Genomic DNA, 57,671 nt, shown 5'->3' on the forward strand with positions numbered 1-57,671 from the left:
GCTGGGCCCGCTGGCGAACGCGCGCCGCGTCAGCGCCATGGCGCAGGTCGTCGAGGATGCGCAGGCAAAAGGCGCAACCGTGGCCACCGGCGGCAACCGCGTCGGCGACACCGGCAACTTCTTCGCGCCGACCATCCTGGCCGATGTGCCGCTCGATGCGAGCGTGTTCAACGACGAGCCGTTCGGCCCGATTGCCGGCATCCGCGGTTTCGACAGCCTGGAAGACGCGATCCTCGAGGCCAACCGCCTGCCTTACGGGCTGGCCGGCTATGCGTTCACCCGCTCGATCAGGAATGCGCAGCTGCTGATGAACCGCATGGAAGTGGGCATGCTGTGGATTAACCAGCCGGCCACGCCGAGCGCCGAACTGCCGTTCGGCGGCATCAAGGATTCCGGCTACGGCTCCGAAGGCGGCCCGGAGGCGCTGGAATCGTACCTGAACACCAAGGCGGTATCGATGGTCGGCGTGTGATGGGTTGAGCAGCGCCATGGCCGGTGCCGGGCCCGCGCCCGGCACCGGCCATGGCGGCGCGGACCGCCAGCGTGGCCGTTGCCGCCGGATGCGGGGCGGGGGTGCAGGTGCGTGCGCGTACAGACTCTTCCATGGCGCGTCTCCATACTGGTCATCCAGATCCGGAGAAGCCCATGACCGAAGCCACGCAAGACAACCGCACCACCAGTTCGCAGAAAGTCATCTACGCCGCCATTGCCGCCAACCTCGGCATCGCGGTGGCCAAATTCATCGTGGCGGGCATCACGGGCAGCGCATCGATGGTGGCCGAAGGCATTCACTCCGCCGTGGACACGGGCAATGAATTGCTGTTGCTGCTGGGCGAACGCCGCGGCGCGCGCCCGCCCGACCGCAAGCATCCGTTCGGCTACGGCAAGTCGCTGTACTTCTGGGCGCTGATCGTCGCGCTGTCGGTGTTTTCGCTGGGTGGCGGGCTGTCCATCTATCACGGTATCGCCGCGCTGCAGGCCCCTCCTCCGCTGGAAGACCCGATGTGGAACTATGTCGTCCTGGTGGCAGCCGCCATATTCGAAGGCTACAGCTGGAACGTGTCGCGCAAGGCCCTAAACGCGGTGCGCAAGCCGGGCACCACGCTGTGGCAGGCCGTCCGCGCGAGCAAGGATGCTTCGGTATTCACCGTCTTCATCGAGGACTCGGCGGCCCTGCTGGGCATCGCGATCGCCGCAGGCGGCATCGCGCTGGGCCAGTACTTCGGCAATCCGTATTTCGACCCGGCCGCCTCGATCCTGATCGGCCTGCTGTTGATCGGCGCGGCCTTCATGCTGGCGCGGGAGACCGGCGCCCTGCTGGTGGGCGAAAGCATCGACCCCGACCAGCTCGCGGCCCTGTATGCGCTGTTCCGGCGCGAGCCGGCGCTGGACACGGTGGCCAGCCTGCGCACGATGCAGCTGGGGCCGGAGGACGTGCTGCTCGCGGCCTCGGTGCAGTTCCGCCGCGGCATGCGGATCGATGAAGTGGAACAGGCGATCGCCCGGCTCGAAGCGGCGGTCGCCGCCGGGCATCCGGCCATCCGTCATGTCTATTTCGAGGCATCGGCCCTGCGCGCCGTGCTGCATTGAATCCGCCGGCATGTGCCGGCCGGGCTGCCTGGCCTGCCCGGAAGCACTTGCCGCTTCCGACAGCCGGATGGCAAGATGAAAGGATGAGCCCTCTTTCTTTCGCCAGGCACTGCCTGTCGCGCGTATTCCTGTTTGCGGCCGCAATGCTTGCCGCCGTATCGGCCGATGCGGCCGCCCCGACCAGACTGCGCGATTACACCCACACCGCCTGGACGATGCGCGACGGCGCGCCGACGGAGGTGCAGCAGATGGCGCAGACGAGCGACGGCATGTTGTGGCTGTCCACCACCACCGCGCTGTATCGTTTCGACGGCGTGTCCTTCAGCGCCTACACGATGCCGCCCGGTGCGGAGGAAATGAAGCAGATCCTCGAACTGCACGCACGGCCCAATGGCGAGCTCTGGATGGCCGATGAAGTGGGCGGCCTGTACATGCTGCGTGCCGGCCGGGTGTACAACCGCTCGCCGCCGGAGCAAGGCGCTGCCGTACAGGGCGTGGCATTCGATCCGGACGGCAGCGTGTGGGCCGCCAACGGTTCCGGGCTGCTGCGCTTCGATGGCAAGGCATGGCAGCGCTACGACGACTTCGAAGGCGGGCCGAAAAAGGAGGCCTGGAGCGTGCTGGCGGACCAATACGGCCAGATCTGGACCAACAACAGCGAAGGCCTTTTCCTGCTCGACCGTGCCAGCGGCAGGTTCCGGCGCATGCTGGGCACCGCGGCCGAGGGCAGCCTGGTTGCATCGCCCGATGGCCAGTTATGGCTCGCCGGGAAGAACGGCCTGGTCGCCGTGCCGATGCCGCCGCAACAGGCGCGCCTGCCGCGGCCCGGGCATGCCAATTCCGCATCGTCGCGTTCGCAGGCCCAGTTCGACCGCGCGGGGAATCTCTGGTCGCTGCAGTGCGGCACGGGCCTTTGCTACCTTCCCCGCGCCGCCGAACGTGCGACGCGCGGGAAGATCGACCTGAAGGGTGCGGAGCACCTGTCCCAGTCCTGGCAGCTGTCGTCGGTGGCCGTCAACAGCGTGCTGGAAGACCGCGAGGGCAATATCTGGCTGGCAACCCAGAACGGCCTCGACCGCTTTCACAGCAACAAGGTCCTGGCGATGCCGATACCGGGCGAACGCGGCGACTACAGCATGGCGCGCGATACCGAGGGCAATGTATGGGTCGCCGAGCCCACCACTTCCGTGGCATGGCGCCTGCGGCAGGATGGCACGCTGGTGCCGGACCGCTCGGAACCGTTCTACCTGGTCGCGAACGATCGCGACGGCGCCCTGCTGCTGGCGGGCCGCAATGCGCTGGTGCGCCGCTTCCACGGCAAGGAAACGCGCATTCTCCTGCCGCCGGGCCATGACGGCAAGCCGACCGAGGTGCCGCTGTTCGGCATGCTCGATGACGGCAAGGTGCTATGGATCGCGTCCGCAGAGATCGGGCTGAGGGGCTACGTCGATGGCAAATGGCTGCCTCGCGACGCGTTTCACTTCCCGCCGAAGGTCTTCGTGTCCGCCTACGGAGGCCGCCCGGGAACGCTGTGGCTGGGCTGTGGCGACGGCAGCGTGGTCTACTATGACGAAGGAAAGCTGACGACCTACGATGGCGCCGCGGTGGGCATGTTCACGGCCGTGCTGCCGGGCCCCGAAATGGTCGTGGCCGGGATCAAGGGGCTCGCGGTCATGCGCGACGGGCGCTTCCACCCGCTGCATGCCGACGTGCCGGAGGTGCTGCAAGGCGTGTCGGGGCTGGCGGTCGCGTCCAATGGCGATCGCTGGCTGAACGGCAGTCGCGGCATCGTGCAGGTGCGCGCGGCGGACTGGCGCGCGGCACTGGCGCATCCGGAACGGCCACTGCGCTACCGCCTGATCGGTGCCCAGGAGGGCTATCCCGGCAGCGCGATGGTGGCGAACCGGCTGCACAGCATTTTCACCTCGCCCGACGGGCAGATGTGGTTCATGTCGAGCGGCGGCATTGTCCGGCTCGATCCGGCCGCGGTACCGCGCAATGCCGTGCCGCCCCAGGTCCGCGTTGCCGCCGTCACGGTCGGCAGCGCGACGCATGCCGGCGGCGGCGTGGTGCGCCTGCCGCCCGGCTCGCAGAATTTCCAGGTGTCGTTCACCGCCCCGAGCCTCGTGCGCGCGGACGGGGTGCGCTTCCAGTACCGCCTGGCCGGCGTGGATGCCGATTGGCAGGACGGCGGAACACGGCGCACCGCGCGCTACACGAACGTACCGCCCGGCTCGTATCACTTCGAAGTCAAGGCCTTCAACGAGGACGCCGTCGCCGGAGCCGCCCAGGCGGGCACGGTCATCGACGTGGCCCCGGCGCTGACCCAGACACTGTGGTTCCGTGGCGCCATCGGCCTGCTGCTCGGCGGGGCGCTGTATCTGCTGTACCGCTACCGCCTGCGTCGGGCGCTGGCGCGCACGGCCGAGAAACTGCATGTGCGCATGGCGGAACGGGAGCGCATCGCCCGTACGTTGCACGATACGTTCCTGCAGAGCGTACAGGCGGTGATGCTGCGCGTACAGGCGATGGCGATGGAACTGCCCGCCGGCTCGGCCCGGAGCAAGCTCGAGGCCGTACTCGACCAGGCCGACCGCACCCTCGGCGAGGGCCGCGACCAGGTGCACGAACTGCGTTCCGGACCCGACATCGTGCAGGCGGTGACCACGGCCGGCGAAGCACTGCAGGCAACGCATGCCGCCACGCGTTTCACGCTGGCCGTTGCCGGCGAGCAGCGCAAGCTGCAGGCACAGGCCGGCGAAGAAGCGACGGAAATCTGCCTGGAGGCGATGCGCAATGCTTACCATCATGCCCGCGGCACGCAAGTGAATGTGCGGATCACGTTCGGCAGTGCCGGGCTTGTCATCCATGTGTCGGACAACGGCCGGGGGATGACGGAACTCGCCATTCGCCAGCGGCTCGAAGAAGGCCATTGGGGCATGCTGGGCATGCGCGAGCGGGCCGCGCGGATTGGCGCCAGCCTGGCGATCAACAGCAGGCCCGGGCTCGGCACGAACATCGAGGTGACCGTGCCATGGCGGCTTGCATATGCCGAACGGGAAGCCGGCAGGATGCTGTCGTAGGAATATTTTTACGACTGCGTATCGATTCGCGCGGCATCCGCACGGCCAGGGTGAACATGCCAAACGGAAACGGAGTTCGTGCGGTGCCCGGGCACGCAGTTTTTTTCGCCAACGTGTCGATTCCAGCCAGCGTCGTTCGTCGTCATGATGCAGGACCCATCCACTTTTCGACAAGGGCACATCATGAACAAGCAGATCATCGTCAACCTGCCGGTCCGGGACCTGGAAAAATCCAGGGCTTTCTTTGCCGCGCTCGGCTTCAGCTTCGATCCCCGGTTTTCCAGCGACAGCGCGGCGTTCATGGTCATCGTGGAGGGCGGCATCCACGCCATGCTGATGACCGAAGCCTTCTTCCAGTCGCTGATCGACAAACCTCTCGTCCGGGCGAAGGAGGCCAACGAGGTCATCATTTGCCTGAGCTGCGAGAGCCGGGAGGAAGTGGACAGCCTGATCGCCAGGGCCGTTGCCGCCGGCGGCCGCACGCCGCACCCGCCGGAGGATCACGGCTTCATGTACGACCAGGGCTTCGAAGACCTCGACGGCCACCTGTGGAACCTGGTCTGGTCGGCGCCGCAGCCGTGATGCGACGGGCCGGGCTGCCCGGCCGCTGTGACAATCGACGCATTTTCAGCAGCGCTTATTTGCTAAGCTCGACGGGCGTACATCACCCCGAGGAGCAATGCCCAGCATGAGCTTGCGAAGAACCCTGTGCGCCGCGGTGCCGTGCCTGGCCGCGGCAGCCGCGATGGCGGCGGGCCCCGTCCATGCCGAAGACGCCGGCGGCTACTGGCGCGGCCGCATCGCCAACGCACTCGATGTCTTCGTGCAGTTTCAAAAAGGGCCGGACGGGCATTGGGCGGGCACGTTGACGGTGCCGCAGCAGGGCATGGTGTCGAAGGTGGACAAGCTGGCCGTTACCGGCGACCAGGTCAGCTTCGCGATGACCGCGCTCGATGCCGGCTTCACGGCCCGCTGGAACGATGCTGACAAGGCGTGGAACGGCACCTGGCGCCAGCAGGGCCGGAGCGTCCCGCTGGTGCTCAGGCGGACGGATGCCGGGTCCCTCAAGCCCAGCCGCCCGCAGGAAGAAGCCATTGCCGCCCGGGCGCCCGGATACACCGGCAGCGAAGTGCGCTTCGCCAACGACGCGGCCAATGTCACGCTGGCGGGCACTTTCACCGTCCCGCATGGCAAGGGGCCGTTCCCCGCCGTGGTGCTGGTGCATGGCTCCGGCCCGCTCGATCGCGACCAGAAGGTGTTCGAGCACAAGATCTTTCTTGTGCTGGCCGACCACCTGAGCCGCCAGGGCATCGCGGTGCTGCGCTACGACAAGCGCGGCATCGGCAAGTCGTCCGGGGTCTACGCGGGGGCAACGTCGCTCGACTTCGCCAGCGACGCCGAGGCCGCGGTGCGTTTCCTGCGCGGCCGCCCCGAGGTCGCCACCCGGCACATCGGCATCGTCGGCCATTCCGAGGGCGGGCTGATCGCACCGCTGGTCGCATCGCGCGATGCCGGTCTCGGCTTCTTGGTGCTGCTGGCCGGCCCCGGCGTGCGCGGCGAGCTGCTGATGGCCGAGCAACTGGCCCTGGCCGCCAGCGCGAACGGCGCGCCGGAACACGTTGTCGAAAAGGAGCGGGTGCTGAACCAGGCGATACTCGCCGCCATGGCCTCGGAGCCGCAACTGGAAGCGGCGCGCGCCAGGGCGAAGCTCGTCGTGGAAGAAGCCAGGCGCAACGGCACGCTGTCGGCGGACGCGGAGGCAAGGGTCGGGCTCTTCTCGACGCCGTGGTTCCATACGTTCCTCAGGCACGAACCGGGCCCCGCGCTGCGGGCCACGCGCCAGCCGGTCCTGGTACTGAACGGCGAGCTCGATCGCCAGGTACCCGCGGCCATGGATCTCGACGCGATCCGCACCGCCCTCAAGGACAATCCGCGCGCCGTGGTGAAGGCGCTGCCGAAACTGAACCACCTTTTCCAGACCGCCGTCACGGGCGCCGGATCGGAATATTTCGGCATCGATGAAACCATCGCGCCGGCGGCGCTCGACATCGTCAGCGACTGGATACGGGCAACTGCAAGGTAACCGATGAGCGCTTGCAGCGCCAGCCGCGTTACCGAACGCCAGGGGAACTAGCCGAACACCAGCGACTGGTGCGCATGCACCCCGGCCAGCATGCCGGCGGCGGACGCCAGCATTGCGCTGTGCACCGGCGTCGCCATGTCGCCGGCCGCGAACACGCCGGGCACGGTGGTCTCCTTGCGCTCGTCGACGCGCACGCAGGGACCGAACGGACCTTCGTCGAACGCGCAGCCGAGCTGCCCGGCGAGCGGGCTGGCAGGCTGCGTCCGGGGCGAGACAAACAGCGCGCCCAGCGGCACCATGCGGCCATCCGCCAGGCATACGGCGTCCAGTCCCGGCGCGCTGCCCAACAGTGCAACGATGGGCGTGCGCTCGATCGTCACGCCCCGCGCCGCCAGCAACGCTCCCTGCTCCGTCGCCGGTTCCTCGCCGCCCTGCGTGAACAGGATCGCCGGCCCCCAGTCGGGAATCATCGCCGCCTTGTGCGCCGACATCGCATCGCCGCCCAGGATGCCCAGCGTCTGCCCGGCCACCTCGTACCCATGGCAATACGGGCAATGGATGACGGTGCGGCCCCAGCGTTCCGCCAGGCCCGGCAGTGCCGGCAGTTCGTCGCGCACGCCGCCGGCCAGCACGAGGCGGAGGGCGCGTTCCTGGTGCTGGCCGCCCTCGCCTTCGATTTCCACGATGAAGCCGCCGCCGGACCGGATGGCCGCCGTGGCCGCTCCGTCCGCGAACGTCACGGTCGGATAGCGTGCCAGCTGCTGCCGGGCCTCGGCGCGGATCTGGTGCGGCGGCTTGCCGTCATGGCCGAGGAAGCCGTGCACGCTGGCGGAAAAACGGTTGCGCGGCTGGTTCGCGTCGACCAGCAGCACGGCGCGGCGCGCCCGCGCCAGTTGCAGCGCGGCGGCCAGGCCGGCGAAACCGCCCCCTACGACGATGGCATCGAACATGATCACTCCTTATGTACTTTACGGAGTTACATGATAACGCAAAATCGTTATCATGCAACTGTGATTGTTACGTTAGCGCGTGTTTGCTATGATCGCGGCATGAGACACGACAGCCGCCTTTCCCGCATGCTTCACGTACTGATCCATATGGACAGCCTCGACGCTCCCGCCACATCGGAAACGATTGCCGGGATGCTGAACACGAATCCCGTCGTGGTGCGGCGGACGATGGCGGGGCTGCGCGAACACGGGTATGTGCAGTCGGGCAAGGGCCATGGCGGGGGATGGGCCCTGGCGCGGCCGCTGGCCGAGGTCACGCTGCTCGATATTCACCATGCCTTGGGAGATCCGCCCGTGTTCGCACTGGGGACCACCGGCGAACACGCCGATTGCCTGGTGGAGCGGGCCGTCAACGCGGAACTGGGCGACGCGATGCGGGAGGCGGAGCGGCTGCTGCTGGAGCGGTTCGGACGGGTGACGCTGGCGGACCTGGCGAAGACCGTGAAGCTGCAGGCGGCGAAGGGGCGCGCGGCAGGCGGCTGATGCGCCGATGCAATGCGCAAGTCTGGCCGATTTGCACGTTACTGTGCACGCCGCATTGCACAGTGCCGTTTTACCGACGGACGAAAAAAAAAGACGCCGCGGCGTCTTTTTTCATCCAGCCTGAGAACCGCAGGCAATTATGCCTTGCGACGACGGGCCAGGAAGCCGACGACGCCCAGGCCACCCAGCAGCATGCCGTAGGTGGTTGGCTCAGGAACAGCCGAGGTCACGTCGATCGTGCCGGCGTAGCTGGCGATGTCGCCCGTTGCCTTGCCGGTGATGACCAGGGTCAGCGTGCCGTTGACTGGCAGGTCGGCGAAATCGATATCGGAGTACTTGGCACCGTTGGCCAGGTCCAGGGCCACGCCGTTCAGCGTTGCCGAGTAGAAGTCGATGTTGCTTTTCTTGTTTTGCACGTTGCGCACGAAGCCGGTTGCATCGGCGGACACGCCGCTGTAGCTGAACGTGAACGTATCGGTGAAGTTGCCGATGGTGTGGCTGGTGCCGAAGTCGGCGGTCCAGTTGTCGGCGCCGGCTTCCAGGACGATCGTTGGCGACGTGTAGTCGACAGCCATCGCGCTGCCGAAGGAGGTGCTCAGGATTGCTGCCAGAATCAGGGATTGCAGTTTCATTTGTTTTCTCTCATGCTAGATTTGTTGTCGAGCTGCCAATGTAATTCAGGGCACGTCTGCTTGTCAACAGTTTATTATAAGTTCCTTAAGAAAAATAATATTTTCTCTTGCAAGCGACGGAATTTTTCCCGATAGCAATGCAATATGCGGCTTTATTTCCATAGGGAATCAACTGAATAGACGAGGCGGCCCGGCTACCTGCATGGCTGTTCATGCGGCAGCGTGACGATTTAACGCGACAGGATCCTGTTGACCGGGCACGGGCACTTCTTTGCCTTCTTGCCGCTGCCACAGGGACAGAGCTCGTTGCGACCGACCTTCGCCACCGTGACGCGCTGTGCGACAGGCTCGGGAACAGCGGGCCGCACGTCGATCGCGGCACGCGGCGCCGGAGCACCCATGCCCGAGGCGAGCTCGCGCATCAAGCGCTGTTCCGCCGGCAGCCCGGTATGCCTGACACGCAACAGTTCATTCCTCACATCGATCCAGCGGCCGATGCGCTGCCCCCGGTCCGGGTAGGGCTTGCGCTCTTCGTCGAACATGAAACGCGCCAGCAGGAAATCCGTGGCCAGCTCGTCCGGCAGGCTGGCATGCGCCGCTTCCAGCCGCGCGATCGCGCCGGGCGCCATGGTCAGGCAACGCTGCGTTACTTTTTCGTTGTTCTCGGCCAGGGCCCGTTCGTAGGCATGCTGGATCATGACGGCGGCATCCATCCATTGCCGCAGGTCGTTCTTCTGCATGTAGAGCTCGGCCAGATCGAGGTGCGCCATGGTGACGGTGCGGGTCGCATCCTTCAGCAGGCGTTCGACCTCTTCCTGGGTTCCCGCCATCTCGCCACTCAGGATGCTCTTCGCAACCACATACTGCGCAGTGCTCAAGCCGGCGTCGCTGGCCCGCCGCAGCCATTTCGATGCCTCAGCCTGGTCCGGCTCGGTGCCCTCCCCGCGCGCCATCGCGAACGCCACTTCGTACTGCGCCGATGGATAGCCGGCGTCCGCCGCCCGCAACGCGAGCTTGAACGCCGCGTGCGGGTCCGGCGCCACGCCCAGGCCCGAGCGCCAGATCTCGGCCAGCAGCGTCAGGGCCATCGGATGGTCTTCCGCCGCTGCGCGCTCCAGGTATTGCCGCGCCCGCGCGTAATCGACAGGGTTGTCGTGCAGGCCGAACATCGCATCGCGGCCACACCAGGCGAGCGCGTCGATATCATCGTCGCTGGCCGCCAGGGCAATCAGGTGTCGCCCGAATGCCATCATGCTCTCGCCACGCTGCCCTTCGGACAGCGCGAGGCCGTACTTGTAGCGCGCTGCCGGATGCCCCGCGTCGCTGGCATAGCGCAGCAGATCCAGCACGCGATCCTCCGTCCCCCGGGTCGCGACCTCGAGCGCAAGCAGTTGCGCATCCGCGTCCGGCTGTGCCTTTGCGTGCGCGATCTGCGCCGAGAGCTGCGCCTGCAGGGTCAGCGCGACCAGGTATTGGTCGGGCGCACTATTTTCGATGACCGCGCGGAAACAGGCTTCGGACAGCACATACGGGTCCTCGTCGGCGATCTCATAGCGTGGCAGCGCCGCACCCACATGCCGCACCTGAAATGCCGTCTCGAGCAGTTCCAGTACGACGTCGAGCGCCTGGCCCGCAAGGCCCCTGAATTGCGTGGCGTCGACCATGCCCGCCTCGGGATGCGCAGCCTGGTTGCCCCACCTGCGCAACTGGTCGAGCCGGTGCCGTGTTCCGGGATTGATGCTGTGCGCCCTGCCCAGCTCGCGGATCTTGTCGTCGAGGCCCACGGGCCAGTCTCCCGCGGCGTCGGTGCGCAGGATGTCGCAGCACAGACTGGCCAGCGACCTGGCTGCGATCAGCGTATTGCGGGGAAATTGATGGCGGCTGCGCTTTGCTTCGGCGTACAGCACCCTGACAGGTTCCGAGACACGCCGTGCGAAATCAAGATCGTTCATGGTGGGATTTTAACGCCGGCGAGTGCGGCGGTCTGGAAAAGTTGCCCGGAATATCGTGGCGCCGCGTGTCGAACCATTGAATCCAGTCAAGACGGGACTGCTTCAAAAGCCGATCATTCACAGGCGATCGTCTCCATCGAATCGTCCCGCCTGCGCAATGCCGGCAATGCAACAGCAGACACATAAATTTCTTGACTCCAATACTGGCCGCGCCATACTGATGCACTCATAATGATTTTATTTGGAAATAAAAAATGCTTTCCATTAAGTCGATTCTGCATGCCCTGGTGCCGATCGCGGCGCGATCCACCGAGCGTGCGAAACCTGTGGTTCACCAGTGGGTGATGTCGACTCACGAATGGGACCAGCGCAGGACATGCATCGTCTGCGGTCGCATCGAACAGTTGGACGTCGGCGGCGGCCATGACAGTTCGAGCTGGTATTACATTACCCAAGGCTCCAGCACGGCGCATGGTACGCCCGGCGCTGCGGGACCTGAACGCCCGGGAGCGCCTGCTGCGGATGATTCCAGATAGGCTGCGAATCGTCTGAGCGTGCGGGTTGCGAAGGTGGTTTGCGCTACGTTTGGTTTTCTTGAAATCCACAGCATAACGGCGACAGCAAGCCTGGTTCTTGCACTGTGCGAGCGTCACAGCCGATACCTTCCTGCGGCTTCTCGATGCTTTCGTACGCGTTTGCGGGACCTGGATTTTTCTGGAAATGGCGCGATACGCTTCGCCGCGCAGCTCGGAGCGCTGGCCGCCGCCGGCAAGCCGGCGGCGGCCAGCGCATTGAACGGAGTGAAGAGCGCGCCCTCGGCGCGCCAGGCCGTTGGGAAGGCATTGCCCGCAAAGCGGGAAATGACTTCCCGACGACAGATGGGCGATTCGGAGAGCCCCGCGCTGGTAGGCGCGTTGGTCTTCGAATCTCACGCGGAGAGTGCGCAGGCACTCTCCTCGCTTCCGCCACGAAATAAAAAAAAGCCGCCCTGAGGGGGCGGCGTTCTTTTTTATTTCCTGGCGGAAGCGGTGAGATTCGAACTCACGAACGGCTCACACCGTCGGCAGTTTTCAAGACTGCTGCCTTCAACCACTCGGCCACGCTTCCTTCTATCCCCCAGCCACATGACGCAAGCTGGAAGTGCCCCGCATTATACAGAAATCATTCCCCACCGCCAGAGCGCGCTGTGGAAACCGCCCAGCCCTTCTCCCGCAACGTGCGCTCGAAGTCCAGCGGCGGCAATGGCCGCGAGAACAGGTAGCCCTGCACCTCGTTGCAGCCGGACCGCTGCAGGAACGCCAGCTGCTCGGTGGTTTCCACGCCCTCCGCGATCACGCGCAGCGCCAGCTGGTTGGCGATGCTGATGATCGTGCTGGCGATGGCGCAGTCGTTGGTGTCCGATGGAATGCCGGTGGTGAACGAGCGGTCGATCTTCAGGGTGTCGATCGGGAACCGCTTCAGGTACGAGAGGCTCGAATATCCGGTGCCGAAGTCGTCGAGCGAAAGTGTCACGCCCAGCGCGGACACGCGGTCCATGATGGCGATCACGCGGTCGATGTTGTGCATCAGCGTGCTCTCGGTGATTTCCAGCTCCAGCCAGGCCGGTTCCAGGTCGTAGCGCCGCAGCGTGTCCTGCACGCGGTGCGGCAGCGTGGCGGTGAATTCGCGGGCGGAGACGTTCACGGCCAGCCGGATCGGCGCGAGGCCGGCGCGCTTCCAGGCCTGCGCCTGGGCGCACACGGCTTCGAGCACCCATTCGCCCACCTGCACCACCAGGCCGGTGGCTTCGGCCAGCGGAATGAAGTCGCCGGGCGGGATCAGGCCGTGCTCGGGGTGCTTCCAGCGCACCAGCGCTTCGGCGCCGATGATGCGGCCTTCGTCGATCGAGAATTTCGGCTGGTAGTGCAGCAGCAGCTGGCCGCTGCCGAGGGCTTCGCGCAGGCCCGATTCGATGCGCATGCGCTCGTGCATGCCGGCGTTCATGTCCTCGCTGTAGAACGCCACGCCATCCACCTCGGCGCCCTGCTTGGCGCGGTACATGGCGATGTCGGCCTGGCGCAGCAGGGTTTCGGCATCCAGGCCGTCCTGCGGGTAGACGCTGATGCCGATCGCGGCGCCCACGCGCAGATCGTGGCCGTCGATGCGGAACGGCTGCGCCAGCGATGCCATCAGCTTTTGCGCCACCATGCCGGCTTCGTAATGCTGGGAGACTTCGAACAGCCCCACCGCGAATTCGTCGCCGTTCAGGCGCGCCACCACGTCCTGCTCGCGCAGCACCAGGCGAAAACGCTGGGCCACCTCGCGCAGCAGCTGGTCGCCGGCCACCCGGCCCAGCGTGTCGTTGATCAGCTTGAAGCGGTTCAGGTCGACGAACAGTACGCAGCCATGCGTCTTGTGCCGCTGGCCCACCGCCACGGCATGATCCACCAGTTTCGTGAACAGCGTGCGGTTCGGCAGGCCGGTCAGCGCGTCGTAGTAGGCCAGGTGGTGGATGCGCTCCTCGGCCTGCTTGCGCTCGGTGATATCGGTCAGGAAGGCGACCAGGCCGCTCGAATTGTCGTTCGCGTCGAACAGCGGCGACAGCGACAGGCTGGCCCAGAACACTTCGCCGGATTTCTTCTTGCGCCGCACTTCCATCAGGCGCCCGCCCTGCTGCAGGAACGGGTCGTGGAAGGTGGGGTCCTCGTCGTCGTACAGGAACAGGATGTTGCGGCCGATCGCTTCCACCGAGGTGTAGCCGAACAGGCGCTCCGCGCCCTTGTTCCAGCTCGTGATGAAGCCATGCTGGTCCATCGTGACCACCGATTCGTGGATCTGGTCGAGGATCTGCGCCTGGTGCTGCAGCAGCGCTTCCACCTGGGCATAGGCATGGGTGGAGCGCTGCGCCAGCGAGTGCACCTGCAGCACGCTGGCCGCCAGGGCGGCCAGGCTTTCCAGGTGCCGGCGTTCCGTCGCGCCGTTGCCGCCGCCGGCCACCTCGAAGCACCCGAAACGGTTGCCGTCGTGCGCCACTTCCTGCACCAGGGCACCCGGTGGCGCCAGCGCCGCGGGTGCGGCGTCCGCCGGCACGTAGCGGGCCCACGGACTATGCGTCACTTCGCCGGCGATGCGGCCCAGTTCGGCGGAGAGCGCCGGGCCCCGCAGGCGCAGCACGGCGTCGCACAGGGCGGCGCTGCTGTCGAGAAAATCACCGGCAGGATAGACGGAGGGCGGGTGCAGCGACATCAAATGGTCCTGCTCACCTGGATCGCCCAGTGCCAGCCCTGCAGCTGGCTGTGCCAGAACTGCTCGTTCGTCAGGCCCAGCGCGGCGATGCGGGCCGGGTCGGGAACCGGCTGCTCCACCAGCGCCAGCATGTCGCCCAGCGGGCCGCTGCGGTCGAGCAGCGCGCCGACGACTTCCAGGTCGAGCGTGAGGGCCGCCACGATCTCCGCCATCGGCATGGCCAGCAGTTCGTCCAGCAGCGCGAATACACCCACCACGAAGGCCATGTCCTGCCGGTCACGGTCGCCGCCGAGCAGCTTACACAGCGCTTCCATCTGCCCTGCGCGCCGTGCCGCTTCGGGCAGCAGCAGGTTGGGCGTGCCGTCGTGCTGCGGCCGCGCGTACAGCAGCAGCTGCAGCCAGCGCTGCAGCTGGCGCCGGCCCAGCACGTTGATCGCCTGGCCGAAATGGTGGATCGGGTTGGTGAAGCCGAAGGCCGCGGAGTTGACGAGCTTGAGCAGGTGATAGCTCAGCGCCGGGTCTTGCTTGAGCAGGGTTTCCAGCTCGCGCGAGTCGGCGTCCTGTGCCAGCAGGCCCAGCAGCGAGAGCAGGCGCTTGCGCGAAGTGCCGTCGCCGGCGTCGGGGGCGCGGCGCCGCGAATATGCGCCGCTGAACCAGTCCATGCCGGCTTCGCGGCAGGCGGCGTAGCGGGCGGCGTCGTCCACGTCGTGGGCCCAGTACGGGCCTGGCAAACTCAGCAACGAGAGCGTGGATGGCAGGCCATTGCCGCCATGGGCGATGCCGCGGATCGACGCCTGCGAGGCATGAATGCCCGCCTCGCCTTCCACCAGCAACCGGTAACCCTGCTCGGCCAGCACGCCGCAATGCTTGCGCACGGCGGCATCCTGCAGCACGGCGGCGGGCACGTGCAGCACGATCCGGGTGGCCGGCAGCGGTGCCGCCGGCGCCGCGGGCGTTGCGTCGATGCTCAGCGGATCGGCCAGCGAAACGATGCAGTCGAGGGGCGCCAGCGCGGCCTGCCAATCCGGCCGGGCGAGCAGCGCCAGCAGGGCTGCGCAGGGGGTGGATGCGTGTGGATGGACCGCCAGGGCGGTCCACTGATGCCTGGCGTCGGCTACGGCTTCCAGTCCCAGCACGGGGAACAGGTCGGGTTCGGACATCGTTTTCTCGGTGCAGTTATGCGCAGTGGTGATTACAGGATTAACGGACAAAAACCCTAATTGCGCAGGGCAACACGTAAAATATTTCTTGTCGGATATTTCATAAGGGCAAAAGATGCACTCAGGAATATATCAGAAAATCATTACCCTACCCGTAGCGCACAATAGAGTGTTCCTATATGCATCACCTACTGTTCAATACAAACAACATTAAATTGTGACTTTAAAGCGATTAAATGTCACGTGCATGCTGCACTGCAAACTTGATCAGCCCGGCCTGCCCTTCGATGCCCAGTTTGCGCTTGATGTTCAGGCGATGCGTTTCCACGGTGCGCACCGACAGGTCGAGTTCGCGCGCGATCTGCTTGTTCGACTCGCCGTTGGCGATGTGGCGCAGTACCTGCTGTTCGCGCACCGTCAATTCTTCCTGCGACGGCGCACGCACCAGTTGCCGGGCCAGCGCGGCGCTGTAGTAGATGCCGCCGGACATCACGGTTTCGATCGCCACCACGATATCCTTGCCCGGCGCATCCTTCAGCACGTAGCCGCGGGCACCTGCGCCCATGGCCTGCGACACGTATTCCTGCTTGTCGTGCATCGACAGCACCAGTACGGCGATACCGGGAAACCGCGCGCGGAAGGCCGCCGTCGCCTCGATGCCATTGGTGCCGCGCATGTTGATGTCCATCAGCACAAGCGCCGGCGCATGTACGCTTGCCGCTTCCAGCGCCTCGGCGGCGCTGCCCGCTTCCGCCACCACCTCGAAGCCCGGCACGGCTTCGAGCCGCGCGCGCAGGCCGTCCCGCACCAGCGGGTGGTCGTCCACCAGCAGTATCCTGATCGTCATCTCAAGTTCCATAGTCGATATGCGCCCGCACCGTGGTGCCGGCCGGAGAGGATTCCAGCACCAGCCGGCCGCCGATCGCCTCCATCCGTTCCATCATGTTGCGCAGGCCGATGCCGCGTTTCGGGTGCTGGGCAATGTCGGCCGGGTCGAAGCCCACGCCGTCGTCGCCTACCGACAGCGTCACGCCGTGCGCGCCGCCGGTCAGCGCGATGGCAATCTCGCTGGCCTGCGCGTGGCGCTCGATGTTCGTCAGCGCTTCCTGGGCGATCCGGAACAGTACCGTGTTCGCCATTTCCGGCAGCCGCCCCGTGTTGCCTTCGGCGGCGAGGCGCACCGGCATGCCGCTGCTGTGCTGGAACTCCTCGGCCAGGTGCGCCAGCGCCGGGGCCAGGCCGATATCGTCCAGCACCGCCGGGCGCAGGTTGTGCGAGATGCGGCGCACCTCGCCCAGCACCTTGTTCAACTGTTCGGCGGTGTGCTCGAACACGGCCAGGGCCTTCTGTTGCTGTTCGCTTTGCTGGACAGCCAGGCCGGGCTGGCCGGAAAGCCGCTCGATGCCCGCCTCGATCTGCAGCTTGATCGACACCAGCCACTGGCTGATGCCGTCGTGCAGGTCGCGCGACAGGCGCGCCCGCTCCTCTTCCTGCGATTCCACCACGCGCTGCGCCAGCGCCTTGAGCTTGGCGTCGGCCACGCGCGATTCGGAAACGTTCAGCGCCAGCCCGGAAAATCCCACGGCCAGCGCGGAGAGGATCGCGATCGCCGCGATCCACAGCATGGTGTTCTGGATATTGCCGCGCTGCTGCGCGTCGATCCTGGCCAGCGCGCGCTCCACGTCGTCCAGGTAGATGCCGGTGCCGAGCATCCAGCCCCACCGCTCCAGCGGCACAACGTAGCCCAGCTTGGCCGACTCCTGCCGGGTGGAGGGCTTGACCCACTGGTAGCGTTCCAGCCCGCCGCCCGCCCTGGCGCGCGCCAGCAGCCGCACCAGCGTGGGGTTGCCGGCGCTGTCGCGCATCGCGTACAGGTTGCGGCCCACCAGCTCCGGCTGGCGCGGGTGCATCAGGCTGTTGCCGGCCATGTCATAGACGAAGAAATAACCGTCGTCGCCGAAACTGAGCGAGGCGAGGATGCGCTTGGCCTCGGCCAGCGTGGCGGCATCGGTGCGGCCGGATTCATACAGGCTGGCGATGGAGTGGGAGGCCAGCGTCACGTAGTGCTTCAGTTCCGCCTCCTTGCTGGCCCGGTAGGCCTGCTCGATGGCGGCTTTCTGCTGCGTGGCCAGCAGCGCGGACTGTTGCCACACCGCCAGCGCGATCGCGCACAGGGCCAGGATCAGCGGCGTGATCGCGAGGAAGATGACTTTCTGGCGCAGTTTCATGGCGCGATTGTACGTTGCGCACCCCCCGCGGCTTCTAAGTAATACTACGCAGCGCATCTGCGTAGAAGTGCTCTTGTGATAGATATGCAATTGATGAATACTTAATATAAGCTTAGCGCGGAACCAACACCGTGACTCGGCACCACACTCTGGAGGAAACACATGAATCCCGTTTTGAAGAAATTCGGCTGGGCGGCGCTTGCGCTGGCCGGCGCAGGTGCATTGGGCGTGGTCGCACTGCAGCGCGGCGAACCGATCAGCGCCATCTGGATCGTCATCGCCGCCGTTTGCGTCTACCTGATCGCTTACCGCTTCTACAGCCTGTACATCGCGCGCGATGTGATGCAGCTCGACGCCCGCCGCATGACGCCGGCATACAAGCACAACGACGGCCTCGATTACGTCCCCACCAACAAGAACGTGCTGTTCGGGCACCACTTCGCCGCGATCGCCGGCGCCGGCCCGCTGGTCGGCCCGGTGCTGGCCGCGCAGATGGGCTACCTGCCGGGCATGCTATGGATCCTGGCCGGCGTGGTATTCGCCGGCGCCGTGCAGGATTTCATGGTGCTGTTCCTGTCGATGCGCCGCGACGGCCGCTCGCTGGGCGACCTGATCAAGTCCGAACTGGGTCCCATTCCCGGCAATATCGCGCTGCTCGGCACCTTCATGATCATGGTGATCATCCTGGCGGTGCTGGCGCTGATCGTCGTGAAGGCGCTCACCGGCTCGCCGTGGGGCTCGTTCACCGTGATGGCAACGATCCCGATCGCCATCTTCATGGGCCTGTACTCGCGCTATATCCGCGTGGGCCGCATCGGCGAGGTCTCGATCATCGGCTTCGTGCTGCTGATGCTGGCCATCGTCGGCGGCCAGTATGTACAGGAGCACGAGGCGCTGGCGCCGCTGTTCATGTTCACCGGCACCGAGCTGACCTGGATGCTGATCGGCTACGGCTTCATCGCTTCCGTGCTGCCCGTGTGGCTGCTGCTGGCGCCGCGCGACTACCTGTCGACCTTCCTGAAGATCGGCACCATCGTGGCGCTGGCGCTGGGCATCATCATCGTGGCGCCGACCCTGCAGATGCCGGCGGTGACGAAGTTCATCGACGGTACCGGCCCGGTCTGGTCCGGCAACCTGTTCCCGTTCCTGTTCATCACGATCGCCTGCGGCGCCGTTTCCGGCTTCCACGCGCTGATCTCTTCCGGCACCACGCCGAAGATGATCGAGAATGAAACGCACGCACGCTTCATCGGCTATGGCGCGATGCTGATGGAATCGTTCGTCGCCATCATGGCGCTGATCGCCGCTTCCACCATCGAGCCGGGCATTTATTTTGCGATGAACAGCCCGGCCGCGCTGATCGGCACCACCGCCGAATCGGCGGCGGCGGCGATTTCGCAGTGGGGCTTCTACGTGACGCCCGAAATGCTTACCCAGACCGCGAAGGATGTGGGCGAGCACACCATCATCTCGCGCGCCGGCGGTGCGCCGACACTGGCGGTGGGCATGGCGCACATCCTGTCCAACGTGATCGGCGGCAGGTCCATGATGGCGTTCTGGTACCACTTCGCGATCCTGTTCGAGGCGCTGTTCATCCTCACGGCGGTGGACGCCGGCACGCGCGCCGGCCGCTTCATGCTGCAGGACCTGCTGGGCGCCTTCGCCCCGGCGCTGAAGGAAACCAACAACGTGTTCGCCAGCCTGCTGGCCACCGGCCTGTGCGTGGCCGCGTGGGGTTACTTCCTGTACCAGGGCGTGGTCGATCCGCTGGGCGGCATCAACACGCTGTGGCCGCTGTTCGGCATCGCCAACCAGATGCTGGCCGGTATCGCGCTGATCCTCGCCACCGTGGTGCTGTTCAAGATGAAGCGCGCCCGCTATGCGTGGGTAACGATCGTGCCCACGATCTGGCTGCTGATCTGCACGCTGTACGCCGGCTGGCTGAAAGTGTTCGACGCGAATCCGAAGATCGGCTTCCTGGCCCACGCCGACAAGTACTCGGCGGCGCTGGACAAGGGTGAAATCCTGGCGCCGGCCAAGTCGCTCGACCAGATGGGGCAAGTGATCTTCAACGATTACATCAATGCCAGCCTGGCCGCGTTCTTCATGGTGGTGGTGCTGTCGGTACTGGTGTTCGGCGTGCGCATGGCGCTGCGCGCCAACGCCGCCGCCCATCCGAGCCACAGGGAGACGCCGGCGCAGCTGATGCCGGCGAAGTGACACATGCGAGGTCGCGATGTTCGATGAAATCGTCAAGGCCGGGCGCTACCTCGGCCAGAGCATGCGGCTGATGGTGGGCCTGCCGGAGTACGATACCTACGTGTCGCACTGCCAGGCCACCCATCCGGACCAGCCGGTGATGAGCTACGAGGAGTTCTTCAGGGAGCGCCAGGAAGCCCGCTACGGCGGTGCCGGCAAGCGCGGCGGCTGCTGCTGAAGCGCCCGAAGTAATATTCGCCGGTAGCGATCACCGGTAACGATCGCCGGTGACGATGGACGGCCCGGTCGCGCAAGCGGCCGGGCCGTTTGCGCTCGTGGCGGGCAGCCTCGTGACAATCCGAGAGACTTGCAGCGCCATAGCTCTTCTATACTGTTTCTTTGCTCCCCTTCCCTTCCGCCATGCGCCACGCCCTGTTTGCCCTGATCTTCTGCGCCGCGACCGCCGCGCAAGCCGCCGACACCTTTGTCTTCCCGCTCCCGCAGGGCCCCCATGCCGTGGGCCTGCAAGTGAAACAGCAGTACGACCGCTCGCGCGTGTACAGGACGCGCGTCTCGCTGGTCACCGGCAAGCCATCCAGCGGCGAACGGGCGCGGCCGATGCAGGTGCTGGTGTGGTATCCGGCGGCGCGCGGCGGCAAGCCCGTGACCTTCCGCGACTACTACGTCACCGCCGCCACCGAGGCGGACCTGACGCTCGACGCGGCCGCCGTGCGGCGCAAGACCGACACCCGGCTGGCCGAGCAGACGCAAGGCTGGCCGGTCGGCGCGCACGCGCTGGCGGCGCCGATGCGGGCGGTGCGCGATGCGCCGGCACAGGCGGGAAAATTCCCCGTCGTGATCTACGCGCCGAGCTTCAGCGCCACGGCGGCGGAGAATGCCGACCTGTGCGAGTACCTGGCCAGCCACGGCTACATCGTATTGTCCAGTGCCTCGCAGGGCGCACGACAGCGGTCGATGACGGCCGATATCGAAGGCGTGGAAACCCAGGCCGCCGACATCGCCTGGCTGGTCTCGCAGGCCGGCACCATGCCCAATGCGGATGCGGGGCGGCTGGCGGTGGCGGGCTTCAGCTGGGGCGGGCTGGCCAACGTGGTGGCCGCCGCGAAGGACGACCGCATCAAGGCTCTTGTAAGCCTGGATGGCTCGGTGCGCTACTTTCCGCAACTGGTCGATGGCGGCAAGGCCGCGATTCCTTACGTGACGCCGGCCCGGCTGGCGGTACCGATGCTGTATGTGGCACAGCGCCCCGCCTCGATCGAAGAACTGAGCCGGAAGGAGAAGAGCACGGATTTCAGCCTGCTGAACCGCATGACCTACGGCGACATGTATGTGATGACGATGCACCCGATGGCGCACCAGAATTTTGCCGCCGACGGGCTGCACCTGGCGCGCGACGCGCAATTCGACGAATACAGCCGCGACGAAGTCACGCAGGCCTATGGCTGGACGGCGCGCTACGTGCGCCAGTTCCTCGACGCCTACCTAAAGGACGACGCGGCGGCGCGCGCCTTCATGGCCAGCAAGCCTGCCGCGAACGGCGTGCCGAAGCACATGGCGTCGCTCGAGGCGCGGCGCGGCGGCGGCGTGCCGCCCACGCTGGAAAACTTTGTCGGGCAACTGGCCGCGCGCGGCTTCGACAAGGCAGCGGCGATCCACGAGGAGTTCAAGGCGCAAGGGGCCGGGTTCAAGCTCGAACCGCACGACATCAACGGCTGGGGCTACGAATTGCTGCGCGACGGGATGACGGAAGAATCGGTGGCCATCTTCCGCTTCGGCACGCAGCTGTACCCGAAGGACGCCAACCTGTACGACAGCCTTGGCGAAGCGCAGGCCAGGGCCGGCCAGCGCGAAGCGGCGATCGACAATTACCGGCGCTCGCTGGCGCTCGATCCGAAGAACGCCAACGCCGTCGAGCGGCTGAAGGCATTGGGCGCGCCGCCGGCCGCGCCTTGAACGGCGCCCGCATTACAAAACAGGGACGGTTCCTGATGCCGGTCGGTAACGCGATCTGGCGTTCGGGTTGTTAATATATCGGACTGCTGCGGCGAACCGACCTCCCAGGCGGGGGCACCGGTTTTCGCCGATACTTTGCCGGCTTCGGCGCTGAAAACCGGTGTCCGACACCGAAGAGCCGGTGTCCGACACCAGGCCGTCGACGCCGCAGGTTGCCTCGGGCACCCGCCATGTGATCGGTCTGTCCCTGCATTTCCACTATTTGAACGACTCCCGCGTTACCCCTGCGCGGCGCGCGGCAGGTAGCCGTCGAAATTTTCGATGTAGTCGTCCAGGTTCTGGCTGAGCATCTTCCGGTACTCCTCGGTGAAGTAGCGGATCGCTTCTTCCCTGTCGGCCTTCATCGTTGCGGCATCGCTGGCGCCGTTGGCCACGATGAAGGCGTTGAAGCGCGAGGCGGCGTACAGCAGCGAGGCGCTCACATTGCTGTTCGGCGCCTGGGTGCCCTGTTCGTTGGCCAGGTGGATGATCGCGTCCGCCCTCTCCCAGAAGGCGGCGTCGATGCCATTGCCGTTGCTGTTTCCATTCTCGCTCATGGTCTGCCTGTCTCCGGATCAAATGCCGAGTCTAGCTTGATAAGTATTCAACTGGCAATGCGGTATTTACAACAGGAAAATTAAGACCGGGAACGTAGAGCAAGCTCAAGGTGTCGGATTCCTGAACAGATAAAGTTGCTGCGTGGAATTCATTACCAACACCTATGCGCGGCGGCCGACATGCTCAACTTTGAAAGTTCCGGCCTGAGCAGGAAACTGACCCTGATCTCGGTGCTGTCCACCGGCAGCGCGCTGTTGCTGGTCTTTGCCGCTTTTGCCCTGACCTCCGTGTTCAGCCATACGGAAAACCAGGCCCGGCAGGTCACTTCGCTGGCCGACGTCATCGGCGTCAACAGCGTCGCGCCCCTGCTGTATGCCGACCGCGTGACGGCCGAACAGACCCTCGCGGCTCTCGTGGTGCAGGACGAGATCACGCAGGCGGTGCTGTACGACCGCAACGGCAAGCCGTTCGCCACCTTCCCGGCCGGCGGCACCGTGCCGGTGCCGCGGCTCGCGGCGGAAGCCATGGCGGAACTCGATGCGGCGCCGTCATCGCCGCCGGCGCAGCCGTATGCACAACGGCTGGTCGGTTCGATCCACGTGATGCGGCCGGTGCGCGCGGCCGGCCACATGGTCGGCGCCGTGATGATCGAGGCCAGTGCCGGACGCGTGTGGCTCGGCATGCTGGAAAGCCTGGGCATCACGGCGTTCGCCACCTGCATTTCGTTCGTGGTGGCGCTGGTGCTGGCCGGCCGCTTCAAGGGCAGTATCGCGCAGCCGATCGGCCAGCTGATCGCGGCCGCGCAGCGCGTGTCGTCCACCCAGGTGTATGCACAGGTGCAGCACCAGCGCAGCGACGAGCTGGGCGTGCTGATCGACAGCTTCAATGAAATGCTGGCCCAGATCGAACAGCGCGATACCAAGCTGGCGCAATACCGCGACCAGCTGGAACGCCAGGTGGGCGTGCGTACCGAGCAGCTGGAGAAAGCCAAGAACGCGGCGGAGGCGGCCAGCCAGGCCAAGAGCGCGTTCCTGGCCAACATGAGCCACGAGATCCGCACGCCGATGAACGGCGTGCTGGGCATGACGGAACTGCTGCTGGCCACCGAGCTTACCGAGCAGCAGCGCCACTACACCAGCATGGTGAAGCGCTCCGGCGATCACCTGCTGGTCATCATCAACGACATTCTCGACTTTTCAAAGGTCGAGGCGGGCAAACTGACCGTGGAATACATCCATTTCAATTTCCGTGAACTGCTCGACGACATCGATTACGTGTTTACGCCGCAGGCGCAGGCCAAGGGCCTGGAACTGGACTTCGCGATCGCGCACGATATCCCGGTGGCCGTGATCGGCGACCCGAACCGGCTGCGCCAGGTGATCGTCAACCTGCTGGGCAATGCCATCAAGTTCACCGACGCCGGCCGCATCATGGTGCGGATTGCCGTCATCAACGAGGATGCGCAAGCTGTGGGGCTGCGCTTCGAGGTGCACGACACCGGCATCGGCGTGTCGCGCGAGGCCCGTACCCGCATCTTCGATTCGTTCTCGCAGGCCGATGGCTCCACCACCCGCAAGCACGGCGGCACCGGCCTCGGGCTGGCGATCTCGAAGCAGCTCGTGGAGCTGATGGGCGGCGCGATCGGCATCGACAACGCGCCGATGCGCGGCTCGATTTTCTGGTTCACCGTGCGTTTCGACAAGCGCCGCGTGGATGCCGACGATGCATCGTTCAACCAGAAGACCACCAAGGGTCTGCGCGCGCTCGTGGTCGACGCCGATGCCGGTTCGCGCACCGCGCTGGAAGGCTTGCTGGCGCGCTGGCACCTGAAATGCGACAGCGCCGAAAGCGCCGACGAATGCCTGGACATGCAGCGCGCCGCGATCGCCTGCGGCCAGCCCTACGACGTGGCGCTGCTGGACATGGACCTGCCGCAGATCGGCGGCCTGGTGCTGGCATCCGACATCAAGGCCGACCCGGCGCTGGCGGCGGTGCGGCTGCTGCTGTTGTCGACCGAACGCAACGCCGCCGACACCGTGCAGCGCCGCGAGGCCGGCGTGGCTTTCCAGCTGATCAAGCCGGCGCGCGAAAGCGACCTGTACGACTGCATCGTCACGCCGCTGCGCGCCAGCGAAGGGGTGCGCACCGCTTCACATGCTCACCTGCACGCTCACCTGCATGCCCAGCCGCATGCATCGCAGCAGCTGTTGCCGTCCCGGCGCCTGGCACCCGGCCGGGAGGCGCCGCACCGCCACAAGGTGCTGCTGGCCGAGGACAATCCGGTCAACGTGGAAGTGGCCTGCGCGATGCTGGAAAACCTGGGCCTCGAGGTGACGCGCGTCGGCAACGGCGAAGAAGCGCTGGCCGCCGTGAAGGCCGATGAGTTCGACCTGGTGCTGATGGACTGCCAGATGCCGGTCATGGACGGCATGGCGGCCACCGCCGAGATCCGCCGCCACGAACAGCAGCACGGTCATCAGCGCGGCCTGCCGGTCATCGCGATCACCGCCAACGCACTGCAGGGCGACCGCGAGACCTGCCTGGCGGCGGGCATGGACGACTACCTGTCGAAACCGTTCACGCAGGCGATGCTGTGCGAAACGCTGGCACGCTGGGTTGCGCTGCCGCGCGCCGCGCTGCTGCACCATGGCGACGTGCGCAAGGCCGCGCAGGCAGCCGGATTCGCCGGCGCGGCGCCGGTTGCCCCGGCCGCCACCGGCGCCACCGCGCCGCCGCGGCCTGACGGCGCCGGCGCCGCCAGGCCCGCCGACGGCTCGATCAACCGCCGCGCGCTGGAGGCGATCCGCGCCCTCAACGCGGACAAGGGCGAAATCCTGCTGCAACGGGTGCTGCACGCCTTCATCGATGACACGCCGCGGCGCCTGGCATCGCTGCACGACGCGATCGCCGCCGGCAATGCCGGATCGATCCGCAAGGCTGCCCACAGCCTCAAATCCTCGAGCGCCAATGTCGGCGCCGATACACTGGCCCAGCTGAGCAAGGACATGGAACAGCTGGGCCGCACCGACACCACCGGCGGCGCCGCCGTCCTGCTCGCCGCGATGGAGCAGGAGTTCTCGGCGGTGCGTGACACGCTCTCTTCCATGTTCGCCAAGGAGACCTAGAATGGCTGTGCCCCTCACCCCCGACGCGGTACCGTGCTGGTGGCGGACGACGATCCCGTCATGCGCCTCGTGATGCTGGAAATGCTGGCCCAGGTGGGTCTGGATGCGGTCGAAGCCGAAGACGGCGAACAGGCCGTGGCCTGCTTCGACCGGATGGTGCCGGACCTCGTGCTGCTCGACGTGGAAATGCCGCGGATGGACGGCTTCGACGTGTGCCGCGAGATCCGCGCCCGCGAGCAGGCGCGCGGCCTCATGACCAGCGTGCCGATCGTGATGGTGACCGGCGGCGACGACCTGGAAGCGGTCACGCAGGCCTACGAGGCCGGCGCCACCGACTTCGTCTCGAAGCCGATCAACTGGCCGATCCTCGGCCACCGCGTGCTGTACGTGCTGCGCGCCAGCGACGCGATCGCCCGCCTGCGGATCGCCGATGCGCACAACCGTGCCGTGCTCGCGGCGATCCCGGATACCTTCTTCCGCATGAGCCCCGATGGCGTCTACCTCGACTACGAACAGGGCCACGATCCCGGCGCCGTGTTCGCGCAGCAGCAGTGCGTGGGCCGGCATGTGCGCGACGTGCTGCCGCGCCCGATCGCCGACCGCCTGCTCGACCAGTTGCAGACAGTGCTGGACACGCAGGCGATCCGCTCGGTCGATTACGCGCTGGAGCGCGACGACATGGTGCACCACTTCGAGGCCCGCCTGGTCAGCACCGGTGCCGGCGAGGTACTCGGGCTGGTGCGCGATATCAGCGAGCGCAAGCGCACGGAGGAACAGATCCGGCGCCTGGCGTACTGCGACAGCCTGACCGGTATTCCGAACCGGCAGGCGTTCCTCGAGATGCTGGAACGGGAACTGGTGCGCTCGCGCCAGCACGGCCGCAAGTTCGCGATCCTGTTCATGGACCTCGATTCGTTCAAGCGCATCAACGATACGCTGGGCCACAACGTGGGCGACCTGCTGCTCAAGGTGGTGTCGGAGCGGCTGCACGAAACCATCCGCCCCGGCGACGTGGTGGCGCATCCGGGGATCGGCGACGTGCCGCCGCGGGGCGGGCCGGAACGGCGCGGCAACAACCTGGCCAGACTGGGCGGGGACGAATTCACGATCCTGATCCCCGACCTGGACCGCGCGGAAGATGCGCTGAACGTGGCCCACCGCGTGAAGGATGCGATGCGCCGGCCGTTCCACCTGGACGGACACGAGATCTTCGTCACCGCCAGCATCGGCATTTCGCTGTACCCCGAGGACGGCGACGATTCCTCTTCGCTGCTGAAGTACGCGGACACGGCGATGTACCACGCAAAGAACTGCGGCAAGAATAACGCCAAGCTGTACAGTTCCGCGCTGACCACGCAGATCATGAGCCACGTGAAGCTGGAGATCGGGCTGCGCAAGGCACTGCAGAACAACGAGCTGTACCTGCAGTACCAGCCGCAGATCGACGTGCCCAGCGCGCGGCTGGTGGGCGTGGAAGCACTGTTGCGGTGGCGGCACCCGGAGCACGGCATGATTTCACCGGACGATTTCATTCCGCTGGCCGAGGAAACGGGCCTGATCGTGCCGATCGGGGCCTGGGTGCTGCGCACCGCCTGCATGCAGGCGCGCGCCTGGCACGACGAATGCGGCCGCGCCGTGCGCGTGGCGGTGAACCTGTCGGCGCGGCAGTTCAAGGACGAGAACCTGGCGCAGACGGTGCTCGCGGTGCTGGAGGAAACGGGCCTCGACCCGCGCCTGCTGGAACTGGAACTGACCGAGGGCACGCTGATGGACGACGCGCAGGCCACGCTGGCCACGCTGGAACAGTTGCGGGCGATCGGCGTCTACCTGTCGATCGACGATTTCGGCACCGGCTACTCGTCGATGAATTACCTGAAGCGCTTCAATGTGCGCGCGCTGAAGATCGACAGGAGCTTCATCAGCGGCCTGCCGCAGGATTCCGAGAACGCGGCGATCACGCGCGCGATCATCGCGATGGCGCACGGACTGAAACTGGCCGTGGTGGCCGAAGGCGTGGAAACCGACGAACAGCTGCTGTTGCTGAAGCAGTTCGGCTGCGACATGGCGCAGGGTTACCTGCTGGGACAGCCGTCGACGGAAGAGGTGATCGGGGAGATGCTGATGAACACCGCGGCAACGGCAACGCGGTGAAGAGGTCCGGTGCCTGGATGGAGGGATGGCTTGCAAGCCATCACGGCTAAAAATCAGGGACGGACCCTGTTTTTCAGGAAATTTCCTGAAAAACAGGGCCCGTCCCGATTATTTTGCCTCTGGTTCCTGATTGCGTCAGGTACTGCGCCGGTCCAGCATCGCCCGCGCGATCGTGCCGGCATCCACGTATTCGAGCTCGCCGCCCACCGGCACGCCGCGGGCGAGCCGGCTGACCTGCAGGCCGCGCGCCTTCAGCATCTCGCTGATGTAATGCGCGGTGGCTTCGCCCTCGTTGGTGAAGTTGGTGGCCAGCACCACTTCGGCCACGACACCGTCGGCGGCGCGGGCGAGCAGTTTTTCCAGGTGGATGTCCTTCGGGCCGATGCCGTCCAGCGGCGACAGGCGGCCCATCAGCACGAAGTACAGGCCCTTGTATGTGAGCGTCTGCTCGATCATCACCTGGTCGGCCGGCGTTTCGACAACGCACAGCAGGCGGTGATCGCGCGCCTCGTCGGCGCACATGTCGCACACCTCCGCTTCGGTGAAGGTATTGCACAGCGCGCAGTGGTTGACCGATTCCACGGCCTGGTACAGCGCGCGCGACAGCATCGCCGCCCCTTCGCGGTCATGCTGCAGCAGGTGGAACGCCATGCGCTGCGCCGATTTCGGACCCACGCCCGGCAAGCGGCGCAACGCCTCCGTGAGGAACTCCAGCGATTTCGCCATGCTTCAATAGACCATTCTCGGGTTCGTCATCGATCGGGCCGCGCCGTCAGGCCTGGCGGTCGGGCAGGAAGGTTTCCAGGCCGTCCGCCGCCATCGTTGGCACGAATTCGATGATCGCATAGCTGGCCGCGCCGGCCTGCCGGAACGGGTCGAGTTCGATCACCGCCTCCACATCCGCGCGGCTGTCGGCGTTGGCGATGATGATGCCGCCGGTGCGCGGCACCATCCGGCCCGACATCACGAACGTGCCGTTCGCATACTGCTGCCGCAGGAACGCGCGGTGCGCGGCGAGCAGAGCGTCGATTTCCTCGTTGGGCTTCAGGTAGGTCAGCGTGACGATGAACATGGCGCGCCCGGTGCCAGCGTCAGAACGGCATCTTGAAGCCGGCCGGCAGGTTCATGCCGGAGGTCAGGCCGCTCATTTTCTCGGCGGCGGTGGCTTCGGCCTTGCGCACGGCGTCGTTGAAGGCGGCGGCGACCAGGTCTTCCAGCATGTCCTTGTCGTCGGCCAGCAGCGACGGGTCGATCGACACGCGCTTGACATCGTTCTTGCAGGTCATCACGACCTTCACCAGGCCGGCGCCGGACTGGCCTTCCACTTCGATCAGGGCCAGCGATTCCTGCGCCTTCTTCATGTTGTCCTGCATTGCTTGCGCCTGTTTCATCAGGCCGGCGATCTGGTTCTTCATCATGATGGTTTTCTCCGTATCGGTTGAAATGATTGGTGGGCTGGCTTCAATGATCCGCTTCAGTGATCCGCTTCAGTGAGCCGCCTGTCAGGCTGCCTGTGTTGTTGTCGGGTGAACCGCTCAGTGAGCCGGCGTGACGGGTGCCACGATCGAGCCGGGCACGACGAAGGCGCCGAATTCGCGCACCAGCGCCTGCACGAACGGATCGCCGTTGACCGTGTCCTCGGCCTGGCGCTGGCACGCTTCGCGGTGCACCTGCTGCTCGGCGGACGTGGTGTACCACACCGGACCGAGCTCCGTTTCGACGCGCACCACGCGATCGAAACGCTCGGCCAGCGCGGCCGTCAGTTTTTCCACGTTCGGCGGCGTGCGCCATGTGTCGATCGGGCAGCGCAGGCGGAACACGGCGGCGTTGCCGTCGATCGTGCAGTCGATCAGTTCGGACTGGGCGGCCAGCTGCTGCGCCACGCCGCGCAGCGGCAGGTGCGCGGCCAGCAGCGGCCAGTTGCCGTCCCACGCCAGTGCGGGAACGGGTGTGATCACGTAGGCATACGGTGCCTGTGCCGGCACTGGCTGGCGGGCAGCCGCCGGCGCGGGCTGGGGGGCAACGGCCGGTGCAGGCTGGGCGCCAACCGTGGGCGCCTGGGCGCGCGCATCGGCACGATACTGCGAAGCCGGTGCTTCGGCGCGCGCATTGTCGCGATACGGTGCCGGCGGCGCGCTCGCGGATGGAGACGCCATGGCGCTGTCGTCCGAGAATTCCGTCACCCACGGCGGCAGGTCGTCGTCCTGCTGCCGCGGCGGCGCCTGGCGCGCCTGCGGCTGCACCGCCGGCGGCGCTTCGAGCACGGCGGCTTCGCCTTGCGCCTGCGCGTCTTCCCATGGCGCGGGCCTGGCCTGCGCGGCAGTGTGCGGCAAAGGCGGCGACACCGGCGACGACGCCGGTTCGGCTTCCGGCGTGCCGATCTTCATCGGCGGTCGGGCCCCGGTGCGTGCCGCGGTGGCCGCGCGGGACGCCTCGAGCGCGGCATTGATCGCCGCGCGCGCCGTGCTTACGGGGCCGGCCGGGCGCACCGGCGCGGCGGCCGCGGGTGCCGGCCGGGCCGGGGCCGGGGTGGGTGCCGGTGCCGGTGTGGCGGCACGCTGCGCGGAGCCGGCCACCACGGCCGGATGCGGCGCGCTGGCGGAGGCATGGCTGACGGCGGCGGCGCTGGCGGCGCGCGGCGCGACCGGTGCCGCTGCCGGTACTGCTGATGCAGCGGCGCGGACCGGCGAACCGCCCGCGGCCGGGCGGGCCCCGGTCAACGTGGCGGCGGGCGCGCCGGACGGGCCGGCCTCGGCACCACCGACGCCGGGGCGAAAGGCCAGCATCCGCAGCAGCGTCATCGAGAAGCCGGCATATTCGTCCGGTGCGAGGCCCAGTTCGTTACGCCCGTGCACCGCGATCTGGTAATACAGCTGCACTTCTTCCGCGTCGAATCCGGCGGCCAGGCGGATGATGTCCGCGTATTCGGGCAGGTCTTGCGGCACGGCCGCCGGCACCGTCTGCGCCAGCGCGATCCGGTGCAGCAGAGTGCCCAGGTCCTGCAGCGCGCCGTTGTACGACAGGCTGCGGCTGGCCATCTCGTCGGCCACGGCCATCAGGTCGGCGCCATCGCGGTTCGCCAGCGCATCGAGCAGGCGCACCAGGTAGGACTGGTCCAGCGCGCCCAGCATGCCCTGCACCGCATCGAGCGTGACGGCGCCGGCCGCGTAGGCGATCGCCTGGTCGGTCAGCGACAGCGCATCGCGCATCGAGCCGTGGGCGCCCTGCGCCAGCAGGCGCAACGCGGGCTGCTCGAAGGTCACGCCTTCCTGGCCGAGGATGTTTTCCAGGTGGCCGACGATGTGCCCCGGCGGCATCTGCTTCAGGTTGAACTGCAGGCAGCGCGACAGCACCGTGACGGGTATCTTTTGCGGATCGGTCGTCGCCAGGATGAACTTCACGTGCTCGGGCGGCTCTTCCAGCGTTTTCAGCATCGCGTTGAAAGCGTGGTTCGTCAGCATGTGCACCTCGTCGATCATGTAGACCTTGAAGCGCGCGTTGCTCGGCGCGTAGACAGCCTGCTCGAGCAGCTGCGCCATTTCGTCCACGCCGCGGTTCGACGCGGCATCCATCTCTATATAGTCGACGAAGCGGCCGCCGTCGATCGCCACGCACGCCTCGCAGACGCCGCACGGCGTGGCGGTGATGCCGCCGTTGCCGTCCGGCCCGATGCAGTTGAGCGATTTCGCCAGGATGCGCGACAGCGTGGTCTTGCCGACCCCGCGCGTGCCGGTAAACAGGTAGGCGTGATGCAGCCGCCCCGACCCCAGCGCATGCGTCAGCGCGCGCACGACGTGCTCCTGGCCGACGAGCGTTTCAAAGTTGCGGGGACGATACTTGCGAGCGAGGACTTGATAGGACATGCCGGGATTTTACCGCAGACCGGCCGGCGTGAGGCCAACAATAGGACCGCCCCTGCCGCGGCCGGGTTCGTGTCCACCGTGGGGTTGACCCCATGGTGGACACGAGCTGGACATCAAGAGGCTTACAAGAGGCTTACAAGAGGCGTAAAAAAAGCTGCCGGGGCAGCTTTTTCTGAAATTCGGGAGGCGAGCCTGATCTGCGGCACTTGCGGTGAACGGCTTTGGCTGCTTCGTTCCCGACCTGACCAGGTAAACCATGCCGCAATGCGCAGGGGCCCGCCAGACGTCATTATACCCTGTCCGGCGCAAGAGTGGAAACTACAGGCCCAGCTGCTGCCAGATATCGTCCACCTTGCGTTTCACCTCGGGTGTCATGGCGATCGTCGTGCCCCACTCGCGGGTGGTTTCGCCGGGCCATTTGTTGGTGGCGTCGATGCCCATCTTGCTGCCCAGGCCGCTGATCGGGGAAGCGAAGTCGAGGTAGTCGATCGGCGTGTGGTCGACCAGCGTGGTGTCGCGGGTCGGGTCGACGCGCGTGGTGATCGCCCAGATCACTTCTTTCCAGTCGCGGATGTCGACATCCTCGTCGACGACGACGATGAACTTCGTGTACATGAACTGGCGCAGGAAGCTCCACACGCCGAACATCACCCGTTTCGCATGCCCCGCGTACTGCTTGCGGATCTGCACAACCGCCATCCGGTAGCTGCAGCCTTCCGGCGGCAGGTAGAAATCGGTAATCTCGGTAAACTGCTTTTGCAGCAGCGGCACGAATACCTCGTTCAGCGCCAGGCCCAGCACCGCCGGCTCGTCGGGCGGCTTGCCTGTATACGTGGAGTGATAGATCGGGTCGCGGCGCATCGTGATGCGGTCGATCGTAAACACGGGAAACGAATCCTGCTCGTTGTAGTAACCGGTGTGGTCGCCATACGGGCCCTCGAGCGCGTGTTCATAGCCGGACGGATGGTTTTCGTCCGGATAGATGTGCCCTTCCAGTACGATCTCGGCCGATGCCGGCACGCGCAGTTCGCTGCCGATCGCCTTGACCAGTTCCGTGCGGCTGCCGCGCAGCAGGCCGGCGAACTGGTATTCGGACAGGGTATCCGGTACCGGCGTCACCGCGCCGAGAATCGTGGCCGGATCGGCGCCCAGCGCCACGGCCACGGGGTAAGGCTGGCCGGGATTGCGGATGCAATGCTCGCGGAAGTCGAGCGCCCCGCCCCGGTGCGCCAGCCAGCGCATGATGACCTTGTTCCGGCCCAGCACCTGCTGCCGGTAGATGCCCAGGTTCTGGCGCTTCTTGTTCGGCCCCTTGGTGATGACGAGGCCCCACGTGATCAGCGGCGCCACGTCGCCGGGCCAGCAGTGCTGGATCGGCAGCCGGCCCAGGTCGACGTCGTTGCCTTCCCAGACGATCTCCTGGCACGGCGCGCCGCGCAGCTCCTTCGGCGCCATGTCCCACACGGCTTTCACCAGCGAGCCCATGTCCATGATGTCCTTGAAACCCTTCGGCGGTTCCGGCTCCTTCAGCCGCGCCAGCACGTGGCCGATGCGGCGCAGCTCGCTCATGTTTTCGGCGCCCATGCCGAGCGCCACGCGGCGCGTGGTACCGAACAGGTTACCCAGCACCGGGATAGCGAAATTTGTCGGATTTTGAAACAGCAGAGCCGGCCCGCCGGCCCGCAAGGTGCGGTCGCAGACTTCCGTCATCTCCAAATGTGGTGAAACTGGCAACGAAATTGTCTTAAGTTCGCCAATTTTTTGCAACTGGGCAATAAAATCTCGCAGATCTGAATATTTCATACAAATTTTACGTTTTTTTCTGGTTCGACGGCCGGACTGTGGCAATCCGGACAAGTGCTTGATTCTATTGGAATTTGCTAATGCACGTCACACAATGTCATATCCAAAAGTTATAAAGAACGCTCGCGTTAGTATTGACTTGATATAAAACGCCTTCTACAATTCGACCTACTTGAAGAGGACATGGCAAAAATGCCAACTACGTGTCGCTCATTCATTCACGGAGTCGGGGCTCCACAAACATTTTAAGGAGTGTTCTCCCAAGGCGTCTGCCTTACCGGTTTCAAGCCTGGGTTCAGTCTGAACCGGCTTTTGACCTTACCTCCCCGAACAAAGTTGTATTGCGACTGATTCAAACAAACAATCAGCTCTGGCAAGCAATGAAGGCGTTCCAGCTCGCGCGCTTCCCGGCGGCGGCGGACGATAACACATCTGATGCACGGCAATTGCACAGCAACGGTGTCGCGCGACTGCGCGCGGCGGGGGCATGCTTTTACGGTCATTGCAGGGAGTTCTATGGATAATCGTTTCACTGGGTTGGCCCTGGCCACCCGTTCGCTGGTCTCCGGACCGGTCGCGCGCTTCGGCGCGCAGCGCATCTCCGTGCGCAGCATTTTCACCACCGCGCAACACGCCTTCACACTGTTCGGCGTGTCCGCCATCGTCATCATCGCCGTGCTGTGGGCCCGTCCGGACCTGGCACGCACGCTGACGCAATCGCTGGCCCATCCAGCGCCCCCCATGCCCGCTCCCGTGGCAGCCACCGTCGCGGCACCGCCGCTGCACGAGCTGATGGAAGCGCCGGCGGTCACCGCCGCCGCCGATGTCGACAAACCGCTCAGCGCCGCCGAGGAAAAGGCGCTGGTGGGTACCCGCAAGCAGCAGCAATGGGTCACCACCTGGCTGTCGAAACGTTACCGCGTGGCCAACGACGCGGCCAACATGCTCGTCTCCACCGCCTACGTGACGGCGCGCGAAATCAAGATCGACCCGCTGCTGATCCTGGCCGTGATGGCGATCGAATCGGGCCTGAACCCGTTCGCCGAAAGCCCGGTGGGCGCGCAAGGCCTGATGCAGGTGATGTCCAAGGTCCACCACGACAAGTTCCAGGACCTGGGCGGCGTGCAGGCCGCACTGAACCCGGTCGCCAATATCCGTGTCGGCTCGCTGATCCTGAAGGATTACGTGACGCGCGGCGGCTCGGTGGAAGCGGGGCTGAAGACCTACGTCGGCGCCGCCGCCTTCGAAACGGACGACGGCTACGGCTCGAAGGTCCTGGCCGAATACAAGCGCCTGAAGCAGGTCTCGGCCGGCAAGAAAGTGCCGACCTTCACCCGCCCTTCCGCGCCCACCCCGGCCACCGTCACGGCAAGTGCGGAACCGAAGGCCGCGGAACCGGCCACGCCGAAGACCGAAGCGGAGCAACTGGCCGGCCTGTGATCGGACCCAGTCATCAAACCGAAGCCACCGAACGGTGGCTTTTTTATTGCCTGCATGCCGGTGATGTTTCCAAAATTCGGGGTCAGACCCCGGTTTCAGGCAACATTTTCAGAAACTGATCCAGGCCAACGAAAAAGCCACCCGAAGGTGGCTCTTTTGTTGGCGGCTGGCGGGAAGATCAGCGCTTCTTGTCGGCCGCCACTTCATCCGCGCGCAGGCGCGGGGCAAGCTTGTCGAGCACGCCGTTGACATACTTGTGGCCGTCGATGCCGCCGAACGACTTGGCCAGCTCGACCGCCTCGTTGATGACGACCCGGTACGGGATTTCCGGGTTGTTCTTCAGCTCATAGGCACCGAGCAGCAGCACGGCGTGTTCGATCGGCGACAGTTCGTTGATGCCGCGGTCGACCAGCGGTGCGAACCCTTCGCGCAGCCCCACCGATTGCTCGATCGTGCCATACAGCAGCGCCGCGAAGAAATCGCCGTCGGCCTTCTCGAAACCGTGGGCGCCGCGGATGTTGTTGACGACCGTCTTCGCCGGCTCATTGTTCAGCAGCCATTGGTACAGGCCTTGCAGCGCGAACTCGCGCGCGCGGTGGCGCGGCGTGCGGCTCTTGCTGGGGTTGGCGTGCGCAGCTTTATCATTCATGGTTGTTCCTTCAGTATTGCTTTCGTCGCATGATTGCGTCGTTTATTCGTCTTCGGCGCCGTCGGTCTGCAGCTCTTCCAGCGCGATCGCCAGGTTCGCCATCTCGACCGCCACGCGGGCCGCATCGGCGCCCTTGCCCGCCATGCGCACTTCGGCCTGCTCGTCGTTCTCGGTGGTCAGCACGGCATTGGCGATGGGGATGCTGAAATCGAGGCCGATGCGGGTGATGCCGGCGCCGGATTCGTTCGACACCAGCTCGAAGTGGTACGTTTCGCCGCGGATCACGGCGCCCAGTGCCACCAGCGCGTCGAACTGGCCGGACTCGGCCATTTTCTGCAGCACCAGCGGGATTTCCAGCGCGCCCGGCACGGTCACGTGCAGCACGTCCTCGTCCGCCACGCCCAGGTGTTTCAGCTCGGCCAGGCATGCCGACAGCAGGCCGTGGCACACATCTTCGTTGAACCGGGCCTGGACGATGCCGATGCGCAAGCCTTCGCCGTTCAGATTGGTTTCGTAGGTTCCTACGGTCATGATGGGCCTCTTATATAGTGTATGGAAGGATTACGCTTCGGGTTTGGCCAGGTAGCCGGTCACTTCGAGATCGAAGCCCGCCATCGACGGCATCTTGCGCGGGCTTGCCAGCAGCTTCATGCGGCGCACGCCGAGGGCGCGCAGGATCTGGGCGCCGATGCCATAGGTGCGCAGGTCCATGCTGGCGGCACGGCCCTGCGGCCTGGCGCCCTTGTCGAGCGCGGCCAGCTGGCCGAACAGCTGGTCGGCCGTTTCCTCGCAGTTCAGCAGCACCATCACGCCCTGCCCGGCCGCCTTGATGGCTTTCAGCGAGGCCGACACGTTCCACGAGTGCGTGGTGGCTTCCGTTTCCAGCAGGTCCAGGATCGACACGGGCTGGTGCACGCGCACCAGCGCTTCGGCATCCGCGGCCAGGTCGCCGTGCACCAGCGCCAGGTGGGCCGAACCGCTCGGGGTGTCGCGGAACGCGATCATGCGGAAGTCGCCGTGCGCCGTGCGCAGTTCGCGCTCGGCTACCCGTTCGACCATGCATTCCTTGGCGCTGCGGTAGTGGATCAGGTCGGCGATCGTGCCGATCTTGAGGCCGTGCTCCTTGCCGAATTCCAGCAGGTCCGGCAGGCGCGCCATCGTGCCGTCGTCCTTGACGATCTCGCAGATCACCGAGGCTGGCGTCAGGCCCGCCATCGCGGTCAGGTCGCAGCCCGCTTCCGTGTGGCCGGCGCGCATCAGCACGCCGCCCTTGACGGCACGCAGCGGGAAGATGTGGCCCGGCTGCACCAGGTCTTCCGGCTTGGCGCCCTTGGCGACGGCCACCTGGATCGTGCGGGCGCGGTCGGCCGCCGAGATGCCGGTGGTGACGCCTTCCGCGGCCTCGATCGATACCGTGAAGTTGGTGCCGAACGAAGTACCGTTGCGGGTGGCCATCAGGGGCAGTTCAAGCCGGTCGACGATTTCTTCGGCCAGCGTCAGGCAAACCAGGCCGCGCGCGTGGCGGATCATGAAATTGATGGCTTCCGGCGTGACGAAATCCGCCGCCAGCACCAGGTCGCCCTCGTTCTCGCGGTCTTCTTCATCGACCAGGATCACCATGCGCCCGGCGCGCAGCTCGGCGACGATTTCTTCGGTGCTGGAGATAGTCATGTAATAAATCCTTGGCGTGTTTCGCAACCCGCTATTTTAATGGATTTGGCGCGCTTTCACCCGACTATCCGCTGCGCCCGCGCCACTGTCCCGTTCGCATTGGCATTTACCGTGGAACAAGCTGTCATGCTTGTTTGAAAACCAACAAAACTATAGGCAAGCTGGACAGTGGCAGCTATGATCGGCGAACAGGACAACAGGCGTGCGCCCGCCGCCAGGAGGGCGGAGTAGCATGATTTCACAGGACCGACTTGCCGAAAAGGCATCATGCCCACCATTCTGATCGTCGACGACCGCCCCACCAACCGTGACTACCTGCTGACATTGCTCGGGTTCACGTCGCACACCGTATTCGAAGCCGTGGACGGCGCCCAGGCGCTCGAGCTGTGCCACCGGCATCGCCCCGACCTGGTGATCACCGACATCCTGATGCCCACGATGGACGGCTACGAATTCGTGCAGCACCTGCGTGCCACGCCGGAGCTGGCCCATACGCCGGTCATCTTCTTTTCCGCCACCTATTCGCTGCCCGAACTGCGGGCGATGGGCACTGCCTGCGGCGTGCGCACCGTGCTGCCCAAGCCGGCCGAACCCCAGGCCATCCTGGAAGCGGTGAACCTGGAACTGGGGCTGGAAGAAGCGTACCCCAACTTGCACGACGAAGTCGCCCGCGCCGTCGCGCCGCCGGCCACGGCGCTTTTCTTTGCGCCGCCGGTTGCGGCGCCCTTCCCCGCTTCGCCGGCCGCGGCGCCGTCCCCGGATTCACCGGCCGCGCCTCCCCGGGCGCCGGACAGCACCGTCGAGCGGATGGCCGCCTTGCACGAATTGTCGCTGCGCCTGAACGGCGAACGCGATGCCGGCGCGATGGCACGACGCTTCTGCGCCGCCGCCGATGCGATCCTGCATGCGGACATCGTGGTGCTGTGCCTGCTCGACGCGCATGAAAACGACGTGCAGCACGTGGAAACGGTGGGCATCGACGCCGCGCTGGTGCAGCCGGTGCTGGTGGAGCGCGGCGCGTTCCCCGGTGCGATGATGGACCGGCGCGACGTGCTGCGCCGCTGCCGGGCCGATGGCGACATGCCGGCGCTGCCGGGCGGCCACCCGGAGGTGGCCAACCTGCTGGGCCTGGCCGTGCGCGACCAGTTCCACCTGTATGGCTGGCTGTACGCGGCCAACCGCCGTGGCGCCGCGTGTTTCGACGACACCGACGAACAGTTCATCCGCATGCTGGCCGCGCAGCTCGCCGTGGCCTATGAAAACATGAACCTGTACGAGGTGGTGCAGCGGCACGCGGCGCAGCTGCAGATGGAAGCATCGGCGCGGCGCAGCGCCGATGCGGCGCTGCGCACCAGCGAGGCACGCTACCGGGCAATGACGCAATCGGCGCCGGACGCGATCATCGGCACCGACCAGGAAGAACGCATCCTGCACTTCAACCGCGCGGCCGAGGCGATGTTCGGCTACAAGGAACAGGAAATGGTGGGGCAGCCGATCACCCTGCTGATCGCCGAGAGCTCGCTGCCGGCACACCGCGAACGCGTGCAGCGCTACCGCAAGAACCGCGAGCGCTCCTACAGCAACCGCATCGTCGAACTCACGCTGAAACGCAAGGACGGCGAGGAATTCACCGGCGAACTGGCGCTGTCGGCGGTGAACGTGAACGGCGAGGCGATCTTTACCAGCATCCTGCGCGACATCACGGCGCGCCGCGCGCTCGAGGAGCGGCTGCGGCTGTCGGCCCAGGTGTTCGACAGCACGCAGGACAGCATCACGATGACCGACGCCCGCGGCAGCATCATCGGCGTCAATCCCGCGTTCGAGCAGACCACCGGCTACCTCGAACGCGAAGTGGTGGGCCAGAACCCGCGGCTGCTGCGCTCGGGCCGGCATGACGGCGCGTTCTACCGCGCCATGTGGCAGGCGCTGGAAACCGAAGGACAATGGTCCGGCGAGATCTGGAACCGCCGCAAGAACGGCCAGGTGTACCCGGAGCGGCTGCGCATCAACGCGGTGCGCGACCAGCGCGAGCAGGTGGTGGCCTACGTTTCCGTATCGAGCGACATCAGCGCGCTGAAGGAAGCGCACACGCAGCTCGATTTCCTCAGCAACCACGATCCGCTGACGCTGCTGCCGAACCGCAACCTGCTGAACGACCGGCTGCAGCTGGCCATGGCCGCGGCCGAGCACGACGGCATGCAGGTGGCCCTGCTGCTGTTCGACATCGACCGGCTGCAGCGCATCAACGACGCACTGGGCCACCCCACCGGCGACGCGCTCCTGCAGGAAATCGCCCGCCGCGTAACGCGCATCGTGCCGCCCGGCGACACGCTGGCGCACCTGGGCGCCGACGAATTCGCGCTGGTGCTGACGCGCTGCCAGAACGTCGACGACATCATCGTCACCGTGCGCAGGCTGCTGGAACAGGTGGCCGAGCCGGTGCAGCTGGCGGGCCAGGACCTGTACGTGACGGCCTCGGTCGGCATCAGCATCTACCCCCGCGACGGCGCCACGCCGGGCGCGCTGCTGACCGGCGCGGACGTGGCGCTGTCGCACGTGAAGGACAACGGCCGCAACAACTTCCACTTCTACACCGGCGAAATGAACGCGCACGCGCTGCGCTGGATGTCGCTGGAGATCCACCTGCGCCATGCGATCGAGCGCAACGAGTTGCGCCTGCATTACCAGCCGCAGGTATCGCTGCCGGACGGGCGCGTGAGCGGCGTGGAAGCGCTGCTGCGCTGGCAGAGCGCCGAGCTGGGCAACGTGCCGCCGGGCGACTTCATCCCGCTGGCCGAGGACAGCGGCCTGATCCTCGAGATCGGCAACTGGGTCATCGGCGAAGCATGCCGGCAGAACAAGGCGTGGCAGGCGGCCGGCCTGCCGCCGCTGACGGTGGCCGTGAACGTGTCGGCGCGGCAGTTCACGGCGGGCACGCTGCCCGACGTGGTGCGAGCCGCGCTGGCCGCGAGCGGGCTGGCGCCGCGCTGGCTCGAGGTCGAACTGACCGAAACGGTGATGATGAACGACAGCGAGTACACGCAGATGCAGCTGAACGAACTGGCCGCGCTCGGCGTATCGATCTCGCTGGACGATTTCGGCACCGGCTACTCGTCGCTGGGCTACCTGTCGCGCTTCCGGCTCGACAAGCTGAAGATCGACCAGACCTTCGTGCGCAACATCACCACCGAACCGCGCAGCGCGGCGATCGCGCGCGCCACCACGGCGCTGGCGCACGGCCTGAACCTGGTGGTGGTAGCCGAAGGCGTGGAAACGGAAGGCCAGCTGGCCTTCCTGCGCGACATGGGATGCGACAAGATCCAGGGCTACCTGTTCAGCCGCCCGCTGCCGGCCGATGGGCTGGAAGCGCTGCTGCGCGAACAGCGCACGCTGGCGCCGCTGGCGGCCGTGCCGCCGGCCGAGCGCACGCTGCTGCTGGTGGACGACGAGCCCGGCGTGCTGCGCGCGCTGGAGCGGGTCTTCCGCCGCGAAGGCTGGCGCCTGCTGGTGGCCAGCAGCGCCGTGCAGGCGCTGGAACTGCTGCCGCTAAACGATGTGCAGGTGATCATCTCGGACCAGCGCATGCCGCAGATGAACGGCACCGAGCTGCTGGCGCGCATCCGCGAAATGTACCCGCACACGGTGCGCATGCTACTGTCCGGCTATGCCGACCATGCGTCGATCATGGACGCCGTCAACCGCGGCGCCATCTACAAGTTCCTCACCAAGCCGTGGGACGACGACGAGCTGCGGCAGGCGGTGCGCGAAGCGTTCGACCTGGCGCAACCGCGGCGCGTCGCGTAAGCCGGCCACCCGGCCGCGCAGACTGCTGCGCAGCTTACCGCTCATTGGACTGATAACCTGCGCAGCCCCTGCGATCACAATTCCGATCGGTAGCGCCCTGCACGCCCCCGCGCCAAGAGTTTTCGGTTAAGTTAACGCTTCCTGTCAACTAGCTGATCGATATGACCCCGCAAAACCTGTGGCCGCTGGGCGCCGAACTGGGCGAAGGCCCCGTCTGGATTCCCGAACAGAACCGCCTGTATTTCGTCAACCTGGTCGGCAACACGCTGCACGCGCTCGATGCCGGCACCGGCGCCGACGGCACCCGCCACGCGTGGCCGCTGCCGGATCATGTGTGCTGGCTGGTGCCCCGCAAGGATGGGGACGGCTTCATGGCGGGCCTGCGCGACGGCATCGTGCGCCTGTGGCTGGAAGAAGATGGATCGCACCGCTTCGAATACCTGCACGCGCTGCCCGGCGCCGATACCGGCATCCGCCTGAACGACGCGAAGGCCGACGCGGCCGGCCGGATCTGGGCCGGTTCGATGAACGCGCGCGACGTGAGCCGCCCGGACGGCAAGCTGTTCCGGCTGGACCCGGACGGCAGCCTGCACGTGGCACTGCCCGAACACCATATCTGCAATGGCCCCACGTTCAGCCTGGACGGCGGCACGATGTACCACAACGACAGCTTCCTGAACCGCACCTATGCGTATGAAGTGAAGGCCGACGGCAGCCTCGGTGCCCCGCACCTGTGGCGCCAGTTCGGCGACGGCGAAGGCTCGCCCGACGGCATGACCGTCGACAGCGAGGATTGCGTGTGGATCGCCCAGTGGGGCGGCGGCCGCGTGTGCCGCTACAGCCCGGGCGGCGAATTGCTGGCGACGATCCGGGTGCCGGTGGCGCAGCCGTCGTCGGTGGCGTTCGGCGGCGCCGACCTGAAGACGCTGTACATCACCAGCGCCTGGCAGGGCTTCGATGCGGCGCAGCGTGCGGCCGACCCGCTGGCCGGGGCGCTGTTCTCGGTGCAGGCCGGGGTCGCCGGCGTGCCGGCCGCCAGGTTCGGCTGACCTCCTCCACCTTGCCGGCGCGTCTTTCGGGTCGCAAACGAGGAGTTGACGCACGACAAGCCTCGCGGGCGGCTGCCGGTGCGATCGGTACGATCGGGCCGGACCGGATGCGGGGAATACGGGGCCTCTACCGCAAGCGGGACGTCAGCTCCCCGCCTGCCGGCTTAAGATACGGGGGCTTTACCAACCAACCCTGTTGAGGAGATCGATATGAAGACGAACGGTTCGGCCGTCTGGTCCGGTGGCATCAAGGATGGCAAAGGCGCGATCAGCAGCCACAGCGGCGCATTGAAGGACTATCCATATGGCTTCGCCAGCCGCTTCGAAGGCAAGCCGGGCACCAATCCCGAGGAACTGATCGGCGCCGCGCACGCCGGCTGTTTCACGATGGCGCTGTCGCTGATTCTCGGCGAAGCCGGACTGACGGCCGAGAAAATGGAAACGAATGCCGAAGTCACGCTGGAAAAGCAGGACGACGGCTTTGCGATCACCGCCGTGCACCTGACGCTGCAGGCGAAGATCCCCGGTGCCGACGACGCGAAATTCCAGGAACTGGCCGCCAAGGCCAAGGCCGGTTGCCCCGTATCGAAACTGCTGAAGGCCGAGATCACGCTGGACGCCACGCTGCTGTGATGCGCTGAGCCGGCACATTACCGGGCCGCCGGCGGCAACGCGCCGTCGGCCCGTTATTTTTCCACCCTGCTGCCGTTTTAAACGTCATCCTTCAACGCGTTATCCTTCGACCCGTCATCCGTCACCCGCGCCAGGCGTTCCGCGCGTTCGACCCCGATATGAAAACCGGCCGCCCCTTCCGGCATGCCGGCGGCGCCGAGCGCAAAATGGGCCAGTTGCAGGCCCGACTCCACCGTTTCGGAAATCACGCCGGCCGCGCCCGCGTCCTTCAGCAGGCGCGCATGCTGTTCGTCGCGTGCCCGGGCAAAGACCGGCACCGCCGGATACTGCCGCCGCAGCGCGCGCGTGGCGTGCAGGGCGGCCTGCGGATCGTCCATCGTCAGCACCACGCCGGCCGAGCGGCCCACGCCGAGGCGCTCCATCATCTCCGGCATCGACGCATCGCCCGAGAACACGTTGGACGCCTGCGCCCGACCGGCGGCCGCGAGCTGATGGTCGCGCTCCACCGCCACGCATGCGATGCCCTGCCGTGCCAGCACGCCCGCCACCAGTCGCCCTACCCTGCCATAGCCGCCGATGATGATGTGGCCCTCGCGGAACGCCTGCTGCGCCGGCTTTTGCGTCGAGTCTTGCGCCGACTCCTGCGCAGCATCCACGCTGCCGGCGCGCCGCGCGATGCGCGCTCCCAGGGCCGCCACGCCGGGCGCGGCGAGCATGCTGGCGGTCACCAGTACCAGCATGAACTGGCCGGTCGCGCCGGCGAGCAGTCCGGCACCGACCGCGTAGCCGAGGATGATGAAGGCGAACTCGCCTCCCTGCCCCATCAGCAGGCCGGCCTGCGCCGCCCTGCGCCAGCCAAGCCGGCGCAGCAGCAACAGCGCGATCACGCCGCCTTTCACGGCCAGCAGGCCGAGCACGGAGGCCGGCAGCCAGAACGGGTATTGCGCCACGATGCGCAAGTCCAGCTCCATGCCGACCGCCATGAAGAACATGCCCATCAGCAGGCCGCGGAACGGTTCGACGATCATTTCCACTTCGTACTGGAATTCGGTGTCGGCCAGCAGCAGGCCCGCCAGCAGCGCGCCCAGCGCCATCGACAGGCCGGCCGCCGCGGTGGCCGCCGCAACGCCCAGCGCCAACAGCAGGATCAGCGCCACGAACACCTCGGGCTGGCGCTGCACGGCGAACGCGGCGAACAGCGGGCGCGCCAGCCGCCGGCCGATGATGTAGACCAGCGCGATCGTGGCCGCGGCCTTCGCCACCGCCAGCAGCAGCGTCCACCACAGCGCCGCGCCGGTGCTGCTGCCGGCCAGGCCTTCGACGAGGATCAGCACCGGCACCACGGCCAGGTCCTGCAGCATCAGGATCCCGAAGCAGGCCTGCCCCAGCGGCGTGGCCAGCGCCTGCGCGCGGCTCAGCAGCTGCATGACGACGGCGGTGGAAGACATTGCCAGCGTGATGCCTACCGTCAATGCCGGCGCCGGGGGATTGCCGAACCACAGGGCGATCGCGCCGATCGCGGCGGCCGTCAGCGCCACCTGCAGCACGCCGGTGCCGAACACGTCGCGCCGCAGCGCCCAGATGCGTGCCGGCGATAGTTCCAGGCCGATCATGAACATCAGGAACAGGATGCCCAGCTCGCCGAACATCTTGACGCCCTCGATGTCGTGGAACGTGATGTCGGCCAGCCATGGCGCGGCACCGGCCCAGGTGCCCAGGCCGTGCGGGCCGAAGCACAGGCCCACCAGCAGGAAACCCGGTATCTGGCCGATGCGCAGCCGTTGCAGCAACGGCACGGCCAGTCCGGCGAGCAGCAGGAACAGCAGTGTTTCGCGAAGATCGGCGACGGTCATGGGTGCAAGTTTATGACAATCCGGCCGCCGTGCGACATACAATCGGGTCCTCGCTCAACCTGAAAGGGAGTTCATGTCACGCGCCACCCGTATCGCCACCCTCACTGCATTGCTTCTCACCACCGCCATCGCCAGCGGGGCCCCCGCCTGGGTGGCGAAAAGCGACGCCTATACCCAGCCGGTGCTCCAGGATACCGGCAGGTACCAGCCGGAGAATGCATCGTCGCTGGGAAGCGAGGAATTCGACACGGCAGTCGCCGATTTCAAGCCGCGCGACTACGAGCGCGAACTGGCCGATACGGAGAAGCGCCTGGCGTCGCTGCGCGCGCAGCTTGCCGCCGAAAAGGATCCGAAGGTGCGCCAGGACCTGGATATCCTGATCGATTCGCGCGAAAAGAAGATCGCCTCGATGAAGCTGCAGCGCCAGCACCTGGTGACGTACGTGAACGTGGCGGAGCTGGTGTACGGCGGCCTGCAGGTGCTGCTCGAGCCGCGCAACAAGCCCGAGCGCCAGAAGGCGGCGCTGGTGCGCCTGAAGCGCTATGTGGGCCGCGACGCGGGCTTTGCCCCGATCGCCACGCTGGTGCGCCAGCGCACCGAGGAACAGCTCGCGCGGAAAGGGCTCGTCGGCCCATACGTGGGCGAGGTCGAGGATGGCCTGAACAACAACCCGACCTATCTCGACGGCATCGCCGAGCTGTTCAAGGCGGCAAGGATCACCGGCTGGGAAGCGGACTTCGCGACCCTCAAGACCCAGGTCAAGGCCTATGACGACTGGACCCGCGCGAGCATCCTGCCGCGCACGCGCAAGGAAGTACGGCTGCCGCCGGCCGTGTACACCGACCGGCTGGTCAACGTGGGCGTGGACATCACCCCCGAGCAGATGATCGAGCGCGCCAGCTTCGACTTCCAGGAACTGCGCGACCAGATGCAGGCGGTCGCCGCGACGATCGCCGCGCAGCGCAAGCTGGCATCGAGCGACTATCGCGACGTGATGCGCGAGCTGAAGAAAACGTCGCTGCCGCCCGACCAGCTGCTGCCCTACTACCGCAAGCGCGTGCAGGAGATGGAGGACGTGATTCGCAAGCACGATATCGTGACCCTGCCGGAACGCGCGCCGTTCATCCGCACCGCCACCGCGGCCGAATCGGCCGCCATGCCGGCGCCGTTCATGAGCCCCCCGCGCCTGATCGGCAACACCGGCGAATACGGCGAATTCGTCATTCCGCTGTCGAATCCGAAGTCGAAGGGCAAGATGGACGACTTCAATTTCGAGGCAATGGCCTGGACCCTGTCCGCCCATGAGGCGCGCCCGGGCCACGAGCTGCAGTTCGCTTCGATGGTCGAACAGGGCATGTCGATCGCGCGTGCCAACTTCGCCTTCAACAGCACGAACGTGGAAGGCTGGGGCCTGTACTCGGAAGCGCTGATGCTGCCTTACATGCCGCCGGAAAGCCAGCTGGTGTCATTGCAGATGCGCATGCTGCGCATGGCGCGCGCGATGCTCGACCCGTCGATCAACCTGGGCCTGATGACGCCGGAACAGGCCAAGGCTTTCCTGATGCGGGAACTGGTGTTGTCGGAGCCGTTCGCCCAGTCGGAGGTGGACCGCTATTCGTACCGCCTGCCGGGCCAGGCGACTTCCTACTACTACGGCTACGTGAAGCTGCGCGCGTTGCGGACGCTGGCCGAAATGGAACTGGGCGACAGGTTCAGGCAGAAGGAATTCAACGACTTCGTGATCGCCCAGGGCATCCTGCCGCCGGACCTGCTGAAAGCGGCCGTGCTGCAGGATTTCATCGCCCCGAGGAAGGCGAAGTAACGGCCGGGGCAACCTTCTTGCGCGCCGGCGCCCGCCCGCCATGGCGGATGCCGGCGGCATCGAGTTCGGCCAGCAGCGCCGGCGCATAGGCGGCATCCAGCGCGGCCGCCGGGTACTGGTACAGGCCGCCATGCTCCGGCGCCAGCGGCGCCGCCTTGGCCAGCACGGCTTCGGCGGCGGTCCACAGCCGCTGCACATGTTCCATCATTTTCTTTCGCGCGACCAGGCGTTTCCACGCGCCCGGATCGCTGGCCCGCAGCGCCTTCAGGTAGGCCACCGTGTAGAGCATGAAATCGGCCATGCCGCCGATATTGCCGTTGATCGAATTGGCGCGCTCCATCATCTCGCGGTACACCGGCGTGTCGGCGATCGCCACCTCGAACTCGGCGCCGGCCACGTGGGCATTGAGTTCGTCGATGAGCGGGAAGAAGTCGCCGCGGTAGACGTTGCGGTTGCCGAAGTACACGGCGTAACGCCCCTCCGGCTGCTGCTTGATATGGTCGGGAATTTCGCTGGCGGCCAGCGCGAACGCGGGAGCCTGGCCGCGCTGGTAGTCGGTCACGTGAATCTCGCCGCGAAAGTGGAACACGGCGCGGTTGCCGTGGCAGGCCGACAGCGCGAAGTCCAGCATGTGATTCGCTTCATGGAATGCCGTGAGCAGCGCCTGCAGGCCCATCGACTTCGCGCTGCGGATCCACCACATCACCTGCGGCTGCGCGGCCCCGAACAGCGGCCGCACCGACGCGTATTCGGGCGCCGACAGCAAGGCCGTCATCGCCGCCGTGTCGTTGCCGGCGGCCAGCGCGGGATTGTCCTTGCAGATTTCCTTGCCCGGCATTTTCTGCGGGCCGGCCGGCTCGAAGACGAGCGGCATGCTGCCGCTGGCCGCGGCAGCGAACGACATGGCGCCGCCGGCCGCGGCGGCCGTGCCGCTCGCAGCCGACAGAAGTCCGGCGAGCAGGCCGGCCAGCGCGGTCCTCATCGGCGTGCCGGCCCGGTCAGTCCTGCACGCGGCTGACGCGCTGCCCGGCCGACAGCATGCGCTCGACATAGCGGGCGATCAGGTCGATCTCCAGGTTCACATTGCTGCCCACCCGCAGGTGCTTGAGCGTGGTGACCTCGATCGTGTGCGGGATCAGGTTGATCGAGAAACGGCAGCCGGTGGCCACGTCGTCCACGCGGTTGACGGTCAGCGACACGCCATTGACGACGATCGAGCCCTTGAACGCCAGGTACTTGCCCAGCGCGGCGGGCGCCTCGACGACCAGCTCCCACGACTCGCCGACCGGCTCGAACTTGCGCACCACGCCCAGGCCGTCCACGTGGCCGGACACCAGGTGGCCGCCGAGGCGCTCGTTCAGCGTCAGCGCCTTTTCCAGGTTGACCTCGCCGACGTCGTCCAGCCCCGCCGTGCAGTTCAGGCTTTCGCGCGACACGTCGACGGCAAAGCTGCCGGTGTCCTTCTCGACCACGGTCATGCAGGCGCCGTTGATGGCGATCGAGTCGCCGAGCGCCACGTCTTCCAGCGGCAGGCCGCCCGCCCTGATCACGAGGCGCACGCCTGCGTCGTGGCCGCCAGGCAGCGGGGTCACGGTTTCAATGTTGCCGACAGCGGCGACGATTCCGGTAAACATGGGTACTCTCTTTATTGGTTGGTTGACTGGGTTGTCCGGGTGAAGCGGGCCAGGATGCGCAGGTCGTCGCCCAGCATCTTCGCCTCATGGAAGGTCAGCGGGTACTTGCCGGCCAGGTCGGCCAGCGCCGGCAGCGCGAACATGCCCTGCGCATCGCCGAGCAGCGCGGGCGCCAGGTACAGCAGCAGCTCGTCGACACACCGTTCGCGTATCAGCGAGCCGTTCAGCTTCAGGCCCGCCTCCACGTGCAGTTCATTGACCTGGCGCCGCGCCAGCTCGCGCATCAGCTCGGCCAGGTCGACCTTGCCGTGCGCATTCGGCAGCGTGATGATTTCGGCGCCGGTATCGCGCAGCCGCGCCTCGCGGTCGTGATCGGTCACGGCCGACACGACCCAGGTGCCGCCGCCCTGCAGCACGCGGGCCCCCGGATCGATATCGAGCCGGCTGTCGACGACGATGCGGCGCGGCTGGCGCGGCGTGGCCACCGCGCGCACGTTCAGTTGCGGGTCGTCGGCCTTGACGGTACCGATGCCGGTCAGGATCGCGCAGGCGCGGGCGCGCCAGGCATGGCCATCGGCCCGCGCGGCTTCGCCGGTGATCCACTGGCTCTGGCCGTTGTGCAGCGCCGTCATGCCATCCAGGCTGGCGGCCGTTTTCATCCGCACCCACGGCAGTTGCCGCGTCATGCGCGAGAAGAAGCCGATGTTCAGTTCATGCGCTTCGGCGGCGAGCAGGCCGGACGACACTTCGATGCCGGCCTGCGCCAGCCGCGCCATGCCCCGGCCGGCCACCAGCGGGTTCGGGTCTTCCATCGCCGCCACCACCCGCTTCAGGCCGGATCGCACCAGCGCATCGCAGCACGGCGGGGTGCGGCCGTAATGGCTGCACGGCTCCAGCGTCACGTAGGCGGTGGCGCCGCGCACGTCGATGCCGCGGCGGCCGGCATCCTTGAGCGCCTGGATTTCCGCGTGATCCTGCCCTGCCGGCTGCGTGACGCCGGCGCCGATGACGACGCCGTCCTTCACGATGACGCAGCCGATGTGCGGGTTGGGCGACGTGGTGTACAGGCCCTTCTCCGCCCATTGCAGCGCGAGGCGCATGCCGGCAAGGTCGTCCGCGACATGCTCGCCCGCACCCGGCTGTTCCACGCGCGGTTCTCCTTGATGAAGATCGTTGGTTTCCATGGTCCCTATTCGCCGGCCGGGTCGCAGCCCGATTCCACCCGCGGGTCGCACAGCCGCGCACGGCCCAGCATGTTGATCTTGACGTTGCGCTGGACACTGCCGAGCTGCAGTGACAGCGTGCCCCAGTTCGCAGCCAGGCTGTTGCCGGCGCGGCAACTGCGGCCCGCACTATTATAGGCGACATACCAGGGCGGCGCAGTGTGGGTCAGCCGCGACCAGATGCGCAGGCCGTCGGGTGCCGGGCCGCGCCGGAACAGCACCGTTTCGCCCGGCCCGGGCCGCGCGTCGCCATCGGTATCGGCGAACACGGCCCAGCCGTCGCGCCAGGCCACGCCGGCCGGATCGACGGGCGCCACGACGATGTTCACGCCGCGGCCGATCGCCTGCGAACGGGCCAGGTGCAGCGCCGCCAGCAGGTCGGCGGCGGCGGCACGCACCGCGTGGCGTTCCAGCATCGCGCGAAAGCCCGGCACCGCCGCGCCCAGCAGGATGGCGGCGATGCTCGCGGCGACCAGCATTTCCACCAGCGTGAATGCCGGCGAACGCCTCAGCGCCAGCAGCGGGTGGCGGGACCGGTGGCCAGGTGCATGCCGGTGCTGGTGAGGATCAGTCGATCGCATGAGGGGTCCCTGTAGCGGTTGTCCACCCGGTCGGTGCCGGGGATGGCGACGAGTTCCACGCAGTCGGCGATGTCTTCGCTGCCGCAGGCCCGGCCGATGATTTCATAGGCGCTGGCGGCGGGTGTGGCGCCGGACCACCAGCGGAACAGCCGTGCTTCGGGCCCGTCCACGCCCGCGCCGAACGCAACGTACCGGTTGTTCTGCGTGAAGTAGCGCTCCTGCTGGTGCATCACCGCCTGCAGCGCCACCTGCGCCTCGGTGCGCTTGGTGCGGATCACGTGCAGCTGGTAGCCGGGATACGCCACCGCCGCCAGCGCGCCGGCCACCGCGAGCGCGACCATCAGTTCGACCAGCGTGAAGCCACCGCGCGCATTCATCGCTGCCCCCGCGGGGAAAGAGCGGCGGCGGCGCGGTGCAGCTGGTGCCAGTTCGCCACTTCGCGCCAGGCCAGCCGGCCGGCCGGCCACGTGGCACTGCTGCTGGCCCCGGCAAGCGGCATGCCGCTTGCCGGGCCAAAAGGCACGATCGCCGTCGTGCGGCCGACGTCGACGCGGCCGGCCGGCGCGCGCGGCGTGCGCTGGCGGGCACCAGGCAACAACAGCGGCACGCCCTGCACCGGCTCGGGCATCAGCAAGCCGGTCACGCCGCGGGCCGATGCCGTGCCGCCGCCGTCCACCGGCAGGCCGGCCAGCGTATCGAGCACATACAGGCGGCTGGCGCTGTCCGCGCAGGCATCGGCCCCGGGAACGACGGTGGTGAATACCAGCTTGCCGTCGACGATCGCGCCGGCGGCGATGCTGCGCTCGCCCGAACCGGTACCGGCATCGGTGCCACCGGCGAAATCCAGGAACCAGCCCCTGGCGCGGCCGCCCGCGCCGATCGGGGCCAGCCGGCCGGCGACGGCAAAGTCCGCATCCCCCGCCCGCCCTTCGAGGCGCCGCTCGAGCAGGTCGGCACGGCCCGGCGGCGCGGCCGGCGGCGGGGCGGCCGGGTCGTCGTGGATCGCGTAGTACGACTGCGGCGCGAAGCGCGCCGGATCGCGTTCCGCCCTGCCATACAGGCTGCCGGTGCCGAACAGCACCAGGTAGCCGCCGCCTTCCGCATACACGATCTTCGGCGGCTGCGTGATCGGCTGTGGACGGCCGGCCGCATCGCGGGCGGAGAATACCGGCTGCAATGCCGGGTTCGTGCGCCACGGCGCGTTGCGGGTGAAATCGAAGCGCCACAGGTTGCCCTGCAGGTCGCCGGCATAGGCATGGCGCACCACCCCGTTGTCGTCGGCTACCAGTGCCGGGGCGCCCAGGCCGGACGGCAGCATGGGATCGCCGGGCGGCGTATCGAGGCGGTAGTAGTTGGTGTCCAGCCGCCAGCGTTCGGCCGCCGGCTTGTCCAGCGCCAGCAGGAACAGCGAACCATGCGGGGCGCCTTGCGCGCCATCCGCGGCGTAGCTGTTCAAGCCGTTGCCGGCGAGCGCGAAGTGCCGGTACTGGGGCACGCCGTCGCGGGTGCGCAGCTTCAGGCGCCCCACCTGCGCCGGCTGCATCACGTTGCCGATGGCCGCGTCGTCGCGCTGCGTGAACTCCCACAATGCGCCCAGGCCGGTATCGAAACCGGCCGGATCGGTCACGTCGAGCGCGAACAACCCCTGGGCGCCGGCGCCGGGGGCCGCCACCAGCACGCTGCGCCACGCGTCGCGGATGAATGCCTCGCCGGCGCCCAGCGGCCCGTCGACCCAGGCGCGGTGCGTGTACCCCGGCGCCGGCAGTTCGCTCAGCGCCGGCACCAGCATCGCCGGCACGTAGGCGAACAGTTCGGCACCGGTATCGGCGTCGAAGGCATGCAGCATGCCGTCGTTCGCGCCCAGGTAGACGGCGCCGGGGCGCCGCAGCGTTCGCGCTTGGAACGCGGCATAAGCCGCATCGCCGTGCGCGTTGGCGCCGGCGCCCACATACAGCGGCGCACTGTGCACCGCATCGCCCAGCAGGCCGGCCCGGCGGCGGAAGGTGCCGCCTTCCAGCGCGCGCTCGCCGCGCAGCCACGCGATGCGGTCCGCGCCGAGCCCGTCGCCATGCGCCTCCTCCGCCGCGCCGGGCGGCCGGTCCAGCGCGGCCCGCTGCGCCGCCGACAGCCGCGCCCACTCGAACGGCACGGTCGCGCCAGGCGGCCGGGCGCCGGGGTCGAGCGTGTAGATACGGCGCGCGGCCGGCGGCGTGGCCGCAAGGACCGCCGCCGCATCCCACTGCGGCGCCAGCAGCGTGGCGGCGCCGTCTTCACCGCGCACCAGCGGCGCCCGGGTCAGTGTGCCGCTGGCGGCCGACAGGTCGTTCGCCATGCGGAAGACGGCCGCATCGGCGGGCGCCACGCCGGCATCCGTGGCGGCCACGGAGCCGTAGGGTTGCAGCTGCGCCGCGGGAACGGCCAGCGCCGGCCCCTGCACGATGCGGCCGGGATCGCATGCCGTTGCGGCGGGGGCATCGTCGATCGCGACCGGCGGCGTGCTCGCGCCATCCATCGGCAGGCAGGCGGCGCAGAACAGGATGAGGCCGGGCGCGAGCACGAGCGCCAGGCGCGGCATGATCCGTCCACCGCGGCGGTGCGGGATGCCGGGAGCGCCGCGCGATGGCGGCCGGGCAATGTCGTTTGGACTGCGCATCATGTTCTCCCGGTCAGTCGCCGGGACGGCGCCAGGCCGACTGCAGCACGACGTGTACCCCTTCCCGGTTGCCGAAACCGATGGCCGTCACGCGGTAATAGAAGCGCGGCGCGGTGCCGGCCTCCTCGCCCGGGCGGTGGTAGGGCCGCCGCTCGATGATGTAGCGCGGCCGCCGCATCGGCAGCGCGCCTTCGCCCGTCTGCATGGCCGCGCCGGTGAAGCGGCCCAGCGCGACGCCGGCGCCATCGTCCGCCAGGTCGACCGCCTGCCAGGGCGGCGGCGCCCCCGCCTCCACCGCCGCGCACAGGCCCAGGGCCGCGCCGGTGCCGCAACCGGGCACGAAGTCCGTGGGCGCCGCCAGCAGCGCCGCGCGCGCGGTGCCGGCTTGCTCGATATCGCGTTCCGCATCCATCAGCGCATCCTCCGCAGATTGCAGCGCCACGTGCCGGTCCCGCTCGGCGCGCGCCGCCTTTTCGCCCATCAGGGCCATTCCAGCCGCCGTTGCCGCCAGCAGCAGGACGGCCGCCAGCATCACCAGCGTGACGATCAGTGCAACGCCGCGTTCGCGGTTGCACGGCAATTCCCGGCGGTACATCCTCAGCCGTCCTGGTTGCGTAACTGCACGGACTGCTCGAACAGCCGCCGCGCGCGCAGCCGCAGCGCCACGGGCAGCGTGGCTTCGTCAACCACGGTGCCGGGGTCGCCTGCCTCGGCCGGCGTGCCGAACAGCTGGTAGCGCACCGGCGGCGCACCGGCGCGCGATCGCGCCTCGCCGTGCAGCAGCAACGCCACGCGCACCGTCGCCACGCGTTTCCAGTGGGTCTTGCGGCGCAAGTCCTGCGCCTGCTCCGCCGGCGTCGCGCCTTCCAGCGCCATGCCGGCATCGAGTGCCCGGACCGCGGAGGCGTTCAGGTAGCGGTCGGCAATGCCGTCGCGCGGGTCGCCGGTATCGATGCCGTACAGGACCTGGAACGAATCGACGCCGCGCACGATCGCATCGGCATTCCAGTTGCCCGACTGCGCACGGTACTTGCAGCGCAGTTCGGTCTCGCCGTCGTCGGCGACGCCGACATAAAAAATGCTCCAGCCCGGCTCACCGCCGCCGACCGCGAAGCCGGCGCAATCGACCACGGAACCATCGCCGCTGCCGCTGCCGAGTCCGCCGAAATGCACGGCCAGAACGTCGCTGCCGCGCACGGCATCCGGTGCCGCCAGCGCGCCGCCGAAGCCGGCGCCCATTCGCGGCAGCGTGCGGTTGTCCAGGCCGCCGATCCCGGCGTCGCCATCGGCCGGCGGTGCGCCGCTTTCGAGATCGGACCATGCCGCCTGCCGCACTGCCCGGGCGATCAGCTCCAGCGCATAGCGCCCGCCGTCATCGAGGCGTGTATTGGCCGCATGGTGCACGAAATCGCGGTTCGCCAGCAGCAGCATCGCCGATGCCGCCAGCGTGACGGCGAGCCCGAGGCCCAGCGCCACCAGCATCTCGGGGAGGCCCACGCCGGCCTGCGGGGAACCGGGGCATGCCGGCCGGCCGATAGTGCGCTGCGTGGCCCGCGGCGCGCCGCCGTTCATCGCCGGCCTCATGGCCAGGCTCCCGCCACGGCAACCGCCACGCCGGGCGCGCGGCCGCCCTGCCCGTCGCGCTCCGGCGTGCCGTCCGGCCGCCTGCCGCGCCAGCCGATCTTGACGACGACCGGGTCGGATGCGCCACCGGTGCACGTCCAACGCAGCCGGCCGCCCGCATACATTTGCGCATCGCGGCAGATGCGCGCGCGGCCGGCCGGCAACGCGGCGCGCACCTGGCGCCCGAGTTCATGGACGTCGAGCCGGGCAATCCCGGCCGGATCGCACGGGCCGAGCCGGCAAGTCGACTCCGGCGCAACTGGAACGGGGTTGGCATGGGCGTCGTAATCGACGCCGAGGTAGACGGCCGGCACCTGGGCGGCATTGGCGCGCATGCGATCGGCCATGCCCGCCGCGATCTGCACCGCCGCCGACAGCAGCGCCGATTCGTGACGCGTGCGCATCGCGTGCAACTGCATCGCGGTGCCGCCGATCAGGCCGAGCGCCAGCACGAGCAATGCGATCAGCACTTCCAGCAACGTGAACCCGGCAGCGTGGCGCATCGGCAACCTCCCCTCGTCGACTCAGGCGTACAAGGTAACGGCGAGCGGACTCGGCAGGTTGAGCGGGCGCAAGGTCCGGTCGGACAGCTTGAAAATTCCTGGCAGGAAGCTGCGCAAAGGGATTGCGCAAACGCAGGGTGCGAGGTCGGAATGGCCTCGCGCAAGGAAGGGAGAACGATCAGCGCAAGACGTTCAACAGGGAACCGTCTTTATCGCATGAATACTGTGGATCGCGATGATCGATTGTGATACAGGATTGTGATAACAGCTTGTGACAGCAGCTTGTGACAGCAGCTTGTGACAGCAGCTTGTGACAGCAGCTTGTAACAGCGGCCCGTGAGCACGGATGGCGGCGACTGGCCGGAATCCCTGCGTGCCACGGTGACGCGCGCCGTCAGGCCGCCGGCATCACTCCTGCCGCTTGCGCTCCTGGCCGGCTTCCTCGATCGCATCCTGGAATTCCGCGAGATCCTCGAAATTCTTGTAGACGGAAGCGAAGCGGATGTACGCCACCTTGTCGAGCCGCTTCAGCTCGCCCATCACCAGTTCGCCGATGTAGTTGGAATCGACTTCGCGCTTGCCGCTCGTGAGCAGTTTTTCCGCGATCGATTTCACCGCGTCGTCGACGGCGGCGGCGGCGACCGGACGCTTGCGCAATGCGAGCATCAGGCTACCGCGCAACTTCGCCTCCGCGTACTCGGCCCGGCTGCCATTTTTCTTGACCACGAACGGCATCGAAAGTTCGATCCGCTCGTACGTGGTGAAGCGCTTGTCGCACTTGCCGCAGCGCCGCCGGCGCTTGATCGCGTCCCCCTCCTCCGATACGCGCGTATCGAGGACGTGGATTTCATCGTGCTGGCAGAACGGACATTTCATGGGCGAACCTGGTGGGATCAAAAAAGGCGCCGGGCTTCGCAGCCCGGCGCCCCGATAGTAACGCCGTGTCGATTAAGCGTAAACCGGGTACTTGTCGGCCAGCACCTTGACGGCGGCCTTGACGCGTTCGATCGTGGCGGCGTCCTGCGGGTTGTCCAGCACGTCGGCGATCAGGTTGCCCACTTCCTCGGCTTCCGCTTCCTTGAAGCCGCGGGTGGTCATCGCCGGGCTGCCCAGGCGGATGCCGGACGTGACGAACGGTTTTTGCGGATCGTTCGGAATGCCGTTCTTGTTGCAGGTGATGTGGGCCGAACCCAGGATCGCCTCGGCTTCCTTGCCGGTCAGGTTTTTCGCGCGCAGGTCCACCAGGAACACGTGCGACTCGGTACCGCCGGAAACGATGCGCAGGCCGCGCTTGATCAGCGTTTTCGCCAGTACGTCGGCGTTCTTCACGACCTGCTGCTGGTAGGCCTTGAATTCTTCCGATTGCGCTTCCTTGAATGCCACGGCCTTGCCGGCGATCACGTGCATCAGCGGGCCGCCCTGGATGCCGGGGAAGATCGCCGAGTTGATGATCTTCTCGTGCTCGGCCTTCATCAGGATGATGCCGCCGCGCGGGCCGCGCAGCGACTTGTGCGTGGTCGACGTGACGAAGTCGGCGTGCGGTACCGGGTTCGGGTACAGGCCGGCGGCGATCAGGCCGGCGTAGTGGGCCATGTCCACCATGAAGTAGGCGCCGACGGCCTTGGCCACGGCGGCGAAGCGTTCGAAGTCGATCTTCTTCGAGAAAGCCGACGCGCCGGCGATGATCAGCTTCGGCTTGTGCTCGTGGGCCAGCTTTTCCATCGCGGCGTAGTCGATGTCTTCTTCGGCGGTGAGGCCGTAGGACACCACGTTGAACCACTTGCCGGACATGTTCAGCGCCATGCCGTGCGTCAGGTGGCCGCCTTCGGCCAGCGACATGCCCATGATGGTGTCGCCCGGCTTGAGCACGGCGAAGAACACGCCCTGGTTGGCCTGCGAACCGGAATTGGGCTGCACGTTGGCCGCTTCGGCGCCGAACAGCTGCTTGACGCGGTCGATGGCCAGCTGCTCCACCACGTCCACGTATTCGCAACCGCCGTAGTAGCGCTTGCCCGGATAGCCTTCGGCGTATTTATTCGTCAGCTGCGAACCCTGGGCTTCCATGACGGCCGGCGACGTGTAGTTCTCCGACGCGATCAGCTCGATATGGTCGTGCTGGCGCTTGTTTTCGTTCTGGATGGCGCCGAACAGTTCCGGGTCGACATTGGCGAGGGTGTGATCTTTTGCGAACATGAATTAACTCCGATTGAGACTGGCAGATAGGATCGAATGAGGACATGCCGGGTAGACACAGACAGCCCGACCGCACGCTCATCCGCGCGATTCCATCGTGGCTGCCCAGGCGAACGGCGTTGTGACATCCCACGTTCCCCGGTGGATCTCCACCTCTCGCCCGCCATGCCCGTGCCGGTGCCGCCTCCGCCGCCCGGTCGTTCAAATGCGCGCTTTTCGCCAGTTACGTGGGACATAAATGGAGCCGAGATTGTATGTGATGTGCCCAGTCTGAGCAAGGAAGGGGCGCTCCGCGAGGCGAGCTCGACGTGGTAGCGCGACCAAACACTGTCAATTCGGCTACAATCGCGAGGATTTGCCGGGCATGGTGGAAGCGCTTGACCCACCAGCGGACCCACGCCAACCGCACTTTCGAGGAATGCTCATGATCGTCTTCATTACCGGCGCTACCGCCGGCTTCGGCGCCGCGATGGCGCGCATCTTTGCCACCAATGGCCACCGCGTGCTGATTTCGGGCCGCCGTGAAGACCGGCTGGAAGCCCTGGCCGGCGAGCTGGGACCGAACGTGCGCGCCGTGCCGCTGGACGTGACCGACAAGGCGGCGATCCATGCGGCGCTCGAAGCGCTGCCGGCCGGCTGGCGCGATATCGATGTGCTGGTCAACAACGCCGGCCTCGCGCTCGGCGTGCGGCCGGCCCACGAGGCGCAGCTGGAAGACTGGGAAACGATGATCGCCACCAACTGCACCGGCCTGGTGACGATGACGCGCGCCGTGCTGCCCGGCATGGTGGCCCGCAACAGCGGCCTGATCATCAACCTGGGCTCGGTGGCCGGGCGCTTCCCTTACCCGGGCGGCAACGTGTATGGCGCCACCAAGGCCTTTGTCGACCAGTTCACGCTGAACCTGCGTTCGGACCTGGTGGGCACCGGCGTGCGCGCCACCAATATCGCGCCGGGCCTTTGCGGCGGCACCGAGTTCTCGAACGTGCGGCTGAAGGGCGACGACGCCGCCGCCGCCAAGGTCTACGAAGGCACCACGCCGCTGACGGCCGACGACATCGCCGCGACCGCCTACTGGATCGCCACTTTGCCGCCGCACGTCAACGTGAACATGATCGAATTGATGCCCACTTGCCAGGCTGCCGGTCCGCTGGCGATCAAGCGTGTCTGACATGGCGACGA

The 57,671-nt window shown here is 66.9% G+C and carries 46 protein-coding genes, 1 tRNA gene, 1 other RNA gene and 1 riboswitch (1 of these 49 running past the window's edge); of the genes, 17 read left to right on the top strand and 31 right to left on the bottom strand.

Going from position 1 to position 57,671, the window contains the following annotated elements; all coding sequences use genetic code 11:
* The 5 genes from GJV26_RS05230 to GJV26_RS05250 form a co-directional block, all read left to right on the top strand.
* Positions 1-472, top strand: partial view of an NAD-dependent succinate-semialdehyde dehydrogenase gene (locus GJV26_RS05230; protein ID WP_155707901.1) — the end only. 974 nt of this gene lie to the left of the window's left edge; the window shows 472 of its 1,446 coding nt (coding positions 975-1,446); the start codon falls outside the window, past its left edge; the stop codon is at positions 470-472.
* A 173-nt stretch (positions 473-645) separates the two neighbouring features.
* Positions 646-1,590, top strand: a complete 945-nt coding sequence (locus GJV26_RS05235; protein ID WP_155707902.1) for a cation diffusion facilitator family transporter — start codon at positions 646-648, stop codon at positions 1,588-1,590.
* Positions 1,591-1,673: 83 nt separating this feature from the next.
* Complete coding sequence (locus tag GJV26_RS05240) at positions 1,674-4,673, top strand: sensor histidine kinase (RefSeq protein WP_155707903.1); 3,000 nt, start codon at positions 1,674-1,676, stop codon at positions 4,671-4,673.
* A 183-nt stretch (positions 4,674-4,856) separates the two neighbouring features.
* The gene (locus tag GJV26_RS05245; protein WP_155707904.1) at positions 4,857-5,255 is read left to right on the top strand and encodes a VOC family protein; all 399 of its coding nucleotides are present in this window, start codon (positions 4,857-4,859) and stop codon (positions 5,253-5,255) included.
* Positions 5,256-5,361: 106 nt separating this feature from the next.
* A complete protein-coding gene (locus GJV26_RS05250) occupies positions 5,362-6,756 on the top strand; it encodes an alpha/beta hydrolase family protein (protein ID WP_173346155.1) in 1,395 nt (464 codons plus the stop codon).
* A gap of 47 nt (positions 6,757-6,803) precedes the next feature.
* Here GJV26_RS05250 and GJV26_RS05255 read toward each other — a convergent pair whose 3' ends face one another.
* Positions 6,804-7,709 carry an NAD(P)/FAD-dependent oxidoreductase gene (locus tag GJV26_RS05255; protein ID WP_189442119.1) on the bottom strand — a complete coding sequence of 302 codons (906 nt, stop codon included), beginning with the start codon at positions 7,707-7,709 and terminating at the stop codon, positions 6,804-6,806.
* A 96-nt stretch (positions 7,710-7,805) separates the two neighbouring features.
* Here GJV26_RS05255 and GJV26_RS05260 point away from each other — a divergent pair, with 96 nt between their 5' ends.
* On the top strand, positions 7,806-8,249 hold the full coding sequence (locus tag GJV26_RS05260; RefSeq protein ID WP_155707907.1) for an Rrf2 family transcriptional regulator: 444 nt from the start codon (positions 7,806-7,808) through the stop codon (positions 8,247-8,249).
* A gap of 137 nt (positions 8,250-8,386) precedes the next feature.
* Here GJV26_RS05260 and GJV26_RS05265 read toward each other — a convergent pair whose 3' ends face one another.
* The 8 genes from GJV26_RS05265 to GJV26_RS05300 form a co-directional block, all read right to left on the bottom strand.
* On the bottom strand, positions 8,387-8,881 hold the full coding sequence (locus GJV26_RS05265) for an FxDxF family PEP-CTERM protein (RefSeq protein WP_229419179.1): 495 nt from the start codon (positions 8,879-8,881) through the stop codon (positions 8,387-8,389).
* Positions 8,882-9,111: 230 nt separating this feature from the next.
* Positions 9,112-10,833 (bottom strand): SEC-C metal-binding domain-containing protein, encoded by a 1,722-nt coding sequence (locus GJV26_RS05270; protein ID WP_155707908.1) that lies wholly within the window; start codon positions 10,831-10,833, stop codon positions 9,112-9,114.
* Positions 10,834-10,946: 113 nt separating this feature from the next.
* Positions 10,947-11,258, bottom strand: a complete 312-nt coding sequence (locus GJV26_RS05275; protein WP_155707909.1) for a hypothetical protein — start codon at positions 11,256-11,258, stop codon at positions 10,947-10,949.
* A 592-nt stretch (positions 11,259-11,850) separates the two neighbouring features.
* Positions 11,851-11,940: transfer RNA gene (locus GJV26_RS05280), tRNA-Ser, on the bottom strand.
* A gap of 54 nt (positions 11,941-11,994) precedes the next feature.
* Positions 11,995-14,058, bottom strand: coding sequence for a putative bifunctional diguanylate cyclase/phosphodiesterase (locus GJV26_RS05285; protein WP_155707910.1), 2,064 nt, complete (start codon positions 14,056-14,058; stop codon positions 11,995-11,997).
* On the bottom strand, positions 14,058-15,218 hold the full coding sequence (locus GJV26_RS05290; RefSeq protein WP_155707911.1) for an HDOD domain-containing protein: 1,161 nt from the start codon (positions 15,216-15,218) through the stop codon (positions 14,058-14,060). Before GJV26_RS05290 ends, GJV26_RS05285 begins: the two co-directional genes overlap by 1 nt.
* Positions 15,219-15,450: 232 nt before the next feature.
* Complete coding sequence (locus tag GJV26_RS05295) at positions 15,451-16,065, bottom strand: response regulator (RefSeq protein WP_229419180.1); 615 nt, start codon at positions 16,063-16,065, stop codon at positions 15,451-15,453.
* A 1-nt stretch (position 16,066) separates the two neighbouring features.
* Complete coding sequence (locus GJV26_RS05300; protein WP_155707913.1) at positions 16,067-17,446, bottom strand: cache domain-containing protein; 1,380 nt, start codon at positions 17,444-17,446, stop codon at positions 16,067-16,069.
* 162 nt (positions 17,447-17,608) lie between these two features.
* Between GJV26_RS05300 and GJV26_RS05305 the strand changes: the two genes are divergently transcribed.
* From GJV26_RS05305 to GJV26_RS05315, 3 genes are all read left to right on the top strand, one after another.
* Entirely contained in the window at positions 17,609-19,666 is a 2,058-nt protein-coding gene (locus GJV26_RS05305; RefSeq protein ID WP_155707914.1) for a carbon starvation CstA family protein, read from the top strand.
* A 16-nt stretch (positions 19,667-19,682) separates the two neighbouring features.
* The gene (locus GJV26_RS05310) at positions 19,683-19,883 is read left to right on the top strand and encodes a YbdD/YjiX family protein (protein ID WP_155707915.1); all 201 of its coding nucleotides are present in this window, start codon (positions 19,683-19,685) and stop codon (positions 19,881-19,883) included.
* Positions 19,884-20,065: 182 nt separating this feature from the next.
* Positions 20,066-21,619, top strand: a complete 1,554-nt coding sequence (locus GJV26_RS05315) for a CocE/NonD family hydrolase (protein WP_155707916.1) — start codon at positions 20,066-20,068, stop codon at positions 21,617-21,619.
* Between the two features lie 278 nt (positions 21,620-21,897).
* Here GJV26_RS05315 and GJV26_RS05320 read toward each other — a convergent pair whose 3' ends face one another.
* Positions 21,898-22,215: a DUF3144 domain-containing protein gene (locus GJV26_RS05320; protein ID WP_155707917.1), complete on the bottom strand. Its 318-nt coding sequence runs from the start codon at positions 22,213-22,215 to the stop codon at positions 21,898-21,900.
* 180 nt (positions 22,216-22,395) lie between these two features.
* Here GJV26_RS05320 and GJV26_RS05325 point away from each other — a divergent pair, with 180 nt between their 5' ends.
* Both GJV26_RS05325 and GJV26_RS05330 read left to right on the top strand, forming a co-directional pair.
* Positions 22,396-25,341 (top strand): response regulator, encoded by a 2,946-nt coding sequence (locus GJV26_RS05325; protein ID WP_155707918.1) that lies wholly within the window; start codon positions 22,396-22,398, stop codon positions 25,339-25,341.
* A gap of 60 nt (positions 25,342-25,401) precedes the next feature.
* A complete protein-coding gene (locus GJV26_RS05330; protein WP_155707919.1) occupies positions 25,402-27,492 on the top strand; it encodes a putative bifunctional diguanylate cyclase/phosphodiesterase in 2,091 nt (696 codons plus the stop codon).
* A gap of 135 nt (positions 27,493-27,627) precedes the next feature.
* Here the strand turns inward: GJV26_RS05330 and recR are convergent, their stop codons facing one another.
* From recR to ubiD, 6 genes are all read right to left on the bottom strand, one after another.
* Complete coding sequence (gene recR, locus GJV26_RS05335) at positions 27,628-28,218, bottom strand: recombination mediator RecR (protein ID WP_155707920.1); 591 nt, start codon at positions 28,216-28,218, stop codon at positions 27,628-27,630.
* 46 nt (positions 28,219-28,264) lie between these two features.
* The gene (locus GJV26_RS05340; protein WP_155707921.1) at positions 28,265-28,564 is read right to left on the bottom strand and encodes a YciI family protein; all 300 of its coding nucleotides are present in this window, start codon (positions 28,562-28,564) and stop codon (positions 28,265-28,267) included.
* Between the two features lie 19 nt (positions 28,565-28,583).
* The gene (locus GJV26_RS05345) at positions 28,584-28,910 is read right to left on the bottom strand and encodes a YbaB/EbfC family nucleoid-associated protein (protein ID WP_155707922.1); all 327 of its coding nucleotides are present in this window, start codon (positions 28,908-28,910) and stop codon (positions 28,584-28,586) included.
* A gap of 117 nt (positions 28,911-29,027) precedes the next feature.
* The gene (dnaX, locus tag GJV26_RS05350) at positions 29,028-31,355 is read right to left on the bottom strand and encodes a DNA polymerase III subunit gamma/tau (protein WP_155707923.1); all 2,328 of its coding nucleotides are present in this window, start codon (positions 31,353-31,355) and stop codon (positions 29,028-29,030) included.
* A gap of 182 nt (positions 31,356-31,537) precedes the next feature.
* Positions 31,538-31,636: signal recognition particle sRNA small type (ffs, locus tag GJV26_RS05355), an RNA gene on the bottom strand.
* Between the two features lie 37 nt (positions 31,637-31,673).
* Complete coding sequence (ubiD, locus tag GJV26_RS05360) at positions 31,674-33,158, bottom strand: 4-hydroxy-3-polyprenylbenzoate decarboxylase (RefSeq protein ID WP_155707924.1); 1,485 nt, start codon at positions 33,156-33,158, stop codon at positions 31,674-31,676.
* Between the two features lie 516 nt (positions 33,159-33,674).
* On the opposite strand from ubiD, the gene GJV26_RS05365 reads away from it, so the two are divergent.
* The gene (locus GJV26_RS05365) at positions 33,675-34,598 is read left to right on the top strand and encodes a lytic transglycosylase domain-containing protein (RefSeq protein ID WP_155707925.1); all 924 of its coding nucleotides are present in this window, start codon (positions 33,675-33,677) and stop codon (positions 34,596-34,598) included.
* A 178-nt stretch (positions 34,599-34,776) separates the two neighbouring features.
* Here the strand turns inward: GJV26_RS05365 and nusB are convergent, their stop codons facing one another.
* Genes nusB through ribBA form a run of 3 tightly spaced genes read right to left on the bottom strand, consistent with a single transcriptional unit; the run spans position 34,777 to position 36,918 of the window.
* Positions 34,777-35,247, bottom strand: a complete 471-nt coding sequence (nusB, locus tag GJV26_RS05370) for a transcription antitermination factor NusB (RefSeq protein WP_155707926.1) — start codon at positions 35,245-35,247, stop codon at positions 34,777-34,779.
* 42 nt (positions 35,248-35,289) lie between these two features.
* Positions 35,290-35,778 (bottom strand): 6,7-dimethyl-8-ribityllumazine synthase, encoded by a 489-nt coding sequence (ribH, locus tag GJV26_RS05375; RefSeq protein ID WP_155707927.1) that lies wholly within the window; start codon positions 35,776-35,778, stop codon positions 35,290-35,292.
* Positions 35,779-35,808: 30 nt separating this feature from the next.
* Positions 35,809-36,918, bottom strand: coding sequence for a bifunctional 3,4-dihydroxy-2-butanone-4-phosphate synthase/GTP cyclohydrolase II (ribBA, locus tag GJV26_RS05380; protein WP_155707928.1), 1,110 nt, complete (start codon positions 36,916-36,918; stop codon positions 35,809-35,811).
* Positions 36,919-37,185: 267 nt separating this feature from the next.
* Here ribBA and GJV26_RS29875 point away from each other — a divergent pair, with 267 nt between their 5' ends.
* The 3 genes from GJV26_RS29875 (at position 37,186) to GJV26_RS05405 (ending at position 42,404) form a co-directional block, all read left to right on the top strand.
* Positions 37,186-40,722: an EAL domain-containing protein gene (locus GJV26_RS29875; protein ID WP_189442314.1), complete on the top strand. Its 3,537-nt coding sequence runs from the start codon at positions 37,186-37,188 to the stop codon at positions 40,720-40,722.
* A gap of 161 nt (positions 40,723-40,883) precedes the next feature.
* Positions 40,884-41,771, top strand: a complete 888-nt coding sequence (locus GJV26_RS05400; protein WP_155707929.1) for an SMP-30/gluconolactonase/LRE family protein — start codon at positions 40,884-40,886, stop codon at positions 41,769-41,771.
* A 210-nt stretch (positions 41,772-41,981) separates the two neighbouring features.
* On the top strand, positions 41,982-42,404 hold the full coding sequence (locus GJV26_RS05405; RefSeq protein WP_155707930.1) for an OsmC family protein: 423 nt from the start codon (positions 41,982-41,984) through the stop codon (positions 42,402-42,404).
* 77 nt (positions 42,405-42,481) lie between these two features.
* Here GJV26_RS05405 and GJV26_RS05410 read toward each other — a convergent pair whose 3' ends face one another.
* Positions 42,482-44,257, bottom strand: coding sequence for a cation:proton antiporter domain-containing protein (locus GJV26_RS05410; protein ID WP_155707931.1), 1,776 nt, complete (start codon positions 44,255-44,257; stop codon positions 42,482-42,484).
* Between the two features lie 73 nt (positions 44,258-44,330).
* Here GJV26_RS05410 and GJV26_RS05415 point away from each other — a divergent pair, with 73 nt between their 5' ends.
* Positions 44,331-46,079, top strand: coding sequence for a DUF885 domain-containing protein (locus GJV26_RS05415; protein ID WP_155707932.1), 1,749 nt, complete (start codon positions 44,331-44,333; stop codon positions 46,077-46,079).
* Here GJV26_RS05415 and GJV26_RS05420 read toward each other — a convergent pair.
* The 11 genes from GJV26_RS05420 to glyA form a co-directional block, all read right to left on the bottom strand.
* Positions 46,054-47,061, bottom strand: coding sequence for a hypothetical protein (locus tag GJV26_RS05420; RefSeq protein ID WP_155707933.1), 1,008 nt, complete (start codon positions 47,059-47,061; stop codon positions 46,054-46,056). The genes GJV26_RS05415 and GJV26_RS05420 overlap by 26 nt on opposite strands.
* 16 nt (positions 47,062-47,077) lie before the next feature.
* Positions 47,078-47,713, bottom strand: coding sequence for a riboflavin synthase (locus GJV26_RS05425; protein WP_155707934.1), 636 nt, complete (start codon positions 47,711-47,713; stop codon positions 47,078-47,080).
* Positions 47,714-47,724: 11 nt separating this feature from the next.
* Positions 47,725-48,813, bottom strand: coding sequence for a bifunctional diaminohydroxyphosphoribosylaminopyrimidine deaminase/5-amino-6-(5-phosphoribosylamino)uracil reductase RibD (ribD, locus tag GJV26_RS05430; RefSeq protein ID WP_155712265.1), 1,089 nt, complete (start codon positions 48,811-48,813; stop codon positions 47,725-47,727).
* 89 nt (positions 48,814-48,902) lie between these two features.
* Positions 48,903-49,517 carry a GspH/FimT family pseudopilin gene (locus GJV26_RS05435; RefSeq protein ID WP_155707935.1) on the bottom strand — a complete coding sequence of 205 codons (615 nt, stop codon included), beginning with the start codon at positions 49,515-49,517 and terminating at the stop codon, positions 48,903-48,905.
* Entirely contained in the window at positions 49,445-49,894 is a 450-nt protein-coding gene (locus GJV26_RS05440; protein ID WP_155707936.1) for a type IV pilin protein, read from the bottom strand. The genes GJV26_RS05435 and GJV26_RS05440 overlap by 73 nt, the downstream gene beginning before the upstream one ends.
* Complete coding sequence (locus tag GJV26_RS05445; RefSeq protein ID WP_155707937.1) at positions 49,891-52,173, bottom strand: pilus assembly protein; 2,283 nt, start codon at positions 52,171-52,173, stop codon at positions 49,891-49,893. The genes GJV26_RS05440 and GJV26_RS05445 overlap by 4 nt, the downstream gene beginning before the upstream one ends.
* 10 nt (positions 52,174-52,183) lie before the next feature.
* Positions 52,184-52,765: a pilus assembly PilX family protein gene (locus tag GJV26_RS05450; protein ID WP_155707938.1), complete on the bottom strand. Its 582-nt coding sequence runs from the start codon at positions 52,763-52,765 to the stop codon at positions 52,184-52,186.
* 2 nt (positions 52,766-52,767) lie between these two features.
* A complete protein-coding gene (locus GJV26_RS05455; protein WP_229419181.1) occupies positions 52,768-53,754 on the bottom strand; it encodes a PilW family protein in 987 nt (328 codons plus the stop codon).
* The gene (pilV, locus tag GJV26_RS05460; protein ID WP_155707939.1) at positions 53,751-54,296 is read right to left on the bottom strand and encodes a type IV pilus modification protein PilV; all 546 of its coding nucleotides are present in this window, start codon (positions 54,294-54,296) and stop codon (positions 53,751-53,753) included. Before pilV ends, GJV26_RS05455 begins: the two co-directional genes overlap by 4 nt.
* Before the next feature lie 408 nt (positions 54,297-54,704).
* Positions 54,705-55,172: a transcriptional regulator NrdR gene (nrdR, locus tag GJV26_RS05465; protein ID WP_155707940.1), complete on the bottom strand. Its 468-nt coding sequence runs from the start codon at positions 55,170-55,172 to the stop codon at positions 54,705-54,707.
* Positions 55,173-55,244: 72 nt separating this feature from the next.
* The gene (gene glyA / locus GJV26_RS05470) at positions 55,245-56,489 is read right to left on the bottom strand and encodes a serine hydroxymethyltransferase (RefSeq protein WP_155707941.1); all 1,245 of its coding nucleotides are present in this window, start codon (positions 56,487-56,489) and stop codon (positions 55,245-55,247) included.
* A 96-nt stretch (positions 56,490-56,585) separates the two neighbouring features.
* A riboswitch (ZMP/ZTP riboswitch) is annotated at positions 56,586-56,726 on the bottom strand.
* A 187-nt stretch (positions 56,727-56,913) separates the two neighbouring features.
* Between glyA and GJV26_RS05475 the strand changes: the two genes are divergently transcribed.
* Positions 56,914-57,660: an SDR family oxidoreductase gene (locus GJV26_RS05475; RefSeq protein ID WP_155707942.1), complete on the top strand. Its 747-nt coding sequence runs from the start codon at positions 56,914-56,916 to the stop codon at positions 57,658-57,660.
* Positions 57,661-57,671 lie beyond the last annotated feature (11 nt).

The organism is Pseudoduganella dura, assembly GCF_009727155.1.
Taxonomy (GTDB): Bacteria; Pseudomonadota; Gammaproteobacteria; order Burkholderiales; family Burkholderiaceae_D; genus Rugamonas; species Rugamonas dura.

Coding starts and splice junctions, on each gene's coding strand:
- GJV26_RS05415 (WP_155707932.1), top strand. CDS start 44,331: ATGTCACGCGCCACCCGTATCGCCACCCTCACTGCATTGCTTCTCACC.
- ubiD (WP_155707924.1), bottom strand. CDS start 33,158: ATGAAATATTCAGATCTGCGAGATTTTATTGCCCAGTTGCAAAAAATT.
- GJV26_RS05320 (WP_155707917.1), bottom strand. CDS start 22,215: ATGAGCGAGAATGGAAACAGCAACGGCAATGGCATCGACGCCGCCTTC.
- GJV26_RS05240 (WP_155707903.1), top strand. CDS start 1,674: ATGAGCCCTCTTTCTTTCGCCAGGCACTGCCTGTCGCGCGTATTCCTG.
- GJV26_RS05315 (WP_155707916.1), top strand. CDS start 20,066: ATGCGCCACGCCCTGTTTGCCCTGATCTTCTGCGCCGCGACCGCCGCG.
- GJV26_RS05365 (WP_155707925.1), top strand. CDS start 33,675: ATGGATAATCGTTTCACTGGGTTGGCCCTGGCCACCCGTTCGCTGGTC.
- GJV26_RS05285 (WP_155707910.1), bottom strand. CDS start 14,058: ATGTCGCTGCACCCGCCCTCCGTCTATCCTGCCGGTGATTTTCTCGAC.
- GJV26_RS05345 (WP_155707922.1), bottom strand. CDS start 28,910: ATGATGAAGAACCAGATCGCCGGCCTGATGAAACAGGCGCAAGCAATG.
- GJV26_RS05310 (WP_155707915.1), top strand. CDS start 19,683: ATGTTCGATGAAATCGTCAAGGCCGGGCGCTACCTCGGCCAGAGCATG.
- GJV26_RS05420 (WP_155707933.1), bottom strand. CDS start 47,061: ATGAGGACCGCGCTGGCCGGCCTGCTCGCCGGACTTCTGTCGGCTGCG.
- dnaX (WP_155707923.1), bottom strand. CDS start 31,355: ATGTCCTATCAAGTCCTCGCTCGCAAGTATCGTCCCCGCAACTTTGAA.
- ribD (WP_155712265.1), bottom strand. CDS start 48,813: ATGCGCCTCGCGCTGCAATGGGCGGAGAAGGGCCTGTACACCACGTCG.
- GJV26_RS05295 (WP_229419180.1), bottom strand. CDS start 16,065: ATGACGATCAGGATACTGCTGGTGGACGACCACCCGCTGGTGCGGGAC.
- GJV26_RS05265 (WP_229419179.1), bottom strand. CDS start 8,881: ATGAAACTGCAATCCCTGATTCTGGCAGCAATCCTGAGCACCTCCTTC.
- GJV26_RS05405 (WP_155707930.1), top strand. CDS start 41,982: ATGAAGACGAACGGTTCGGCCGTCTGGTCCGGTGGCATCAAGGATGGC.
- GJV26_RS05275 (WP_155707909.1), bottom strand. CDS start 11,258: ATGGCCGCCGCCGACGTCCAACTGTTCGATGCGACCGCAGACGATGCA.
- GJV26_RS05445 (WP_155707937.1), bottom strand. CDS start 52,173: ATGATGCGCAGTCCAAACGACATTGCCCGGCCGCCATCGCGCGGCGCT.
- GJV26_RS05340 (WP_155707921.1), bottom strand. CDS start 28,564: ATGTTCATCGTCACGCTGACCTACCTGAAGCCCAACGAGGAAATCGAC.
- GJV26_RS05260 (WP_155707907.1), top strand. CDS start 7,806: ATGAGACACGACAGCCGCCTTTCCCGCATGCTTCACGTACTGATCCAT.
- ribH (WP_155707927.1), bottom strand. CDS start 35,778: ATGACCGTAGGAACCTACGAAACCAATCTGAACGGCGAAGGCTTGCGC.
- GJV26_RS05250 (WP_173346155.1), top strand. CDS start 5,362: ATGAGCTTGCGAAGAACCCTGTGCGCCGCGGTGCCGTGCCTGGCCGCG.
- GJV26_RS05440 (WP_155707936.1), bottom strand. CDS start 49,894: ATGAATGCGCGCGGTGGCTTCACGCTGGTCGAACTGATGGTCGCGCTC.
- GJV26_RS05325 (WP_155707918.1), top strand. CDS start 22,396: ATGCTCAACTTTGAAAGTTCCGGCCTGAGCAGGAAACTGACCCTGATC.
- GJV26_RS05475 (WP_155707942.1), top strand. CDS start 56,914: ATGATCGTCTTCATTACCGGCGCTACCGCCGGCTTCGGCGCCGCGATG.
- GJV26_RS05305 (WP_155707914.1), top strand. CDS start 17,609: ATGAATCCCGTTTTGAAGAAATTCGGCTGGGCGGCGCTTGCGCTGGCC.
- GJV26_RS05330 (WP_155707919.1), top strand. CDS start 25,402: ATGCGCCTCGTGATGCTGGAAATGCTGGCCCAGGTGGGTCTGGATGCG.
- GJV26_RS05270 (WP_155707908.1), bottom strand. CDS start 10,833: ATGAACGATCTTGATTTCGCACGGCGTGTCTCGGAACCTGTCAGGGTG.
- pilV (WP_155707939.1), bottom strand. CDS start 54,296: ATGCGCCACGCTGCCGGGTTCACGTTGCTGGAAGTGCTGATCGCATTG.
- glyA (WP_155707941.1), bottom strand. CDS start 56,489: ATGTTCGCAAAAGATCACACCCTCGCCAATGTCGACCCGGAACTGTTC.
- GJV26_RS05435 (WP_155707935.1), bottom strand. CDS start 49,517: ATGCGATCGACTGATCCTCACCAGCACCGGCATGCACCTGGCCACCGG.
- recR (WP_155707920.1), bottom strand. CDS start 28,218: ATGGCGAAATCGCTGGAGTTCCTCACGGAGGCGTTGCGCCGCTTGCCG.
- nusB (WP_155707926.1), bottom strand. CDS start 35,247: ATGAATGATAAAGCTGCGCACGCCAACCCCAGCAAGAGCCGCACGCCG.
- GJV26_RS05455 (WP_229419181.1), bottom strand. CDS start 53,754: ATGAGGCCGGCGATGAACGGCGGCGCGCCGCGGGCCACGCAGCGCACT.
- GJV26_RS05245 (WP_155707904.1), top strand. CDS start 4,857: ATGAACAAGCAGATCATCGTCAACCTGCCGGTCCGGGACCTGGAAAAA.
- GJV26_RS05425 (WP_155707934.1), bottom strand. CDS start 47,713: ATGTTTACCGGAATCGTCGCCGCTGTCGGCAACATTGAAACCGTGACC.
- GJV26_RS05410 (WP_155707931.1), bottom strand. CDS start 44,257: ATGACCGTCGCCGATCTTCGCGAAACACTGCTGTTCCTGCTGCTCGCC.
- GJV26_RS05235 (WP_155707902.1), top strand. CDS start 646: ATGACCGAAGCCACGCAAGACAACCGCACCACCAGTTCGCAGAAAGTC.
- ribBA (WP_155707928.1), bottom strand. CDS start 36,918: ATGACTATCTCCAGCACCGAAGAAATCGTCGCCGAGCTGCGCGCCGGG.
- nrdR (WP_155707940.1), bottom strand. CDS start 55,172: ATGAAATGTCCGTTCTGCCAGCACGATGAAATCCACGTCCTCGATACG.
- GJV26_RS05300 (WP_155707913.1), bottom strand. CDS start 17,446: ATGAAACTGCGCCAGAAAGTCATCTTCCTCGCGATCACGCCGCTGATC.
- GJV26_RS05450 (WP_155707938.1), bottom strand. CDS start 52,765: ATGTACCGCCGGGAATTGCCGTGCAACCGCGAACGCGGCGTTGCACTG.
- GJV26_RS29875 (WP_189442314.1), top strand. CDS start 37,186: ATGCCCACCATTCTGATCGTCGACGACCGCCCCACCAACCGTGACTAC.
- GJV26_RS05290 (WP_155707911.1), bottom strand. CDS start 15,218: ATGTCCGAACCCGACCTGTTCCCCGTGCTGGGACTGGAAGCCGTAGCC.
- GJV26_RS05400 (WP_155707929.1), top strand. CDS start 40,884: ATGACCCCGCAAAACCTGTGGCCGCTGGGCGCCGAACTGGGCGAAGGC.